The following is a 57,671-nucleotide window of genomic DNA, read 5'->3' on the forward strand; positions in this document are numbered from 1 at the left end:
GATCGATACCCTGACGAACGCGTGATAACCACTGCATTTTTCGCTCTTATTCGCCCTGAGTCATACAAAACCATCGTTGGCGAAACGGAAATGGAGGTCAAGTGGTTTCCGATCAACAAACTACCTAAGTTAATATTTGACCATAAAGAAATAGTAGAAAAAGGGCTGGAAAAACTAAAACATAAAGTCAGACACGAGCCAATAGGGTTTAGTCTTCTTCCTAAGAAGTTTACCTTACTTCAGTTGCAAAACTTGTATGAGGCTATTTTAGAGACACGTGTCGACAAGCCGAACTTCCGCCGAAAAATGAAGAAGATGCAGCTATTAGTACCGTTAGAAGAAAAACAAGTAGGCGTCGCTCACCGAGCCGCGAACTTATACCGATTTGATGAAAAGGTCTATCGGAAACTAAAAACTAAAGGATTCGTCTTTGAGCTCTGAGTAATGCCCCTCATGGCGTACTGATAATCGAGAACAGGTTCACGGTGATATTTGTAGACGCTGTGGTTTACGACTTGTCACCCTACAGATCGAGCGTCTATCACTAACTTGTTCGTTAACAACAGACGCTACGTTCTTTACTCACGTATCAATAGTTAGTGCTCTTGATAGTCGAAATAATCAAAGTCAGCGTATACGGTATTTGATTCTAAGTCTTGGCAGCACATGCCAACAAACGCACCGGTGAAACTCGCTCCTTCTCCCTTCCCTGCTTCATCAGAGACGATGCTGTTATCAAGTACAAGCGGGATTGTGTTCCACACCTCGCCGTCTTCCGACCAATAATAGGTAAGTCGCTCGTCGATAACCTCACATCGCAAAAAGATGGCTCCTTGAGAATGGATCGTAATGGCTCCTTCATCGTTAGTAAAAGAGTCACATGAAGTATCACTCAACGGGAACTCAAAAGTTTCGCTAACATCTCCTTGGCAGCTTTGTATTGCTATCTGTCGCTGTCCATTGTCGTTTAAAGACACAAACAAATAGTGGTACTTATGTGCATTGTAGTAATTTATCAATCCAGCCATATGTAAAAAGCTCTTTGGTTGGAATTCTAATTTGGTTTCAGCTCGATACGAGAACGCTTGTTGTCGTCGAGCTACCAGCGCCTGCCGATACAAACTGCCTACCGACTCCTTGCCAAACAATCTAAGGAAGCCTGGTCGCTCGCTCAAACTGAATAATTCATGGGCGTGAGGCGTCCTCAACCACTGAAAATCCATCGGTAGATCTGAAGTGTCAAAGTCATTTCTAATCGGCGAACTGGGCCAAGGGTGCAACGGCAGTGTCGTATCCCACTCAGAAGACGGCTCGTTGCCACCTCCTCTTATTCGAAGCCAGCCGTCCTCAGACCAATCAGCACGTTGAATGGACGTTTCGCGCCCCATTGGGCTCCGCCTAATCGTAGCCAGCGGACGACTACATAAATGCACAACGTAGACATCACCTTCAGGCGTTTCAACGATATCTCCGTGTCCAGCGCGCTGTAAGTATAGGCTTGGATTCTCTTTCGCCGTAAGCAAGTAGCCATTCGGGTCCACCTCGAATGGACCTGAGATTGATTTTGATCTGGCCAAGGTCATCACGTGGTCATACCCAGTACCACCTTCCGCCGTCAGCAAATAGTAGTACTCTGCTCGTTTATAAAGGTGAGGCGCCTCGGTCAGCCCCATATGAGTGCCTGAAAAAATATTTGTAATAGAGCCGACCAACGCTTGTTTCTCCACATCAAACTCCTGCAGGAAAATTCCACCAAACGGGTTTCGATTTGGCCGATGATCCCAAACCATATTCAGCAACCATTTACGCCCATCTTCATCGTGAAACAAAGATGGATCAAAACCACTGCTATTTAGGTAAACGGGCTCAGACCAATCACCGTCGATGGTGGAGCATGTCGTTAGATAATTATGCGGGTCTTTGATGCCATCAAACCTCTTAACATCGGTATAAATCAAATAGAACAAGCCATCGCTATACGAAAGGCAAGGAGCCCATATCCCGCAAGAGTCTGGATTACCAGTCATATTTAATTGATCTTCTCGACACAACGGTCGAGAAACCAGCCGCCAATTAACGAGATCTTTTGAATGGTGGATCTGAACACCAGGGAACCATTCGAACGTCGACGTTGCTACATAATAGTCCTCACCGACACGAACAATGGAAGGGTCGGGGTTAAACCCTGGCAGGATTGGATTACTAATTTTGGTTGAAACGGAAATATTCATTTTTAAGTTACTGCTGTAAAAATAGAGGGCTGGAAAACGGTAAAACCGTTTACTAACCAGAATAAAAAACAATCAATCTAAATGTCATTTAGACTATATAAGATGACTCGTCAGAAAACCATTACCTTTTCAGATTCATTAAACGCGTATAGGCCAGCTTTGGGTTTAGCTGCCTATCAAACAAAAGCGGATAATTGGTTCTTCCGCGAACTGGCCAGTTATTTTTCCAGGAATCAGCATCACTTACTCCCCATAAGGTAACGCGTTTAATACGATCTTGATGTTTAGAGAAAAGACCGAATAGTTTTTCGTATCGGCTGGCGAGCTTCTCTTGAAGAATATCGGGTAACTCTGTGGGGTATGGGTTTAGTTTGTCCGAGTATTCAAAGTTGGTGGAAATCTCGGCTCCCATGTATTCAAACGCCTTCGGTAAAACGTCGACATCCAGTTCAGTAATATGTATGGGTAGACCCAACGCAGAGTAGGCGTCAATTGATTTCTCAATTTGCTCCAGTTCTGGATCATCCAACATATAGTGCGCCTGGAACCCCACACCGTCTAATGGCACCCCCCTATCGAGATAGTCTTTAAATACGCCCACTAAAAACTCCCGTTTCTGTGGATAATGCATATTGTAATCGTTGTACAATAGTTCGGCATTTGGGTCGGCCTGCCTAGCAAGATTAAACGCCTCCTCCATATAACGATTGCCCAAGATTTGAAACCAAGCGCTAGGCCGCCAATCATCGTAGCCATCATCGCTGACCGCTTCGTTCACCACGTCCCACGTATGAACCCGCCCTTTGTAGCGACCGACTAAGGTTCCAATGTGGTTTTCCATTCTACGTCTGAGCACTGAGGCCGAAACTGTATCGCCAGCTTTATCCTGAAAAACGGAACTTGGTATTTGTGAATGCCAAACCAACGCATGGCCCAGAATGTGTTTGTTGTTTTGTTCTCCAAAATCAACGAACTTATCTGATGCGCTCCAATTCCAACTATCTTCGCTAGGATGAACCTCTTCCCATTTCTGGCAGTTTTCGGCCGTTATCGAACTGAACTCTCGTTCAAGTAATTTAAGCGTTGGTTTATCTTCCGACAGTATCGTGTCGGTACTGACGGCGGCGCCCACATGATAATCGCCGACAAAAGCATCTGCTAGGCCATGCTTTTGTATTGACTCTTTAATGACCTCGGCTTTTATTCTAGTGGCCATAGTTGCTGTCGAAGCGGCGATTAGAAAATTTCGTCTATCTAATTTCATAGTCTGTGTCTGTTCTGATTTGGCATTAATGCTTGGAAGACATTGAGCGAAACAGAAACTGTTTTATTTTTTTGTTAATCTCAGGCGTCCTATTTCCTAACACGCCCCGTTTATGTTCTGGTATATGTTCAGCAGGATCACCATTTAAGCGGAACACATAGTGATCGTAAAACGATCTCCACTGCATTCTTTGAGCCTCAGGCATGCCACTGATCGTTAATAGCCCATGAATAAGTGCCTCATAGGCTTCACTGGCATTGTTGTTCGTCTTTGACCACCAATAATTTACGAGACAATTAAAGTCGCCAATCGATTCCACTTGATGCCACCAAAGCGTGGGAATGAAAATTGCGTCTCCCGGATACAGTTGAGTTTGGAGCCCAACGCTAAGAGCCTCTTTGATTCGAGGATACTTTTTTAGATCCGGTTGATCCAAGTCTACGAGAGAGGCCGGACGACCAGCTAAATTGAAGTCAATCGGTCCTACATAAAGATTGGAAATTTGATCTGGAGGTATCAAGGTAAATTTTCTACTCCCTGAAACAACACACGCAATGTTGTCGGACACATCATAATGAGCCGATACTTTTGATGCATTGCCCAACCAGATACGAGGCTCAATCGTAGAATCAAGAAATGAGACAGCATGATCTTTTTTAAACTCACTAAGACAACCACTGACCGGAACCGAACCACAATAATGCTTAGATGAGTCGTTGTTTCGGGCACTGAATATGTCGTCCAATGCAGTGGTAAAAGGCACCTTGCTCGATTGAAATGCGTACGCTGATAGGTCTTTGGTATAAGCAAGGTTGCCGTTGTTATTTTCGTTATAAGAAAAAACAATGACTTCCGTTTCTAAGGCTTGCGAGCGCAAGTATTGGTGAAAATCCGCATCGGAACGTTCAGCAATTGAAACCGCCGGCCATTGGCGGGCGAAACCTCTGAGCACCATCGGCGTATTACTCTTTAGAACATCATTAGAAAAGTCTGCCCTATCATGGCATTCAAACTCTGAAACCTGCCCTAATTCTCCGAAAAACGAACTCATTGACTATTTTCCACCCGCTCACCGTACACAGACATAGCTAAACAAACATCGGCCTAGCTAAGCCATTGCAATTGTTCACGCTAAATTAATGATCAATTAGATTAAGACCGTCACGCTCGCAAGTGCGTGACGGTCCAGCCTCTAGCTAATCTACTTAGAAGCTTCCCGAGAGAGTGACAGAATAACGTCGATCGTTTACAAAATAAGACCGCGGCGCCAGCAACAAATCTTGATTCACAACTGAAAACAGCTCATTGGTCGCATTCGTTAAGTTATTCGCTTCTAAGCCTATTTTTAGGTTGTCCGTAAGTTGATAACTAAAACTCGCATCCACTTGCTCAGTAGAGCCAGAAAAGTTAGGTGCAAAAGTTATCACGTCGCGCGTTGTCAGTAAGTACTCCGAACGGTAGTTATAAGCAATCCGCGCAGACACAGGGCCAGCCTCGTACATCAACACTAAATTCATCGTATCTTCGGACAGCCCTTCAAGCGGAAGACCATCAAACACGCCTAAATTATTAGATACTTGACCTCCTTCAGGCGTTAATGCATTTTCAGAAGATGAGTTGCCGTCACTATCAATGTAGGTGTAATTAAATTGGACTCCAATCCCATTCCACGGCGCGGGCAAATTGTCATAAAACTGCGTATAAGCTAGTTCAAATCCTTTAATGGTCGCATCCTCTCCATTAACCGGCCCATTAATCAAAACGTCTCTGGTCACCCCATTATTTTCTATCTGGATTGAACTTGGACCAAATCTAAAGAAGCCTTCTACATCTTTATGAAACAACGAAGCCGTCAACGAGCCCGTGTCGGCGAAGTACCACTCCAGCGACAAGTCAAAATTATCCGACTCAATCGGGTTTAATGCAGGGTTACCGCCACTTGCCGAGTACCCATTAATTCTTGCGCCAACAACCGGTGAACTAACATCGTTTGGATCCACTCGCTCAACGATAAGCTCACGCCCGATCTGTAAAGAGTTTCTTTTGTCTCGCAAGTCAGGCAAGGACACCGCTTTAGAGTACGCGAACCGCGCAATCACATCATCACTGAGTTCGACCTTCAGATTAAAACTGGGCAACAACTTAGAATAGCTGTCATCGACCGTGCTTTCTTGGACATCTCCTCCATTTGACGTAAAGGCAACGTCATCGGCAGAAATAAATGCTAAGAGATTACTGGACACGGGGTTAGGGTAGCTTACTCCACCTGTTAAATCCCAGTCATAACTCACGTAACGAAGACCAATATTTCCGCCAAAACGTTTCGCAAACTTGTCACTACTGAAGTTCAATTGAGCGTAAGCAGCTTGGTTTGATAATTTAGAAACGGCCACCTCGGTAGGTAAAAACAATGATCCTTCAATCACGCCACTACGGTTAGCAAGCGATCTCCAATTGGAACCCGAGCTTCTAAACGGGTCGATTCGGGCAAAAAATGAATCGTAATTGTTAACATCAACTAAATCTAAAGACGGGAAGATAAATTCCTGCTGGCCATTAAATTGGTCTCCATTAGAAAAGTCATCAAAACCAAAGGATTCAACCAACGTTGCGTCGCGCTGAATTATCTGGTCCACTGTGGTTGTACCTCCTGCCCAAGACTCCGAAACAGCGCCCCAGTTATATGCTGATTCACGGATCGTATTTTCTCGATCGGCAACCCGCAAACCCACTTCCAAACTTTCAAGAAAGTCATCCTCAAACTGGAGTTCCAAATCAATATTCGCCGCAACGCTATCCGCTTCATCGTCTTCAGCGTGATCCATCGCTGAGCGAAAATAGAAAGCAGAGGGGTCGGTTAATAATCCACTATTTGTGCCCTGCCCCAAAAAGTCTAAGCGAGGGATGCTTTGCCCCGCGTTCAATGATAGCTCAGAATAAAAGTTATACATTGCGCTGATATCCAATTGTTGGAAATCAGCATCAATAAATTGCAATCCTCCCGAAATAGAGAGCCGATCGCTTAGCTCGTGTTTAATTTCGATCGAGAGATCTTGAATATTCGAGCTCTCACGATTATCTCTTGAGTAGCTCAAATATCGACCACCGCCATTACCACCACCATTAGACAAAATCCCTGACTCGAAAAAACCGTCTGCACCATAGGTGAATGATGTACCCTGAAACGGTTGCGCCAACGGGGTTCCCTGCCCAGGACCTACGGAAAATGGCTGGTCTGGGTACTCTATAGATCGCTCTTCCCAATTAATTTCAGAATCTGAATAAATGTATTCGGCGGTCACCTCAGTGGCTTCACTAGGGCTACGCCATTGAACCGTCAAAGCACCACCGGTACGATCACGATCAAAATCTTGACGACGAACATTCCCCCCTTGCGGGACAAATACCTGTTGATCTTCATTGCCAAAAACAACCGTATCGCCTCCCGCTCCTCGCTGATAATGGTTATATAGCTGCACACCATCTGCGCGCGACTTCAAATTTGCAGTCGAAGCATTAAATAACAGCCCCCATTCGCCGGAATCGGTTTCCCAACGATTGCCATACGTTCCAGACAGAGCTGGCGTAACTTCGTCTATTTGATCTGAATAACTGGCTTTGGCGGTAAAGGCAGCAAAAGGCTCATCACTATCAAATGGTTTTCGCGTCAGTATGTTTATCGTGCCAGAAACCCCGCCTTCAATCATCGATGCTGTTTGATTCTTAACTAACTGCACACCGCCTACTAATTCTGGAGGAATATCCTGAAAGCTCAATCCATTATCATTATTTGCTGCAAATGCATCGCGGCCATTAAATTCGCTGCGCGTTTGAGTTAGCCCTCGAATAACTACCCCTGAGCCTTCGACTGAATAGTGATCAGCGTCATTTGATGCTGCAAAGCGCTCAATCGAAACACCCGGCAATCGTTGTATTGCTTCGAGCACGCTCTTATCAGGCAGTGAGTTGATATCCGAAGCAGAAATGGCATCGACCACCGTATCTGAATTGCGTTTGATATCCTGCGCTCGACCTAAGTTTATCTTTGTACCGAACACCGTCACCTCTTCGAGAACGGCGTCATCTTGCACGTTAGTCTGAATATCTTCCTGCGCTATAACCCCCGATGAAGCCGCTAAAACACAAAGAGAAATCAAGCTACGCCTTAACTCCGGTCCTTTATTCTTCACACTACGATCAATACTGTTTGTTCTAATTTTTGCCATCTTTGATACCTGATTGAACGGTTTCTTAACATGATTTAGAGAGATCGCTTGCTACGCGATTAACCCAGCCACCTCCCACATCCACTCCTCTTTCATTGTGACTAAACGAATGTTTAGTAATCTCAATTGGCAAAACTTGATGCCTTAGAGCCAAACTCCACAATGTAGTCATATTGACTATATTTATCAGCAATATAACTGTCAAGCATAATAGTCAAAAAGAACATAAGATATTTTTGGCGAACGATATTATGCTTCCAAAATCGCCAAATTAGATTGACAGCACGTCGCAACTGTATGAACATATGTTATATAGTCTTTTTGACTATTTACAGCCTAATAGGAGAACACATAAGCGTTGACGCAACACCTAAATAATGTAAATGCTTTGATATACGCTGTTAATACAGACGTATTCAGCCTTGCTCAATGCCTTCTCCTTCCGTTGAGCAAGGTTCTTTTTATCCGTAAATGCCCGCGTATTGAAGCGCAGGCGGTGACATATTCAACACCATGTTTTCGGGGCGTTCCTAAATTTTAGGGCACCAGCCCTAAGGGCTACATACTCTTTCATAAATCAACCAAGGGCTTATCATGAAGCATATGAAAATTCATCTATTCAACCTTGCACTGGCAATTATCCTACCAAGTTCAGCCTACGCAAAAGTCGACTCCATGTTGCTGGAAAAGGTAATTCACAAAGATGGATACGCATTTACTCAGGTTGGCATTAAGTGCGCAGGTAGGCTAAAAAAACAACGTATTGTGCGGCGCAATTTGCGAGGCATGGAACAGAATTCAAGTGCAAGCGAGCAGTGGTGTTCAGAGGAAAACCCAAATCAGTGCTCGCACAATAAATACGAACTAGCGCGTACGCTGTGTAACCTTAAGCCAAATGATACAACCACAAAGATTGCCAAAAGCAATCACAGCCCCAAAGAAACGTTAATAACAACAGGCTCCTCGCCCGCCACTGCGGCAGTGATCGATAACAACTCTCAGACATCAACATCGAAATTTGAGCAACTAGTCAACGAACAACTCTTGATAGAAGAACAACGCATTCTGATTGAACAAAGGCGCCTAGAGTTGAACAAAAAAGAGATTGATTTGAGGCGCCTAAGAGCCAACATTGAGAGTTAGCAACCTATGTTAGGGAAAACCCTAAGCATGTGCGCCTTTTCAGCTTACTACAATCTTATGCAAGTTCGATGATCGATTGCCAATACTCCATGCGCGTTACCCACTGCATCCGCACGACCAACGCTAGACAACCAATTTAGCGAATACAAGAGATACGATTATTTTAGCAAACAAGCCAAGCCTAAAACGAAATTCAAAGCGTCGTGATTACGTAACTCTCCTCTACTCCTCAAGTAATCACGGCGCTCTTGATTGAATATCGACGGTATTCCGATATCATCACGATACCTTATAGTGGTGTATTAAATTACCTGGCCACTGCTAAGGATAAATAATCAATCACAAAAACCGATTGTCAGAAAACCGTTAACACCATTCAATCAAGATCAATCCCATTGAATCTGCGGAACAGTGCTTTGTATGTGATCCATAGTAAAACCACGACTTTGTAAAAATCGAGCACATTTTGACCAAGTCTTATGGTCCCTTATCTCCAATGAACCGTACTTTTTCGAGTAAAGTTGTTCGGCAATATCGAACCAAATCGCAGATCCATTATCCAAATATTCATCTATATGATGCGAAGCCACACCCTTGCTTCTCAAATCAGCACTTATCTTAATAGGCCCTTGCCCCTTATTTGATCGCGAACGAACAAACGCTTCGGCAAACCGTGAATCTGATACATAGTCATTTTCTAAAAGAAAGTCGATGACTTGCAATACAACATCGGCGGTATCATATTTTGCAGAAAGCTTAGTTTCGAGTTCTTTAACACTGTGTTCACGCATTGATAACAGATGAATCGCTTTATGCAATGCCTCTTTATATTCTGAGTTAGTCGGTTGACCAGAGACTACTCCTTCGTTCTCATCACGGCAAACGGATCTGCTTGCCGTACTCTCCAATTTAACTTCCTCACTTAACGAAACATGATCTACCGCTTCGACATCCCGAACTGACCGTTTGGGCCTTCGCTTGACTGCAACTCCACCACGCCCATTTAAATGTGGGCTCAGCGCAGAATCATCCTCAATGTTAGCCACCTGAGCCTTTGCAGCTTCTTCAGCCGAAATCGTAAAGGCTTTTTTTAAATCACTCTGAAGCGTGCTTCTTGATTTAGAAGCCGAATCCAGTATCCGTTCAGCCAAGTCCTCGTCTTTTCGCGACTGCCCATTTGCTGGTTTTAGGATTTTCATATCAGCACATACTTTTACTCATGAAACATGGAAAATACACTGTTTTAATTAACAGTACAAGATTCTTTTGATCGCCCAAACCTAACGCCGGCTCGTCAACCATAAAGGCAAACAAGCAACCGTAAATGGGAGTAAGCGCTCTAAGATGTCACCGGGGGCATTGGGCGTAAAAGACAATGCAACGGTCAATGTAAAACCAAGTATGATTGACGATAACACGCCAACCGAACTGCAACGATACCCTGCCAGTCTAGCGAATAGAGTGGGCCCAAATGCGGCACCCAACGCCATCCAAGCAAAAAGCACTCGGCTGAAAATTTTATCAGGCAAATATATTGCAACAAGAACGGATACCGCCACAAGCGCAATGATTGTCATTCTAGACACAAATAGGATTCGTCTATTACCCGATCCACCAAACCCAAGATCATTCGAGATCGACGCCGCTGCAGACAAAAGCTGACTGTCCGCGGTTGACATAATTGCTGATAGCACTGCCGCCAGAAAAATGGCGCTGACGACTGGGTGAAAAAGCCCATCTAACATGACGAAAAAGATTTTCTCTGAATTCTCCAAGCCGGGATAGAGTATTTGGCCCACAAAGCCAACAAACCACATTCCTAAAAACACGATCAGGTACCAAACTATGGTGATGATTCTGGCCTGCTTTAATGCTTGCTCATCTTTCAAAGCCATTATCCGAGCCATCAGGTGTGGCTGGCCATACGTGCCGAATCCAATGGCCAGCCCACCAAGCACGAGCCCCAAAGCAAATAGACCAACATTACCAGCGGTCAAACTAAAGTGACTCTCAACATTGCTTAAGGCTAGCGCGTGCGCAAGACCATCGATTCCACCGACGGCCATATAAGCCGCAATGGGCATAAACAATGCGGTGACCACCATCAACATGCCTTGCACCGCATCAGTCAAACTAACAGCCCAAAATCCGCCTAATAAGGTATAAACCATAATGATAAACGCACCTAAAGCAATGCTGCTCGTCATTGAAATATCGAATGTCGAAGCAAAGGTAGTTCCCGCGCCCTGAAATTGGGCAGCCACATAAAACACAAAAGACGCGACAATAATAAATGAGGAAACCTGAACGATATTCGTTCGAATGGGGCCATCGGAATCATGAGCCACTACCTCGGTTAACGTAATATGATCATATTCCCGACTGAATGACATAAGCCGCGGAGCAATCCAGAACCACGTAACAAACATTGATGAAATTGACCCTAAGGCAACCCAAATAGTTGAAATGCCAAAAGCATATGAAATTCCGGTCAGTCCAAGTAAAACCCACGCTGATGCCGCACTAGAAGAATAGCTCAATGCAGCCACTACAGGGCCTAAGCCCCGTCCACCTAAGAAAAAATCATCACCATCCTTCGTACGTTTAGATGCCCAGAAACCGATACCCACCAAAAGAACTTTATAGGCAATCAGTGTTACAAAAACTATTTGAACCTTATCCATCAAAATGTCCAACCTATTATTATTTTTATTAAACTTAACCCAATTCTATTCGATGTGAAACGTGTTCTATGGTCGTTTCATTATGCGCAATCACGACTATGGTGAGCTTACCGTCCAATTCTCGAAGCGAATCTCTTATTTTCAGTTCATTTTCTCGATCCAGAGAACTCGTCGCTTCATCAAGAATGAGTAAATCAGGCTCTGATAAAATAGCTCGAGCTAAGGAGAGCCTTTGACGCTCCCCACCCGAAAGCTTGACGCCCCTATCACCGATTTGTGTATCGAGCCCATGCGGCAGTTCACGCACGAACCTGTCAGCCGCGGCTGATTTCAACGCTTTCCAAATTCGGCCATCGAGATCAGCTTCAGAACCACCATGTTGAGGCGTGCAAACCCACGACAGGTTTGCTCTTACTGTGTCGTGAAATAAGAAGACCTCTTGTGTGACATAGGCTACTCGTTGGCGCCAAGACAATGCTCCTAGCTCTTCCAGCGGCTGACCATCCACTAACATTTGGCCCTCTGTCGGATCAATCAACCCAGCGAGAATGTCGGCCAGGGTAGACTTTCCGACTCCTGATGGACCCACAATGGCAACTGTCTGATTTCGCTCTATAACAGCACTGACCGAGCTGAACGCGTTTCCAACGCCATCCATATAGTGGTAGCTAACGTTATCAAGAACAATATTGTTCTTCATCTCTACTCCTGAGAAAGCGTTTGCCTGAGGTTGAGACTGAGAAATCAACGCATCTTCAGCCCAATCATCTAGTTCGTTTATTCTTTCTAATAAATCCAGATAACTCGGTCCCTTATGGGTCAGTATTTGCACCTTATTTTGAAGGCCAGTAATCTGCGGCATGAGTCTAGAAAATATAAATAACAAAGCTAACAAGTTTGCCAATGGAACGTCAAACCATCTAATTGAACTGTAAAACAGCAACGCGAAGATTGTCGCTGCACCAACGGAATTGATCAGTACGGTCAAAGAATTGAACTTCGAGATTCTTACCTGTTGAACCTCAGCCTCTTTATTAGTCGATGCTAAATATTCTAAAAACCTATTTTCTGCAGCGTAACTTTTAATAATTTTAAGACTGGATACGTTTTCAAAAATCGCTCGGTGTGATTCCTTTGCCGCGAGAAGCTGCTTCTCACCACTCGCACGAATGTACTTCGTAAACGGCCAATTAATTAAAATCAACAATAAGCCAAAGAACATGGCTAACAACGTCAATTTCATTGATAGCACCAAGGCAAAACAAACGTAAACGCTCACAAGTATCAGGCCGCTCACTAGCCCCAGCAAGACGTATAGCATCGATGACGTTACCTGTATTTGATTCGTCAGCAGACGCATGAAGTCTGACATGTGGTTCCGGTTTAAGAACCGCCACTTAGTGTAAAAAAGTGCAGAGGACGTAGAGGCGCGTAAGCTCAATATAAAACTTCTTTGAAGCGAAGCAGACAATACCGAGTTGGCGTAGTTTATTGCCCCCATAAAACTAATCAAAGCCACGTAAATCAGCAAAACAGCTTCTAACGTAAGATCGATATCTAAACGCTGTGTGAGTGCACCAAACTTCGCGATCAATCCTGAGTCATTGCCTGCACCAAGGTCCACTCCGGCAACACTCAATAGAGGAATAATCATCAAAAGCCCTATGCCGGACGTAAAGCTCCCTAACAACATCAAGCCAAACGCTATCAGTGTTTTAAATGGAGCAAAACTAAAACACCTTGCACTAAGAACCCCGAGTGCATGCAGTGAAGATCCGTTCATTGAAAATTATAAAATAATTAAGTTGTTGTCACTAAAGCGCAACTTACATTAAAAATGAACATTTATCGATTTTGAAAAGCATCAAATTCAATTTGCGACCATCAAAACGAAAAAGCCAAGTGTTTAAACGCGGTACGCATCATCACTTGGCTCTCTAAACAGCTTATTACAAACACATCACACAATCTTAACGTGTGATGCTGGTAATGCTAGGTTTACTTTTTAGTCTCTTTCTTTGCTTCTTTCTTTTTCTCTTTCTCGGCTTCTTCTTTCGCCGCAGAGTCTTCCCCTATTCCCAAGGCGGCTCGTATCTTAGCTTCTATTTCATTTGCCGTATCGGGGTGTTGTTTCAAATATTCACGGACGTTGTCCTTACCTTGTCCGATTCTTGTTCCATCGTAACTGTACCAGGCGCCCGATTTCTCAACGATATCGTTATCCACGCCTAGTGAAATAAGTTCACTTTCACGAGAAATACCCTCATTGTACAGAATATCAAACTCAGTTTGTCTGAATGGAGGAGCCACTTTATTCTTCACAACCTTAACGCGAGTCTGATTCCCGTATATTTCATCTCCTTTCTTAATTGCTCCAATACGCCGTATATCCAAACGTACTGAAGAGTAGAACTTTAGCGCATTACCACCCGTGGTGGTTTCTGGGTTACCAAACATAACGCCAATCTTCATCCGTATCTGATTAATGAAGATGACCAGTGTATTTGCTTTTTTAATGTTGGCCGTCAGTTTTCTAAGAGCTTGAGACATGAGCCTGGCCTGCAATCCCATGTGAGAATCCCCCATATCGCCCTCAATCTCAGCTTTTGGCGTCAACGCCGCCACCGAATCAATTACAAGAACGTCAACCGCCGCAGAGCGAACCAACATATCAGTGATTTCTAACGCTTGCTCGCCAGTATCAGGTTGAGATACTAAAAGATTTTCAACATCAACGCCCAATCGAGCAGCATACTGAGGGTCCAACGCATGCTCAGCATCAACAAATGCGGCCGTGCCTCCCATTTTCTGCGCTTCAGCAATCACTTGCAATGTTAACGTTGTTTTACCCGACGACTCGGGGCCATAAATCTCTACAATACGCCCTTTCGGTAAACCACCTATTCCAAGAGCGATATCCAACCCTAGGGATCCGGTAGGAATAGCTTCAATGCCCTCACCCACTTTGGAGTCGCCCATGCGCATTACGGAGCCCTTTCCATATTGCCGCTCAATTTGAGTTAAAGCAGCTTCTAAAGCCTTTTGCTTATTATCATCCATTGCTATCTCCGAAAATAGGTACGGTTAATTTTTGTTTTATGAATAATGAGAAGTAAACTAAATCTCACCTGTGTCGACATCAACACAACTGGTAATTTATACAGTGTTTGCATTTGTGTCAACCACGTTATTGAAATTTTAGAAAATCTAACGTAATTGAGAAAGAAAAAACAGCAAACATCAATAGTGCGGAGGTCGCTCTTCGACCTCGAACTCACCTTGAGACTCACTGTCTTGAGACTTGGCTAGTTTATCAATTAATGCCCCTACCGTCAGTGACAACTGGTTTAACTCTTTCTGTTGAGCGAAAAACTCATCACTCAGTTTAGTCAACGAATCCTCCAGAAACGCAACTTTAATCTGCAGATCCTGCATTTGGATTTCTTCATCCGCTTGTTTACTAGTCATCAATATCCACCCACTGTTTTGAGCGCTCTACCGCTTTATGCCAACGCTTAAGCAAATGCGCAACTTTATCCTGCGCCAGGGCTGGACTAAACTCTCGTTCCACCTCACGTACTGACATAAGATCTTCTACTTTCCAATAGCCTACCTTTAATCCCGCCAAATAGGCTGCCCCCAGCGCCGTAGATTCTAATACTTTAGGGCGAGTGACCGTTTTTTGCAGCACGTCGGCTTGGAATTGAGCCAAAAAGTCGTTAGCTATCGCTCCTCCATCCACATTGAGCTGGCTTAACTCTATTCCGCTGTCTTTTTGCATTGCTTGCAATACATCATATATTTGATAGGCCAGTGATTGTAAGGTGGCTTTAGCTATTTCTGGACGACCAGAATCCCTAGTTAACCCGAAAATAGCACCGCGTGCGTACATATCCCAATAAGGTGCACCCAGACCAGCGAATGCCGGTACAACAACAACGTCACTTTCAGGGTTAGCTCTAAGCGCCAAGGCTTCGGAATCGCTCGCGGACTCTATGAATTCAAGTTCGTCACGTAGCCATTGAACGGCGGCACCAGCTATAAAGACACTGCCTTCAAGTGCATAAGTTATCTTTCCATCGATCGACCAAGCTATGGTGCTCAACAAGCCAGAATTACTATCGACTCGCTCAGCCCCAGTATTCATTAACATGAAACACCCAGTTCCATACGTGTTCTTTGCCATCCCCTTTTCAAAACAGGTTTGGCCAAATAACGCAGCCTGCTGATCACCCGCCACGCCAGAAATAGGTACTTCTTGCCCTTGAAAACTCAAGTATCCAAAATCGCCAGAACTGTCTCTAACCTCAGGAAGCATAGAGAACGGAATTCCAAACAGCTCAATCAGCTCTTCATCCCACTCTCCCGAATTAATATTGAGCAACATCGTACGAGCGGCGTTGCTAGGATCGGTGGCGTGTACGGCCCCTTCGGTAAGCTTCCATATGATCCAAGTATCAACTGTACCGAAAAGCAACTCTCCCGCATCAGCGAGCTCACGCGCACCGGACACATTGTTGAGAATCCATTCAATTTTACTGGCCGAAAAATAGGCGTCAATGACCAACCCCGTCTTCTCTTGAATTCTTTCTTTCCAGCCAGCCGCACTGATTTCGTCACAACGTGCGGCAGTTCGGCGATCTTGCCATACGATCGCATTGTAGACTGGCTCACCTGTTTTTTTATTCCACACCACGGTTGTTTCACGCTGATTGGTGATCCCTACTGCCGCAATGTCAGAAGGCGTGAGTTGATTAGCCGCTACTAACCTTTGCAATACGCCAAACTGGGACTCCCAAATTTCATTTGCATCGTGCTCAACCCATCCTTGTTTTGGAAAATGTTGTTCAAACTCACGTTGTGAAACATCAACCAGTTCAGCTTCATGATTAAATAACACAGCCCTTGAGCTGGTGGTGCCTTGATCTAAGGCAATGATTAGTTGTTGGCTCACGATTCCTCCAAACCTACAATGTGAGTATTGCGAATAGAATGCTGCTAAATTCGCTCATAATTATCAGACAATAGAGTTTACGTAATTTTGACTCGCAAACCAATCACAACGAATTCATTTACAATACTTCGATGAATAATAACCACACACCATTAAAGATCGTTTTCTTAGATCGAGGAGGAATTCCTCCCCGAATAAAGATACCCTCCCCCAAAGCAAGCTGCGAGTGGATAAACTACGAACACACCACTCAAGCGCAAGCTGCGGAAAGATCAATGGGAGCCGATATATTGGTAGTCAACAAGGCAAACGTGACAGCACGTCTGCTAGACGCATGCCCGTCAATCAAGCATGTCTGCGTTACCGCGACCGGCTACAATGTTGTGGATACGCAAGCGTGCTCTGATCGCGGCATCGGTGTGTCAAATGTTCCAAGTTATGCGGCCACAACGGTCTCGGAGCACGTAATTGGATCCGCTCTCCTTTTACAACGACAGATTCTTCGCTATAAACACAGTGTTGCAAATGGGGAGTGGCAAAGGTCGAACAACTTTTGCCTGTTTGGGGCCCCCTTTCAAGACCTCTCTGGCGCGACTATCGGCTTGGTCGGTCTGGGTGAAATTGGATTAGCAGTAGCAGAAAAAGCCCACGCGTTGGGGATGAGCGTACTGTTTAATTCTCGGTCAACTAAATCACACGCTTTCGCTCAACAGGTTTCTCTCAATGAGCTCCTCGCCCAATCAGACGTTGTGAGTATTCATTGCGATTATAACCCGTCAACAGAACACTTGATTGGCGGCACCGAAATTGCTCTAATGCGAGACCAGTCTATATTGATAAACACCGCAAGAGGCGGCATTGCTGATGAGCAAGCGGTTGTAACGGCACTAAACCAAGGCAAGCTTGCCGGTATCGCATTTGATGTTCTCAAACACGAACCGCCAGCCAATAACAAAGGCCTTCTTTCAGTCGCGCATTTACCCAATGCTCTGATTACCCCTCATATCGCTTGGGCCAGTGAACAAGCAATGCACTACCTAGTGAATACCGTCGCTAATAACATTGACGCATTTGTTGCCGGCCAGCCAATTAACCTCGTAAACCATCCTAAGTAATAACGCTCATGACGTATTCTAAGTTCGGCGAAAAGTTCACTCGCCAATCAGGCATTGGTCAATTAATGACCGATCTAGGGCACGCGAATGCTTCTCAACACCCTGATTTATGCATGCTCGGTGGTGGCAACCCGGCAGGTATACCTGCCGCACAAGAACTGTTTCAAAATGAGATGCAGCATCTAATAGAGTCCGGCCACTTTCAGTCAATGTTAGGCCTCTATGATGGACCCAGCGGAGAACAAGCGTTTAGGTCGGCTCTAGCCGGATATTTGAACACTGAATTTGGGTGGTCAATTTCTCCCAAAAATATTTCACTAACCAACGGCAGCCAAAACAGTTTCTTCTATCTGTTTAATTTACTGGCGGGCGAAATGCCCGATGGAAGTTCCAAGAAAGTTCTTTTTCCGATGGCTCCCGAGTACGTAGGCTATGCCGACGCAGGCTTAACCGATGATATGTTTAAGTCCTACCGGCCTCGAATTGAGCTCTTGGAAGGCAATCAGTTCAAATACAGAGTCGACTTCGATCGACTGGAAATTGGAGAAGATATAGGCGCTATCTGCTTGTCACGACCTACCAACCCGACCGGCAATGTCGTCAGCGACAACGAGCTGGCTCGCCTCAAAGAACTGGCCAAATATCACGCAGTCCCACTCATAATAGACAATGCCTATGGGCAACCATTTCCAAACGTCATTCATTCAAACACTACGCTCAATTGGGACGAAGATACAATCCTATGTATGTCTCTCTCTAAATTGGGGCTTCCGGGCGCCCGTACTGGTATTGTCATTGCCAATGAGGGCATCACGCATTCGTTAGGTGCTTTGAGCGGAATAATCACATTGGCGCCCAACAGTGTTGGCGCGGCACTCATGACCCGACTTATTGAGTCTGGTGAAATTCGCCACCTGACTCGAGACATCATCAAACCCCATTACGATGCTTGCTTACAGAATGCTCTCGAGTTGTTCAATGACATATTTAAAGACTTACCGGTTCGCTTACACAAACCAGAGGGTGCATTTTTTCTTTGGTTTTGGATAGAGGGCATTTCCATCACCTCACAAGAACTCTATCAACGGCTAAAAGCTCGAAACGTTTACGTAATTCCCGGCGAGGAATTTTTCATTGATGTCGACCCCAACTGGAAACATACACAAGAGTGCGTCCGCATCAATTACGCGCAACCACAAGAAAAATTGAGGCACGGCTTTGAAATTTTAGCGGAAGAGCTAAGATTAGTTGTGTGACTGTTGTGTGACTTAGGAAGCCCTGAATGACATGGGTTTGCCTAATCGAGCTCAGAAAATTCGACAATGCTCCTAACTGATCATGTCGTGGGGACGCTATCTTTTAGTTCATTAAAAATGAAGTCTCGTACCGCTCTGACTCGAGACATGTGACGCAAATCAGAGTGGTATAAAACCCATATGTCAGCCATTTCCATACTATCGCCAATCATCACCAGCTCGGGGACGTCGTTCGCAATCATACATGGCAAACTCGCGACCCCGACACCTTGCTTGGCAAACTCGATTTGCAAAGGAATGCTGTCAAAAAAACCTACGGCGTCTAAATGATCTAGGCCATGCCTCGGCGCCCACGTCTGCGGCGGCCCCCAACCTATCATTTTCGACTTTGAGTCAAGTGACTGAGGATTGAACGTATCTACATGCTCTTGCGTCGCATAGGCCCCCATCTTTAATTGCCCGACCATTCTACCTACCAGGTCTAATGGTTGCTCATTGGTCAAACGAATCGCGATGTCCGCTTCACGTCTTCCCAAGTCAGCTTTAGCGTAACTCAAATCAATCACTAACTTAATTTTAGGGAACTGTTGATTAAAGCGCGTTAAGTCGAACAATACAGGCTGAAGCGCAAAGATTTCTGGCATGCTCACACGCACAATACCGCTCAAATCGCTGTCTCTCCCTGATACAATTCTTGAAATTCCCTGAACACTCTCCTCAAGTTCATTGGCCCCTTCAAACACTTCTTCACCAGCTGACGTTAGAACGAGTTTTTGGCCAATTTTGTTAAAAAGCCGGGTATCGAGCGAGGACTCTAACGTATCGAGTTTTCGAATCAAGGTAGAATGACTCACCCCCAGTTTTATGGCGGCGGAACGTATCGACGTGGCACGCGCCACAGCAAGGAAATAACGATAGTTGTCCCAATCCAGACCGGTCTTTTTATGAACCACTTTATATCAAACCTTATATTATACTTTCATAAAAAAACCAATATAGTCATTCCTAACCGAGCAATCAAGCGCTTTGTTTTCACCCATCAATCAGGAGCCCACAATGTTGTTAGTCCTAATTAGCCTAACCGTAATCATGTTTTTGCCCTTAATGCTCGCGATAGGATCCATACGCTTCAGAGTCATTCAATTCGGCAAACCTGATATTGAAAACCCGCGTGCTCAGTCCGCCGATTTATCCGGTGCTGGCCAACGAATAGTCAGTGCACAACATAATGCCTGGGAGGCCCTGGCTTTGTACGTTACAGCGTTAACGCTCTGCGCACTTTCTGGGCTGAGCCTAGACGCTATTGTTTATCCTTCTCTGCTGTTTGTCTGTGCACGTTTTTCTCACGCAATTTTCTATATCGCAGGCATTGGTAGCATGAGGTTTGTTAGTTTCATAACATCACTGGGCGCACTAGGATGGATTTTAATACTGGCGTTTAATGCGATCTGACCTGCGAATGACCAATAATTCGAATCATACAGCCTGCTTAATTGCGGAAGAGCATTCCCTTAAATACGGTGAGAGGCCTCTGCAATATGCACCTTCAGCCACTATTTTTGACTCCGTCATTGCGGTTCCTCAGCAATACCTGCAGGTGTGCCGGCGCTTCGATCAACTTGAAGCAATAGTGCTAAAAATTAACGTCCCCGATGGCTTCATTTTATTTGCACAACGGTTGGAATCACTCTTTTACCTACAGGTCGGTATTGTTGGTTGCGAAAACTACCCTCATAGCGTTCACAAAGCCAAGGATTCCAAGAACATAGACACACAGCAAAAGAAAATCGTCTATGGACGGCGCTGGCTAATAGAACCCAGCATGCCAACATCAGAAGTAATACAAACGGCGCTGTTGGCTGTTCAAAAAGCTCGAGAGCATGAACTACGAGAGCACATTAGGGTAAAGTTTAATGGCTCTAACGCTCGAGCAACGCCTTTTAATACCCATCAAGATATCCCTTTGCTAACCACCGTGAGAGATCAGGTCATACGTGCGAAAACTTATTCACTTCATGAAACGCTAAACCGAATCACGATTGCAAATAGGCAATTAGAAGTGCAAGCAATATTGCCACTAAAGGACGAAAACGTGCTCCTGCAACTTCGGGTAGAGGGCAACGCTAAGAATCAATTCATGTTTAGAGAAATGATTGAGCGTGACATAACCATCGTTTGGTCTGAATCGTCACCACATGAGTTTGCTCATTTACTGGTGGACGCGATCATTGCAAATAGTCACCGCTACGTTATGGAGCACTTTACATTTGATGGATTAGCTTGTTTTAGCACCGCAATAGACCCAATAGAACTTGCCAGATTTTCTTCTCAATCTCGAAACGTCTCAACGCTGTCAACCGAGTTCATCAAACACTTCGATGCTATGACCCATAATGTAGATTCGATTAAAGCACCTCAGTACAATTCAGGTGAATTAGGAAGAAAGCAACGAAAAAAGGTCAATGAAGAAAACGTAACGTCTGGTTACCTCCCTTCGTCCCGAGCTCATGTAGAGCGCTCCGCCATCAAGACACAGAAAAACTAAGTCAATTAAGCCGTTACTTGCTCGCTTCTGTGTTTGTAGAGCCCTAAAATTGTCTTGACGAAATCTCGACCCAACACCTTTGAAGCGGGTATGGCGTAAAAACTGATCGCTGAGGTAATGCGATAATTCGCTATGATGGTCAACTTCGTTGATGTGGCACTAAGTGGGCGTAGAGAGAACCTTGTATCATGCAAATCGAAGTACTTTCCTCCTATGGCGACATGATCATCCATAGAGCCTTTAGGAAAGGAGTTTTCATCAAAGTGGTATGTCCAAGAAATGGTTTCATTCTCCTTACGATCCTTGACGATCGCTTTAAAGTTCACCCCTCGTTCCCAGATCGAGTAGCGCACCTCTTGAGCACCTTCTATCAGATTAACCCCCTCAAGTGGCTTGGGGACACCAATAATATGTGTCAAACTCAGCGGCAACTCATCTGCATCTATTTCCTTTGCGGTTAATATTTGCTCCCAAATAACACTGGGAGTTGCCTCCACAACAACCGATTCAACGATCTCGATATTACGATCTATCAGCGGCAACTCCGCCTCGAAGAACAAGATAAGGTAAGGAAGAAAAGCCACTGAGAGTAAGGCTTTTGAATCTTTGGAGAGAAGCTTTAAGCATCCCCCCATGGCTAAGCCACCGAGGCTTGCGCAAAGTAAAAATAACGGGGACATAATCGCAATACAAATCGATCCTTCAAGCAGCGCTAACGCCGTACCAATTAGCATCAGCCCCGTTGTAACCCAAGGCAAAACGATCATTTGAGACACCTTAAGGTGTGGACCTCGATGACCATAGACGGTTAATGCTCCCACAATAAGTGGCGTGCCTATGAGAAAGGCAACCGACATTGGACCCTCAACCGACGAAGGTAGCACGTCAAAAATATACCTTAAAAATACGCCATAAACAGCGCCTCCCAAAAACCAGAGGAACTTTAAATTTTGACGCTTTTTACCCTGATCTGTCACCGCATTTCCCTTTAAAAATATTCGCTTATGAACTAGGCCAAGCTGCACACTATCACAGCGAAAGGTCATAATCACACTTATCTAAAAACGAAACACAACTACCTGATCAAGAACCATGAAGCGAGGTCATTCCGGATCAATGAGAGCTAGATTCCCATCTTCTTACTGATAATCTCCAACATCACTTCGTCTGCCCCGCCGCCAATCGAGGCCAACCTCGCGTCTCGATAGGTTCGAGAAATCGGGTTATCCCACATAAACCCTTGGCCACCATAATATTGTAAACACGAGTCACTCACTTTACGCGCCAAACGCCCAGCGAGAAGCTTGGCCATGGAGGCTTTGGTAGTCACATCGCGTCCTGCCACATATTCCGCAGTCGCGGTGTATACCAATGCTCTAAGAGCTTCTACTTCTGTAGCCAGCTCAGCCAAAGTAAATCTAACCACTTGATTGTCTAAAATAGATTTCCCAAACGCTTGCCGATCCTTTGCATAGTCAATCGTTTGTGAAATACAGCGTTCCAGCATCAGAAGGTTTGTTGCCGCTGCGTACAAACGTTCCTCCTGAAATTGCTCCATCTGGTACATAAACCCCTTACCCTCATCGCCGATCAAAAACGTTTGAGGAACTCTGACCTCATCTAGAAACACCTGAGCCGTGTCAGAAGCTCGCATCCCAAGCTTGTTCAGTGGGGCAGAAACGGTTACGCCTTTCGTTGCGGTCGGGACCAATATGAGAGATTTATTAACATGAGAAGGCCCATCAGACGTGTTAGCCAGTAGGCATAACACGTCAGCTTGGGTGGAATTCGTTATCCACATTTTAGTGCCATTTATTAGGTAATCATCGCCATCCTTTATCGCGGTGGTTTTAATGCTGGCGACGTCAGAACCAGCGTGTGGTTCACTCACCGCGATTGACATAACCGAGTCACCACTCAAGGCGGGACGCAAAAACTCCTCTCTCAATGCGTTTGAGCCATGCTTAGCAAGAGCTGGGGTAGCCATATCAGTCTGCACACCAATCCCCATTGAAACACCCGCACTTTCGATGAGCCCGAGTTGTTCGGTAAACGCCATCTGATAACTGTAGTCCAGACCCATGCCGCCGAACTCTGCAGGTTTATTAATACCTAATAAACCCAGCTGGCCAAACTTTTTAAAAACCTCTCGCGCAGGAAAGATACCCTCTTCCTCCCACTGGTCGCAAAACGGATTAATTTCAGCCTTTATTAGCTTCGCGGCACTTTCGGCCAATGCAAGATGTTCTTCGGTATATAACATGGTTTTAGCTCAATCAAATATTAAACAATTTCGTTTGCGCGAACGAACGCAGGCCGACGTTTAAGTCTGCGTAAATAACGTTGCACTTGAGGCGAATAATCAATAGAAAATCCATTCAGCTCCCCCAAATAGAGAGCGTAACCAACAGCGATATCAGCGATTGTAAAGCGATCATCGTTCAGAAATTCCCTCGACTCCATGTGCTTGTCTAGCCGCCGCAACCTAGCATGAAACCATTTTCGATAATCACTTGCCACCTGTGGTTGCTTCCTTTCTTCAGGCTCCATCTTTTCGTAGCGAAGAAATAGAGTTTGGGGGAACGTTAAGGTTGCGTCACTGTGATACAACCAATTCAAATAGTCGCCATACTCGCAATGACTCACGTCAACCGTAAAATGAGTTTTTTGATAGCGCTGAGCAAGGTAGTGGCAAATGGCCGACGACTCCGTCATTGTCGTGCCAGCATCGGAAAAAAAAGGAACCGTTCCTAAGACATTTTCATCCAAAAATTCTTTCTTAAGAAATCTGGGTGGAAACGGCAAAACCTCAAGTTCATACGTCAACCCCATTTCTTCGAGTGCCCACAGCGGCCTGAGTGATCGGGAATCTTTGCAATGCCATAATTTCATGTCAGTCCTACGCTATTTGAAGTTCATTAAATACACACTCTACCCAATGGATCATAATTGCATCTGCCTTGCGGCTAAATCACGCATGATTTCCTCGGATCCTCCACCGATTGCATTAACCCTCACTTCTCGGTAAATTCGCTCCACTTTGTTTCCGCGCATGTAGGCAGCCCCTCCTAAAATTTGCATCGCTTCACGGGCGCAAAACTCCATAGTTTGACTACATTGAACTTTCAATAGAGCGATGGCTGCAGCATCCTCCTGACCCAGCTCTATCTGACGGGACACCACTTGTAAATAACCTTGAGTCGCAAATAGGTGGCGCTGCATTTCAGCCAACTTATGACGAATCACCTGATGGTCGGCTAATCGTTGTCCGAACGTTTTTCTTTGCGCAGCCCAAGCAGCGGCTTCCTCTAAACATACCCGTGCAGCGGCTTCCATTCCGGCCGCCATTGCCATTCTTTCAGAGTTAAAGTTATGCATGATAACTTTAAATCCTTGATTCTCAGTCCCCAGTAGATACGCTATCGGAACTCGAACATTATCAAAATAAATCGTTGCCGTATCGGAACACCACCACCCCTGCTTCTTATCTAATAGAGTTCGAGACACCCCCTCCAAATCAGCGGGAATCAACAACATGGAAACGCCGGCGGCGCCTTCACCGCCGGTCCGAACAGCGGTTGTAAACCACGATGCATTCATGCCACCGGTAATGAAAGTTTTAGATCCATTGACGATGAAATAGTCACCGTCTCGTGTCGCAGTTGTGGTCAATTGAGCCACATCCGAACCTCCGCTGGGCTCAGTAATGGCCAGCGAGATTCGTTTTTTACCAGCTAACACGGCGGGCGCTACTTCTTCCTTTACCTGCTGAGAAGCGAAATTAACCACAGGGGGCAAACCTATGTTATGGACCATAAGCGTTGCCGCCACTCCGCCAACGCCCATTCGTCCCATTTCCTCGTTAACGATATTTTTGTGCCAAATATCAATCCCTTCACTGATGCCGCCGAACTCTTCCGGATACCCCAACCCCAAAATCCCAAGTTTCGCAGCACTCGACCATAGCTCATCCGGTATCTCTCCCGCCTCATCCCAATCATTGGCGTACGGAATTACCTGTGAGTCAAAATATCGTCGCAGTTGATGTTGCCATTCCTTATGCTCATTGTTTAGAAATGAATTCGCTAACTTAGAATTGTCAAATGTAACGGTCATGGTAAAACTCTAATTATTGCTTGTTTACATTATTGTCAACAGAGCATGAAAAATAAAGCCCTGCTTTATTTCACAAGGCCAAACAAATAATAGTTTTTGTCTATTTTAGAGATGTTATCAATGCGTTATCACCCATTAGCTTTCTTTGGCGGCATTGGAATCAACAGTGATGTACTAGCGATATAGGCCTGATATTCAGGCTCGTTGCCCCACTTTAGTTGACCCTTTTGCTGCAACAAAGGAATACCACTGACTTTTGTCAGCAAAATCGTGACAAAAACGGGCGAAATTAAACAAACGTATTGCCATCCTTGTAAAACTGGAAAGGCTAATATTGCCATACCCACCCATACAACTATCTCTCCAAAATAATTTGGGTGACGAGACCAACTCCACAAGCCAACATTGATGAAGCGCCCTTTATTCTCGGGGTCTTTACGGAAATTTCTCTTTTGGCGATCTGCGACAACCTCCAAAACAAACCCGATAAACCAGACGCAAATTCCCACCTTCCCTAAACCACCTATTTCCATTTTATTAGCATTAGTGATGATCACTAGCGCACAGGCGGCCGTCAACAAAGCCCAGAGTCCTTGGATGGTCCAGGCGGTAAAAAACCTCAATGGGTTAATTTTGATTTCATCAAACCTATCATCATGCCCATCTTGGCTGATTCGGATAAACAAAAACGTCCCTAAACGTATGGCCCAAACAGCAACCATCGCTGCAGCCAACTTACTTCTAAGGTCGAGCTCTGGCGACAACATCAGCGCCAGAACGATTATAGACAAATACGTTACACTGCCCGTTAAGTCATAGAATTTCTCAGATTTGGCCATATTGGAAGGAACAAACACGACCCAATTAATCGCAAAAGCCAGCATTGCACACAAGAAAAACACAGGATATCCCTGATACATAACACCGAAATCACTTCCAGCCCACCCTACTGACAGGCCAATAGCGATAATAATAAACAACGCAATCAAAGACTTAACTGGAGATCGTTCCATAATGGTATTCTATTGTTTTATAGTTTAGAGAGTGATGGTAACTTCGTTAATGAAACTAAGCAAAATATAGTGTGTCCACGACATGTCATGCTGATGCCGTACTCATGTCGTGTCTCTTCGTTTCGGTTTCGCCCATTATGACATCACCAACTCACAAACACATGAACTTGGCATCAACACGCCATAAGAGCTAAATTAGACAATGATTGTTAGAAAACTCCGATTACAAAAAGGCTGGTCACAAGAACAGTTAGCCACACTTACAGGCCTAAGTAGCCGAACTATTCAACGAATAGAACGTGGCCAGCTACCCAGCTTAGAAAGTAAACGAGCCCTTGCATCAGTGTTTGAGGTTGGAATTCAGGTTTTCGAAACACCTGAATCAATCGAAACATCAGACACGGTAAACATCATGGATACACACGAATCGACCATAACAGACACATCGAAACAGGCAACTAATAAGGTGCTCGATGACGAAAAGCTGGCGCTCCAATACGCGAAAAGCATCAGCGAGTTTTACACCCACTTATTATTCTTTGTAATTTTCGTTCCGATTATTATTGTCACAAAAGGCTTACAAGACCCGCAAGCATTGATGATTTGCGGTGGTTGGTTTCTGGGGATTGTTTTTCACGGCTTGGTTGCTTTTGAAAAGGTATCGATCTTCACTCCTTCGTGGGAGCGAAAACTGGTCGAGAAAAAGCTAGGTCGAAAGCTCTAGCCATAAACCTGATGCATAAAAAAGCCCAACGACTAAAAGTCGTTGGGCTTAATTACGCAACAAAGTGTTAGCTTGAATACATTACTTTGCAGTCAAACCTTTGCGCTCTAGTAAAGGTTGAATATTGGGCTCAGCCCCGCGAAACTTTTTAAACAAAGTCATTGCTTCTTCAGCGCCGCCTCTGGAAAGCAACGTTTTACGAAAATGATCACCATTTGCTCGCTTCATGCCCCCATTTTCCTTAAACCACTCCACAGAGTCGGCATCAAGGACCTCACTCCAAATGTAAGAGTAATATCCAGCTGAGTATCCCCCAAGAATGTGAGAAAAATACGTAGTTCGATATCTAGGCGGTACTTCATCGAGTTGAATACCAGCTTTCTTCAATGCGTTTACTTCGAATTCAACCACGTTGTCTGCCGATGGTACTTGTTCAGGAGTCAGCTGATGCCAGGCTTGATCGAGTAACGATGCAGCCAGATATTCAGTAGTGGCATACCCTTGGTTAAATTTAGAGCTTGCCAAGACCTTATCCAGTAATTCGCGCGGCATCGGCTCTCCTGTTTCATTGTGCTTGGCGTAGTTGGCCAAAACCTCAGGCCAATCTGCCCACATTTCATTCACTTGAGACGGGTATTCTACGAAGTCTCTAGGCACGGAAGTACCAGAAAAACTTGGGTACTTTACGTCTGAAAACATTCCGTGAAGGGCATGCCCAAACTCATGGAACATCGTTGTTACTTCATCCCACGTCAGTAACGTTGGCTCGCCTTCTGGAGGCTTTGGTACGTTCAAGTGGTTCGCAACCACGGGTTGAGTTTCCATCAACCCACTTTGCGGAACATAGGCGTTCATCCACGCGCCTCCGCGCTTCGATTGCCGAGCATAAAAATCTTCAATAAACAAAGCGAGAGTTGATCCATCGGCATCAAAAACCTCCCAAACCTTTACATCAGGGTGATACGTCGGTAGATCAGGCCGTTCTTTAAACGTTAACCCGTAAACCTTTTCAGCCGCATAGAATACGCCATTGACCAAAACGTTATTCATTTCTAAGTAAGGCTTTAATTGAGATTCATCAAAGTTGTATCTTTGGGCTCGAACTTTTTCCGTATAAAAATCCCAGTCCCACGCCTCTAACTTGAAATCACCGCCTTGAGAATTAATCATCGCTTGCAAATCGGCGGCTTCTTTCTTGGCATTAGCCACTGCAGGCGGTGCCAATGTTGCTAAACGCTGATTGACGGCTTCAACCGTTTGCGCTGTTTGATTAACTAAGGTCATGGCAGCATGATTTGGGTACCCCAACAGTTGGGCCCGCTCTGCACGTAATTTCATCACCTTTGAAACGACCTCTGTGTTGTCAAATTCACCGCCAGAGCTTCCTCTTGTTAATGAGGTTTTAAGAATTCGTTCTCTCATACTTCTGTCAGTCAAAGAAGACATCGTCGGCTGTTGGCTTGTATTAAGCAGCGGAATCACGTACTTCCCTTCCAACTCCCTAGATTTAGCCGCTTCAAGGGCAGATGCAAGCTGCCCATCAGACAAGCCACTGAGTTCCGATTTGTTGTCGACTACGATGGCTTTGCCATTCACTTCTTTTTTGACATTTTGACTAAAGGTAGTTGAAAGTGTCGCGAGCTCTGCGTTCATCGCCTTCAACTTTTCTTTGTCTTGTTCGTTTAGCTCGGCACCCGCGCCAACGAAATCCTTATATGTTTCGTTCACTAACCGTTTTGATTCATCGTCCAAATCAAGCGAATCCAATTGATCATAGACACTTTTAACACGAGCAAAGAGCTCGGAGTTAAGCAGTATTTCATCGGAATGCGCGGACAATTTAGGAGCGTATTCAGCGCGCAACTTTTCGATGTCATCATTAGTGTCGGCCGAAGACAGAGCGAAAAAGACTCTCGCAACTCGGCTGAGAGTCTGGCCGCTACGTTCCATAGCGACGAACGTATTTTCGAACGTGGCCGCCGCAGAACTCTCAGTAATACTCGCTATTTCAGCCAACTGAGTCGCCATTCCTTTATCAAAGGCTGGCGCATAATGGGCATTCGTTATCTTATCAAATGGTGGGTAATTGAAATAAAGACTGCTGTCTTGAAAAAATGGATTTGCCATTGTGTGTGCTTGTGATTGCTTACTAGCCTCAGAACTGGCAGCACCTTGGTCAACACTGGGAGTATGTTGACAGGCCATCAGTACCGTACTAACCGCCGCCGCGGTTAAAGTAAGCTTGATTGATTTAAGTGTTTTAATTGGTTTTTTCATGCGTCATCTCGCGTTTTGGTTCCACAGATCATTGGCCTAAATAAATCGCCAATTCATCAGAACTCATTATTATCGTGGTCTAAGATTCGACTTAGATCTATTTCGTCGCAAAATTGCTTGCCTTGATAATACTTGAAAGCACAATTTCTGCCAGCAGAGTTTGAATACGAGAATTTGATGTGATTAAACAACATTCAGGTTAATTACAACTATAATGAAAAGCATGAAACACACGCTTGGTTTTAATTCGCACTCCCCCATGAAATTTGTTGGCTTAGACACACGTTATAAAGTCGCTTCTGGTACCGAACTGGTCCGCTTGCACCTTGACGGTGCGGCTTCACCGCTGCCATCCCAAACCGCCATCGACACCATGATGGAGCTACTCCCTCACTACTCCAATACTCATAGTTACGTTCACAATTCTGCACAAATATCGACCAAAGCGTTGGCTTGGGCACACGAACAAGTATTGCTTTTTTTGAATGCTAGCCCAACTGTCTACACTTCCGTTTTTACTGGGGCAGGTACCACAGCGGCCATCAATCGAGTCTCTAGAGGTCTAGCCATAGCTCGCCCTGACAAAAAGATAGTCTTGGTGTCGTCAATGGAACACCATGCCAATGATTTACCTCATCGCTCACACAATAACGAAGTTTCGTATATTCCTTTAGTTGGTGAGGGAGCCAATCGAGGCGCCATAGACTTGGATGCCTATAGATCCTTGCTTGAGCAATATTCAGGCAGTGTGAACTACGTGGCTGTGTCTTCGGTTAGTAACGTGACTGGAATCCTAAACCCCATCGATGAAATGACGTCACTGGCTCACCTTCACGGCGCACTTATTCTCGTGGATGGTGCTCAAAGCGTGGCGCATCGAATCACTAACCTTGATCGTCAGGATGTCGACTTTTTCATTTTCTCTGGTCATAAGGTCTATACGCCCTCTTCACCGGGCGTGCTGGTCGCAAAGAAAGAAGTCTTGACCACTCTTAATGGACAAGATTTAGGTGGTGGCTCGGTTTCTTCGGTCAGCTATTTTGATTATGAATTGATCCCGTCCTACCCCGATAGAGAGCAATCAGGAACCCCCAACATCATAGGTGCGGTGGCTCTTGCCAGTGTGTTGAATCAACTTCAACACCAGCCGATGAGCGAAGTAGAGAGGCATTCAGCCAGTACGATGAGTTACCTAATTGAGGAACTTAAAAACCTGCCCAAGATCACCATTTATGGGGATAACTCCTTAGACAGAACTGGGGCTATTTCGTTCAACCACGAGCGCATTGATCACGGGTTACTTGCGGCTATTCTGAATGACTATTACGCCATCGCGGTAAGAAATGAATGTTTTTGCGCTCACCCATACGTAAGTGAGTTGTTAAAGAAGGAGCTTTGGGAAATTGACCTAACTGACATTAAGGAAGAAGAACACGAATTCTACGTTAACAGAAAACGTGGCATGGTCAGAGTAAGCATTAGTCTTTACAACACACGAGCTGATGTGGATCGTTTAATAACCGCATTGCGGGAAATTGAATACGAGTTAGACAATTTAGAGAAAAACTATGAAGCTCAGCCCGATGGTTCATACGAGCACAAAGAATTTAAAATAGACTGGAAAGCAGAACTTAAGTTTCTTACTTAGATATATTATTTAGCGTGTTAAAACGGCAATAGTATGGGGAATCACCAATTCCGCTCAGCTAAAGATCACAGCGGAAAAACCAGGGTGGCGTTTATGTCAACGACCTACAATCAAACACCCCTTTAGACAGCAGTTTTTAGCAACTTCTGTACGATGAGCCATACACCAAACTTAGATTCCCATTAGCCTTACCACTTCTACGCTTTTCAGCAGCACGCTTTTTAACGATTTCCTGTATGGCCGAATCGTCATCGGGATTTAATTCGATTGATAACCATTCATGACATTCCATGCCCGCTTCATAGGGGATAAGCGGCCCTTCAATCCGTTCAGGGTGGTTATAGATCATATCGTCTGTAACTGGTACAAATACTTGATTGTTCATTTCACTTTCTCTTCTACTGCTTAAGTACACACTACGTTTATGATTTACACATCAGAAACAACACTAAATCACGAACATTGACTGCCAATTCGCCCCACTCTTATCGGTGCTGTATTGCACGAACTAGCCCCAAAATTTAGACCATCAAATTCGGATGACCCAAACATAATTCCCATACGTCTATTAAACTCGCATCGTGTGACTATTTATGGAGTAAGTAGTGGTAAAAATATGGTTTTATCGCAAAGGGGTGTCAGACTTTTACAAATAGGGCAAAATAAGCGCAAGCAAAAAAGTTGCAAGCGCAACCAACTGGAGATTTCAAGACAAAATGGCAATTAATTCGGCTAGAAAGGTAGCCATTGTGGAAGATGATTTTGATCAACGTGAAAACTACAGAGACGCTCTCCAACAATCCGGTTATGAAGTAACGACCTACCCCAACCGACCTGAGGCCTTGCAAGGCATGAAGAAAGACATGCCGGACCTAGCCATTCTCGATATTATGCTGGAGAATGAAATGGATGGAGGGTTTGACCTCTGCCGAGATTTAAGAGCCCTGTCACCCACGCTGCCGATTATATTCTTAACCGCTAGAGACAGTGATATAGATCGCGTATCAGGACTCAGGCTCGACGCGTGGGATTACCTCACCAAACCGCTGAACATGCAATTTTTAAGTGTTCGAATAAACTCACTGTTTCGTATTGTTGACAGCCTTAATAAAACAAGTGAGGACACTGATTCTGACGCTCTGGTCATAGACGATCTAAGCATCAATGAAGACAGCATGTCGATAAAATGGAAAGATCAGGAGTTAAGCCTCACATTAACGGAATTTTGGCTAATTGAATCCATGGCACGCCACCCTGGCCACGTGAAGACCTATGAAAACATGATGCAAATAACGCGTCAAAGTTACGTCGAACGTAATACGATTAATGGTTATATCCGGCGAATTAGAAATAAGTTCAAAGAGATAGATTCAGAGTTCAAGCAAATTCAGACTGTTTTTGGCGTAGGCTACAAATGGAATTCTGAAGGGTGAGGCGCACTGCCTTCTAAATGTTAACATCTCTCGCTTTTTCTCTGACCCAACACTCTGCTAATTAGTATGCGCGCTGCTTTCTCTATCCGAACCAAATTATTGATGGTGGCCCTTCTTCTGCTGTTAATTCCATGGATGTCTTATATCTACGTAAGAGACATGAAGACCTTTCTGTTAGCTGGCCAGAAAGACGCCCTGGCTCTGACGTCGAGAGCCGTCGCGACGGTGTTACACGACCGACCAGAACTTTTTTCAGATCAATCCTCGTTTGACCCTGATGAAGCCGAAGGCAACGAAATTTACGCGGCGCCGCTACCCAATTACATCAACATTAATGGCGACCTAAGTGATTGGGGTGAGCAAGCCAAACAAACGGTCACATCGACTCCCTCTCCGGTAGACAAAGTCATTAACCCAAATAACATCATCTCAGTGGATCATGCGATGGGGTATCGCGGCAATTTTATCTATGCCTTGTACAAAGTGTCAGACGATGAGGTCGTTTTTAGACAACCTGAATTTTTACGCGTTGACGCCGCAGACCATATTAGAGTGACTCTGCAAGATCCTGGACGTCCAGAGCAGAGGTACACACTCATTGCAGGCGAGCCTGGCCGAATGAGTATTTACATCATGGACGATGCATGGCAATACCCAATCACAGGCAAACCCAACTACGACCTTTCCGCTGAATTGAAACTCACGGACTACGGCTATATTGTCGAACTGAGGATTCCCAGGTTCATGTTGCATTCTGATACGCGCTTGAGTGTGTCCATCGCTGACGTCGACAACCCTGACACCTATGAGATAGAAGCCGTGGTAAGGACCACACCTCAAAGCGAGAATGATCTGCTGTCTAAGATTTTAGTCCGCTCTCCCGAAATCGACAAAATTCTTGCAGGCCTCGATCGTGCGGACACTCGAATATGGGTTTTTGGAGAAGACAAACGAATCCCTCGCGCGGTGGTCGGAGATATCCTCACGGTGCCGGCAGCGTATGAGGTGGTAAAACCGGTTCATGAAGGCGAGCATTTACAATACGCTTGGAACTTGGTGGCCTACTATTATAACGTCACCCTCCAAACCGTCTTCACGTACATCATTCAACAAGAAGGACCTGTCGCCCAAAGCGCCCAAGAAGAACAAGCTCGAAACTATGAGCTGGTTGAAAAAGCATTACGCGGAGAAATTTCAAGCGCAAGGGTTCCTTCCAGCGAAAAACAGGGGCCAATTCTAATGTCTGCTCACCCTATTTACTCGGGAGACAGTATTCCCGGAGCGGTGGTGGTTGAACAAAGCACGAATCAGGTACTTCGTCAGCAGCAGGCAATTTTAGAAAATGTAATCAGCATCACATTGTTAGTATTAATTACCGTTGCAACCGCACTTCTACTTTTTGCTTCGCGGTTAACGCTTCGAATTCGTCGCTTAAGAAATGCTACCGAAACCGCGATCGATCGCGATGGCCGCATATTGAATCAAAGACTGAAGGCCGAAGCGAAAGCCGGCGATGAAATTGGCGACCTTTCGCGCTCTGTAAGCAATATGCTAGAACGGTTATCGCAGTACACGAACTACTTAAAAGGTCTTCCCGACACCTTGGCACACGAAGTGAGTAATCCTTTAAATGTGGTTAATTCTTCGCTGCATAACTTGACTCGAGAAGCTCCTGAATTGGCCGACAGCAAATACATGACTCGGGCTCAAAATGGGCTAAATCGGATTGGATCTATATTGAGAAACCTTACCGAAGCAGCCAATTTAGAACAAGCAATGCAATCGGAAACGAGAGAACAAATCGATTTGGTTGACTTAATTGAAAGTTACGTTGACGGTTACTCATTTTCCAACCCCGACCAACCCTTCGACGTGTTAATTCAGGACCGACCTCTCAAGGTGGAGGTCGCGCCCGACTATATAGCGCAGGCCCTGGATAAACTGGTTGATAACGCGATTGATTTCGCCGCCCCAGATACCGCCATCGTGGTAAAAGCGAAGCGAATAAATAACTTTGCTCAAATAGACATTATAAATCGGGGGTCTAGATTGCCCGAGGGAATGGCGGAACGTATCTTCGAACCATTGGTTTCATTGGGTCGCAAAGATGCTCAGAAAATCAGTCTAGGGATGGGGCTCTACATTGTAAAACTCGTTGCAAGTTTTCATGGCGGCGATGTTATTGCCAGAAACTTACTGAGTTCCGACGGCGTGATTTTCTCATTATCTCTGCCGATTCAGGACCTCCAAACACCCACAAATTGATCTAACTTCAGAAAATATAGGTAACATCATGGGCCACAGATTAAGTAAACTTTACACTCGCACAGGGGACGATGGGACCTCCGGCTTAAGTGGCGGTGCGCGAGTACCCAAAAATCATGAGCGAATGAATGCAATGGGTTCTGTAGACGAACTAAACAGCGTTATCGGTCTATTGATTTGCAAGATTGAAGACACGGAACTGGAAGAAATGTTTGTCGCGATTCAACACGACCTGTTTAACATAGGAGGTGAAATAAGCATGCCGGGACACAGCTTCATCAAAAAAGAGAAGATTACTGACCTTGAATCCAAAATTGACGCATTCAACGAAAGTGTCGTACCACTAAAGGATTTTATTCTTCCTGGAGGCAGCGAGGCAGCCTCAGTGTGTCATATGGCAAGATCAATCGCCCGCCGAGCCGAGCGAGATGTAATTACCCTTCACTACGCCGAGCCAGTTTGCGATACTACGCGCCAATACTTAAATCGTCTGTCTGATTTGCTGTTTGTGGCAGCAAGAATCATCAATCTGAGGTTGGGACAAGAAGACGTTCTTTGGAAAAAAGAATTAGCTTGACCCGATTAGACCAAAAGAGTCGAACCAATAGCTCTCACTGCTAACCAAATAATAACAATCATACCGAGGAGACTCATGAGCTCGATAATAAAATTTTACACCGATATCAGCCTAGTGCTGCGTATCATAATCGGCATCGTATTAGGCGCAGCCATCGCAAGTATGTCAGGAGACTGGGGAACCTCAATTTCCTTTTTAGGTGGACTATTTGTTTCAGCACTCAAGGCCGTTGCTCCGATCTTGATTTTCATACTCGTTATTTCATCACTGGCCAACCAAAAATCTGGCCAGAGTAGTAATATGGGAGGGATACTATTGCTGTATGCATTCGGAACGCTATCAGCGGCCACAATTGCGGTTCTACTAAGCTTTGCGTTCCCCGCTCAACTTGACCTTGTCGCTGGCGACCTGAGTCGAGCCGCCCCACAGGGCATCTCAGAGGTACTCAGCACATTACTGTTCAAAATAGTAGACAATCCAATCAATGCTCTACTCACCGGTAACTATGTGGGCATGCTGGCTTGGGCCATCGGCCTCGGCGTCTTACTCCGCGGAGCCAACGAAAACACCAAGTTTTTCCTCCAAGATATCAGCAATAGTGTCACTGGCTTGGTTCAATTTGTAATCCAGCTCGCGCCAATTGGAATCATGGGACTCGTTGCCGGCACAGTGGCAAGCACTGGCTTTTCTGCCCTTGGCACTTACGCGCACTTACTTGGCCTATTAGTTGGCACTATGCTTTTAGTGGCTTTAGTCGTCAATCCATTAATCGTCTTTGTTAAAACACGAAAAAACCCTTACCCTTTGGTATTTACCGCGCTACAAGGAAGCGGAATAACAGCCTTTTTCACCCGCAGCTCCGCCGCTAATATTCCGGTAAACATGCAGCTTTGTAAAAAACTGGAACTGGACGAAGACACTTATTCGGTCTCCATCCCCTTAGGTGCGACCATTAACATGGCGGGCGCAGCAATCACCATCACAGTCATGACACTGGCCGCGGTCCATACATTGGGAATTAATGTCGATCTGCCAACCGCCCTCTTACTGTGCGTCATTGCTAGCGTGGGAGCCTGTGGTTCTTCCGGTGTTGCTGGCGGAAGCCTCTTGCTAATACCATTGGCGTGCTCGCTGTTTAACATCCCAAATGACGTTGCCATGCAAGTGGTGGGCGTCGGATTCATTATTGGGGTAATCCAGGATTCAGCGGAAACCGCATTAAACAGTTCTACAGACGTGGTTTTCACGGCGGCGGTTAGTCGGAATGCAAACTAACCTTCAGTAACGGATAACAAGTGGATGTATTTTGTGCCAAATCAATAGCTCGTACTGAGGTTTCTAGAGTGCGAGCTAGACCAACCTAAAAAGACAATAATGCCATCGAGAGTCTTAACATTTTGGTTTGAAGAAATTGAGCCCACATACTGGTGGAAAAAGGACGAAAATTTTGACCAGCTGATTGTGGATCGTTTTGGAGGACTGCTCAAACAGGCGTCTCGATGTGAGCTCAATGCATGGAGAGCCACACCCAAGGGGCGGCTAGCAGAAATCATTGTTCTTGACCAATTTTCGAGAAATGTCTATAGAGGAACAGCAAGTGCGTTTAGCAATGATCCTTTAGCACTGGCACTCGCCCAAGAAGCCATAATCAACCAAGCGAATAAGCACCTCACACCCATTGAGAATAGCTTTCTCTACATGCCCTTCATGCACAGCGAATCGTTAAAAATTCATCAAATTGCGATCGACTTATTCAAAGGCAACGGCATTGAAAGCAGCTACGAATTTGAGCTAAAACATAAAGACATAATCGAGAGGTTTGGTCGATATCCTCACCGCAATGCGGTTCTTGGACGGCAATCAACGCAAGAGGAAGTGATGTTTCTTAAATCACCTGGTTCTTCATTCTGACCCACAAACCCCTCTAACCAGCACGTTCTCCATCAATAACCAGAGCACATCTAAATACTGACTTCTAAACTAACACACCACAATGTTAAGCAAGCCACATTCGATCATACTACGGGCACTGACTAAGTCATTTACATTTGCGTTTGCTTCAACGACCGTCGCACTGATGACTGCTTTGCCTGCATCCGCTGACAATCAAGACCTCTGGAACAAATCGGACTCAACCAGCATCACTTGTAAAGACTTTGACGCTTTTTCCACACCCGAAGGGGTATTAACAAATAATGTTTGGAATAAGCATGCTGCTGAAGATGATGCATGGAGCCAATGCTTAGAAAAAAGAAGATTGGGAGAGCAAATTCAGTATGGCTGGTCTTGGTCGTGGCCAATGAACCGCCGGGTTATTTATTCTCAACCACAAATTAAGATAGGAGCTTCTCCTTGGGCGCCAACGCCAAAATTCGACAACTCATTTCCGTTGGAAATTGCTGAACTTGAAAAGCTCACGATAGAACATAGCTTGGAAATTAACACCAATGGCGACCATAACATTGCCACGACCCTGTGGTTGATTTCAGAACCCTATACAGGCAACTCACCCAAACCATCAATCATCGTCGCTGAAATAATGATATGGACCTATGCCACACAGGGTCATTTTTCACCGGCAGGTAAAAAGCAAGCCGAATTACGTATCGGCACAGGCATCTGGGAAGTCTGGTATCACCAAGACTGGGACGATAAATCGGGTGTCAATGAGAATAGATGGATAAACGTCACATTTAGAGCAAAGAATGATTCGAAGAGCGCCACAATTCCCGCGCTTAAACTGCTTGAACACGCTATCGATTCCGACTTCATTTCGGATGACTTATACATCGCCGACATTGAGCTTGGCAATGAGATTATGAGTGGTTCTGGCAACGCCTGGGTGAAAAAGTTTACGGTCGATTATCAGTAGTGGGTTCACATCATAAAGCAGAATGATCAAGCGCGACCATCATTAAAGATACTCAGATTGAGGCAGGATGATACAGAGTAACAACGTGCACCGGCCAATCCTAGTGGCAGAAGTGGGTTGTGGTCTCTTTCATTACAAAAGGGCCAAATGGTTAAAGTCACCATAAAAAGAGCTTTCATCTCCACTATCTGTATATTCTTTACTTCAGTTTCTGTAGGCAAAGATCAAACAACACTGTTTTGATAAGAAATTTGAACATTGCATATAGACAAGGTGTATCACGTATTTGCTCTTGAAAGCCATTGTCAAGGCCTAAGAATTTGCACTCGCGACGATTCAATGACTTTTGGGATAGGCTAGGCAGTTTCTCCACGAACCCATTAGTACACCACTGACCTTATAGTCAATAACGCTGTACAGCCTAGAAAACACTACTTAAGAGAGAATTGCCCTTTATATAGTTTTCAATGTTTTTTTGCGTAAGATTGGCTTGCGCGAACAAAGCCTCGTAGGTAGATCCCCCTTGATGAGGTGACAATAATACATTCGGTACGTTTGACCACATGGTTGGGCTAGTTGGCTCTGAATCAAACACATCTAATCCTGCACCCGCAATTTTTTCTGACTTTAAGTAATCTATCAAGGTGGACTCATCAATAACGCTGCCTCTAGACACATTAACAATGACCCCCTTACCTCCTAGTTCATCCAAAATAGTTTGATCTATTAAGTGATTGGTTGATTCATTAGGTCTACAACATATGATAAGGCCCTGGCACTGGTGAGCGAGTTCAGATAATGAAGAAACATAAGAAAACTGAGTTTCTCGCTTTTCTCTTGGCCCCCACCACTTAACGTCCATCCCAAAAGAATCCAGCCTATAAGCGACCTCTATCCCAATAGAACCCAGCCCAACGATACCAATAGGAGTATTACGGATAGAATTGCGTATGAATGCGCTCTCGTTCACCCATTTTCCATCCAAGATAAAGCTATGATTTCTTGGGACTGACAATAGCAGTGACATCATCATTGTCACAGCTAGGTCAGCCACGTCTCCAGAGTTCATACTGGGGGCATTGGTAACTGATATATCTCTGGCCTTACATTCCTCAAGATCAATATGGGAATATCCCGCAGAAATTGAAGCAATTAGCTTTAAGTTTGGAAGTCGATCTAACAATTCCAGATCAATTTTTTCAATGCTTGCCGATAATAGAACTTCAACTTCACTATCAATGGGATGAGATTTTAAAGCTCTATGTCTTGAATAGTCTACGAACTCCCAATCATCGGGGCATTGCGGAAATAGCGACTTCATATCCGGATGCATCATGAAAATTTTTGTCATTTTTATTCTACAAACTCCAGTAACAAAAGAAAATTGTGCTTCCTTTACTTTCCGTCTTTATGCTCTGTCAGAGGCTGCCTATTAGAAAGGCCATCGTCATACTCTTTCTTAAGAGTCTGATCATCTTGTTGTAGTCCAAATCCAAAAACTTCTTGATCAGGCACAAAAGGAGCGACCATCAACCCTGACATTGTCTGTGGATAATTAGGAAATGCGGCAATACCGATATCTTTCGAGGGGCGCTCTCCTTTTGGTTTATGGAAGGTACCAAAAAGAATGTCCCATACTATATATTCACCGCCATAATTTGAATCCCCAATACCTGCCTTGTTGTAATGGTGATACCTATGGTTATCACCTATCGAGAATATATATTCCCAAAACCCAAGCTTAAGCTCGAGATTTGCGTGCTGAAATGTTCCAATAGATAGCGCCATAAAGACCGAAACAACTACTATTTCCTGTGGGGGCTGAAGCAGGGCTAGTGGGATCGCCCAAATGATAGTTTGAACAATAATTTCCAGCGGATGACTACGAATTCCATTCAGCCAGTATAAGCTTTTCGAAGAATGATGCACTGCATGCCATCTCCACATAAAAGGAATTTCGTGCATCCAACGATGGTACCAATACCGGAAGAAGTCCTTTATTAGTAAAAACAGGAATACCTCCACCCAATCCGGCAACATACTTGGCCATATAGCTCGACCGTATGGCTCAAGCCAGTTAACAATCCCTATAATGAAAAGCAAACTGAGTAAGAACTTTGAGATTGCAGACCAAAATATACCTGAGTACAGCATCATCAAATCGACTGTGTAAGAATTACCCACATCAAACCAATCACGGCTAAAAGGGAGTAGACGTTCAAGCGGCGCAAAAATCAGGCCGTACATCACTAAAGTAATAGTTAGACTTGTTAGAGAGCCAAGTGTCACACCTTCTTCCACAGCATTGAATCCAAGGATAAGGGTGACAATAAGTGTTAAAGGAAATAGGCCATGAACCAACATAGTCTTAAAAAAGGTCCCTTCTATTTTATACGACCAATCATCGAATTTTGAGAGCAAAAAAAGCATCGGCCTAGCAAATAGATAGGACCCAATCAATTCGAGTATATTGAAGGGAGCAAGAAGCCACTTCGCCACAAAACTCCCGAAGCGAGAATGCTCTGGAAAAGTTTTATTTTTAAAATCATTATCTCTTTTCATTTCAAATATGCTCCTCAAGCAACTGATATCAGCTAAAGTTAGTCGATGCACTTTATTTTATGATATATTGAACGCGTTCACTTTATAAATAAAAACAATCTATGTCAACATTTATTGTTTTAACCGAACATATTCAACTCAGAATGAGTGCTTAATAAGGAATCGCTAATGCAAATAAAAATACCCTTCAAACTGTTGTTCTCTATAGTTTCAATTTTAGTCCTTGTGACACTGTTAGCTAGAACGGCCAAAAATTCAGGCTACTTTGTTGATATTCGGCAAGTAAGTTACGGCACATGTGAAAAGATAAATGGGCCAGCGGGGGCAGAAGATATAAACATCGACAGAAATCATAACGTAGCATTTATATCCTCTGGAAATGCACGAGAAGTCTTTGATAGTTACCGTTCCGGAATTGACAAAGCCCAAATTGGAGATGGTGCTATTTGGTTGCTAGATCTCTCATTACCAGCATCTAAACCGCATATACTAAAAGTGGATGTTGGAGGCCCTTTCCATCCACACGGGATCGATCTATTAACAATGGAAAACGGTGAAAGAGAGCTATACGTTATCAACCATCCAAAGCGAGACGAGCATGAGGTCTTAGTTTTTTCTGTTACGAGTAATCACGATTTAATTCTAAAGGAAAGAATTGTCTACCCAGAGTTGATTTCTCCAAACGACATAGAAGCCTTTGAACAGAATCACTTTTTTGTAACCAATGATCATGGCAGCCCACAATCTTCTCTAATGGCAAGAATTGAAGAATACCTTGGTCTCTCTAGGTCATCCGTCAGTTACTATGACGGTAAACGGGGGTCTTTAATCATCGAAGGGTTAAATAGCGCTAACGGAATCAAACTCTCATCAGATAAGAGAAGCCTATACATTGCCGAAGCAATCGGTCGTAGCATCAAGAAGTACAAGAGAGGTAATTCCCTTCACCGCTGGAGCCACATAGAAACACTTTACGTCGATACTGCACTTGATAACTTAGAATGGGATAAGCACGAAAATTTATTAGCTGGCGCTCACCCTAAACTGTTTGACTTAATTTCTCATTTCAGAGATAAAAATAAAATCTCCCCATCACATGTAGTGCGTATAGATACCGCCAATTCGCCGATGAGCTATGAAACTATCTATATGGATGACGGAAATGAAATATCTGGCTCAAGTGTAGCAACTAGACACGACGGAATGATGTTAATTGGTAGCGTTGCCGAGCCTTATTTTTTGCGCTGTATAGACGAAGACAATGAATCAATTTGAAAATCTGTTAGATTTTAGATTCTACATCACCCTGCTTTTTTGTTGAGATAGCATACGGCTAAGCTCCGCGTTAACGGGCTTGCCCGAAAATGGTATTTTAATGTCCTATCGCACGACCCAAAAAGTGCTTAACAGAGGTAATTATGTAGGAGCGGTTAGTGAGGATACATTTACTGATCAACCAACTGCCTATTCCGATTTATTTAAGGTAAAAAACGGTGAGATTTCTGAATATTGAGATGCCCTATAAATTATATGCCCAAAAACTGGACGGCAAAGGAAAAACCAAAATCTGCATCACGGAGGTGATGCATGTGTTTCTCGGCACGTACAACTGCCATCATATCCACCATCTATGAGATTTCAGCGGCGCCTAAAATGATTCGACTTAAAAGAAGTTTACACCGAAGATGGTAAGTTAAAGGGCGTCGAGCTCCTGGTCAGATTAAAACTCAAAGAAACTGCGGAACGGATAAATCGCAAGCACTGATGTTACGCGAATTTCAGACGGCTCAGGTAGACGTTTCACTGGCCGTCGATGCCACTAAGCGATGTTTAACCGGTCGCGTATTCTAGTTGCGCTGTCGTTAGTCATCACCAAGCCACCCCTGTGACCCCGCGATCGTCGCCAAAATAGAGGATTATAAGAGCTTCTTGCTCTTTGGACGACTGAAAATTAAGGTGTTGAGTTCTATTTGAGCGTGCTCACTGAATTGCAAAACCGAAGTGCAGGCTACGCTAGTGGCACTTACACAGTAACATATACACCCTCAATTTTTCACTAGGCAGATTCAGCACCATCAATCACCATCGCATGCCCAGTCATATAGTCACATTCGTCAGTGCACATCCAAGAGATTGCGCGCGCGATTTCTTCAGGTTTCCCCAGTCTCCCCATCGGCACTCTACTTAGCAAAATATCTTTAAGCTTCTCAGGGGACGCGTTGTGGTTAACCATATTAGTTTCAATAGGCCCAGGACAGATTGCATTTATTCGAATACCATCAGCAGCATATTCTCTTGCAGCTGATTTTGTCAGGCCTATTACGCCATGCTTGCTAGCCCCATAGGCGGCCATCATAGCGGACTCTTTAATCCCGGCTACTGAAGAAACATTAATAATTACGCCTCTTCTTTGTTCCTGCATCAGCATCAATTCATACTTCAAACATATATATGTCCCCCAGAGGTTTACATCAAAACACCTTTTTGCCAATCCTATGTCACATTCCGCAATTTTACTTGCCGGATGAATCACACCCGCGTTGTTTATAGCGATATCTAGACTGCCTTCTGATGCTCTTATTTCTCTAAACAGATCTTTCACCTGTTCATATTGACTAATGTCCGCTTCAATAAACCGAACAGGCGCGCGGTTAAGCTTACTAAGTTGGTTTACCAACTGATTATTCTCATCGGATTTGATATCTGAAACGACCAAGGATGCGCCTTTTTTAGCAAACTCTATCGCTGTGTGCATTCCTATTCCAGATGCCGCACCTGTAATTAATACAACCCTTCCTTCATGCACTTTTTTCATAAGGTTTAACCTCTATTTCTACTAGAATGACATATAAGTGATCGCTCATAACTTAAAATGAACTCGTTCACTATATCACAAAGGTTTGATTTTCTGCTCATCAAATCGTAATTCTATCTATGCAGATAATGACTAAATGCGTCGGCGTGATGTTTTAAAAACCAATTATCTCTACTCTAGTCTTTCATAGTAGGCAAATTGACAGTGCCGGCTACCATTTCTTGGGTAAAGGAATGTGCCTTGGGAGTTCTTATGGTCTTCTTTTACACGCAAGTTGTGGATTTTTAAGGAATCTTAGTCGGTATTTCGGTATTCTAGTCAGTCTGATTGGCCCCGTTAATGACATCAAAAATTGGACATCTTTCCGACCATCTTCGCTCTAAATGGAGCCTTAGTAGCCCCACCTTGGTTTCTATTTCCTATTCACACCGCCCTATGAACTTTCGACCTGGATTAGGTTTACCTAGATTTTACGCGCTTCCCATATTGGATCGAACTTCAAAGGCTCTTTATACGATCCCTACTGCCACTATGTAGCCTTAATTAGCCCAAAGCTATAATGGCCGAACAGGGCATGCAAGTGCGCGATTGTTTTGTGTTCGAATTGGGGCTACTTTTAATTCTTTTATCGCTTTCTCCTATGTATTCACTTCAAGTCCTGGAATTATTGAAGAAAAGATTTAGCCTGCCAACTTATCAACTCTATGCGCCATTAGCCGCACTGTTTGCCGGGTTGAGTATTTTAATTTACTCCTTTGAGACTCATTACCTAAAACCACAAATGAAACGAGTAACCGCACGGCGGTTTACGACCAAACCATGACCAAAAGGTATCTCTTCCCTAAATGCCAAAAGAGATTAATTTGTAGACTTCTCGTCAGTATCGACCGCAGCGGCCCTCACACCATATGCACATCCTTTTATGGGAGATTGCAACAGAAAATTTGACTACATTTCTTATAGGTACTGCCCTCGGAGCGCCAGTATTGAACGCCTATATTATTGACGTAGCATTTCTAGGAATTTCCTTTAAACTAATGTCTGACTAAAGGTTAATCAGAGATAGACGTCTTAAGATTATCTCAAACGCTTAGTCAAACTAATAATGTTAAAATGATTTACTAGCTCACTAAACAATATCCAAAGTTTATGCCAAGACCCGCCATTACCGAAGCTCAAAGATTAGCGGCCAGAAAAAAAATTAAGGAGGCAGCTTCTAGACTTTCACAGAGTTTAAGCATCTCTTATTCGGACACTCAAGAAAAGCCAGATTTTTCAGTAAGGGCGGTCTCTAAAGAAGCAGGCATCTCCGTCGGTTCATTCTACAAATATTACGAAAACCTGGAAGACTTAATTCAATCTCTTTGGGCTGATCCAGTTTCAGAGTTAAAGTTGCGCATGCAAAAGGATGTAAAAGTAACCCGTGAACCAACTCAAAGAATTCGTCTCTTACTCAGGCATTACCACCGGTTCTCTATAGAAAATAGAAAAGTATTCCGTGGCGCATTTATGTTTGTTAGACCTGACAAATACGCTCCCCCAACTAGTGCTGACCTAAAAGATGAAGATTTTTATGTCCACATAAAACAAGCTTTAATAGACGGTCAAAAGTTAGGGATATATCGTGACTTTGACGCGGACAAAATGACCTGTACATTTTGGGCAGGCATACACGGCTCACTGACTATACCCGTTAACTTTGATCGTTTTGACTTTGGTCCAACTGAAGAGTTAGTCGCACACATGATTGACTCACTACTCCATTTGATTCAAAAACCGTAATATCATTACTCTAAGCTCAGATATTCTTCCTATAATCGTCATCAATTGTGAAGGGACCCTATGATTCTATTGCATAAGATCCCCAACTCCTTCAGTAGCTCAACACTTAAAAAGTGTGCTTGAATGTAAGCCCAAAACTCGACGGTTGATTTGCATAGCCAGAAATTGAACCATCTTGTGCTATCGAGGAAAATGCGCTGGTTATATACTGTTCATCAAAGATGTTTCGCCCCCATATCGCCAAAGAAGTGTGATCTGTCAATGAAATATTTATAGCGGCGTTCACTAAATCGTATTCACGTTGAAAACCAATCAGGTTCTGCAAAGCTTGATCGTCAAAATAATTAGTTTTGCCTGAATGCTGCCAGTCAGCTCGTATGGATGTAGGTTTTCCTAGCAGGCTAATTTTGTAGTTTAGGCCAATACTCGTAGAAGTTCTAGAAACGCCTGCTGGACGTTGACCAGTCAAGTTACCACTTGGCGCGTTAGCAAACTCATCAAACACTGGGTCGTAAAATGATCCAGAAAAGCTCAACGTCAACGCATTACTTAACAACCAACGACCATCAATTTCCACCCCTTTTGTTGACTGTTTTCCTGCGTTCGCAAGTGCAAAACCTAAGCCTGTGAATACATTAGATTGGAACCCTTCAACAGTTTGCTCAAAAAGCGCTAAATTCACGCCCAAGCGGTCCCCTTTATATTTGACGCCAACCTCGATCACCTCAGATTCCTCTGGGCCAGCAAACCTAGTGCCATTGGTTAAGTTTGGAATCGCTATCCCGGCACTTCGAATTGGAGAAGCAGGAGGGTTAGTTACAGCCGACCCAGGAATAAAATCCTCAGTCGATGGTCTCGAATTTCTAGAAAGGTTAAATGAGGTTGCTTTGAAACCGGTAGAGAAAGACGCGTATACGTTCAAGCTATCCCTAATGTCGTAGGCGATACGAAGATTATACGTGAGTTCGTCGTCAAAGGAATTTCCATTTTCTATTTCATTTGGAAAACCCAATACAGGGGGTAGAAACTGTAAAGCACCGAGCGCCAGCAATGGATTAGTCTGTGGGTTTTGCGCCCCTAGTTGAAGTGCTCTGTATACTTCAGGGTTGGACGCAGCAAAGGCTGATACAGAAGACGGATCGATTGGGTTAACACCTAATCCAGCTAATGCGCTTGAAAATCCAACAGCAACAAAATCTAAGCTAGAAAAAGCATCGGTATTTTCTTGGTTAAAATAGGCGTCTTTTTCATCTTCGATATAGCTCAAGCCTATTGTGGCCGTAAGCGCATCACTCAACAAAAAATCAACACTCGTAAAAATGGACCATGATTGATTGTCCTGACCGGTGCTCTCTATCGCTCCTTGGCCAGCCTGCCCAAAGGTTGACCCCAAGGGTAGGCCTAGGGCAAGTTCGGCTCCTGAATACGCTCCCCCAGAAATCCCATCAGCAAACCGCCTAAAGTCCGTTCCAAATTGAAACGTACCCGGAAAATCAATCTCTTCATCAAAGAACGAGCCCCCAATCATCCATCCGATGTTCGAATCAGAATTCGAAGTAAACCGAATTTCCTGAATAAATGTTTCAGATTCACCGGTATTCGAAAAAGTAGCCAAGTCGGCTCCAGTCGCATCAGAGTCGGAAACCGTAAATGAATCAACTGTCCGAAAGGACGTAATCGATGTTAGGTCTGCAAACCCAAGGTCTTTTTCTATCTGGAGAGAAATACCCGCATTTTCCACCTCGTTTATTGGAGATGTATTTACAAATCCTTTGTATGAAAAAGGATCCTCCGCTACCACCCCGCCTAACCGGCTCACCACCTGACCGGTTATTGGCCCATTAACAAGGTTAGCGGTAAAACAACATGCCTCATCTATTTCATCATAATCTGCAATGACCCTGATGCTTAAGCTGTCATTAGGTTGATAGAGTAATTGCCCATTTAGACCAAAGCGATTTCTATCATTCAATTCCTCGCCATTTAGGAGATTTGTTGCATAGCCATCTCTCTTATTGGCACTTGTACTCAATCTGTACGCTACAGAGTCTGTAAGTGGGCCTGTAACATCCAAAGCTATTCTCTTTTCATTTTCATTTCCAACAGTCAACGATACTGAACCAGTGCGCTCAAATTCCGGCTGCTTTGTATGTATCGATACAACCCCTACCGACGCATTTTTGCCAAACAATGTTGATTGTGGCCCTCTTAGCACCTCAACACGTTCAATATTAATCAAATCGGAAATTTGGGCTGAGGAGCGCGAACGATAAATACCATCAACAAAAACACCAACGGACGGTTCAATGCCTGCATTACTTCCTATCCCTCCAAATCCTCTGATCGAAAACCCGCTTGCAATAGTGCTGACAGACTGTTGAACCTCCAATGAAGGAACAAGTGACTGTAAATCAAACACATCTCTAATCGCAGCTTCTTCCAAATCTCTACCACTAACGACTGAGACAGCTATAGGTGTGTTTAAAAGTGTTTGAGATCGCTTGGATGCAGTAACGACAATTTCCTCTAAGACTGTTGAATCGAGCATCTCCTGTGCATATACATGATTCAACATACCTGAAGCCATAAGAATAGCTAAGGCGGTCCCTTTTAACTTCATGTTTAGCTTAGGGCTTTCTTCTAATATAGTCATGGTCTCTCCTAAATCACTTGGTGTTTATTTTTGTATTATTCAGCCAAAATATAATGAACGTGTTCATTATATAAACTTAGATTAGTACCGTTTCAATGTCAACCGCTTTAATGTGAGTTTTAACTTTTCAACCAATCTATTGAAATGCTCATCACTCGGACCAGATCATCAGCTTAATGAATTACCTCGCTAGATGGCTAGATACGACAACATTTAGTTATTGATTGCTTAGCGTTTCAATATCACGATTACGATGTTCAGCTATCGACCAATCTCTAGGCAGTACTTTGGCAACAACAAGAAAGCTGATTAATGAAGGAATGAAAAATAAACAAGTGGCTGTTAGCGCTTGACGCATTGCATAAAGTTCGGTGTTCCCGGTATGGAAAACATCAATTAACCAACCCGTGAATGTCGGCCCACCACCTAGCGCTATCATGTTTAGAATGAAGAAAAACAATGCCGTTGACATAGCACGCATATTTATTGGCGCTAAAGTTTGAGCAATTGCGAAGCATGGTCCTAGATAAAGGCCAAGAAAAAACAGAAAAAAAGTAACGAATACTAAATGCGCCGCAATGGACGCGACCCATATGCTTCCGACACCGATAGGTAAGCAGACCAAGATAGCAATTGCAGGCACCCAGCCATACGCTCTGATATCACTGAGGCCCCACTTATCAGTTATTCGCGCTCCAAAATATGCTCCAGCAACATAGGTTGTTCCATTAATTATCCCAAGCAAAATTAGTAATGTTTGGAAATCAAAAGCTGGGTCCAAAATTCTTAAGTACTTTGTTTGGAAAGCAGAAAATGCGTATGAGACGAAAGACCCGAAACCAATGCCCAAACACATCGCCCACCAGGTTGGTATCCTTAATAGAGTTTTAATAGAATTTTTAAAAGAAGATTTAGGAATGATCGCACCCTCTGAAACATCACGCCCGCCCCTCCTTGGTTCACGCAAAACTAGTTTCACAACTCCAGCCAAGCCAATTCCGACGCCCCCCAACACTACAAATATTCTCCGCCAGTCCACCTGTTCACTAGATTCACCAATCAAAGAAGCGGTTACAAAGTAAGCGGCCATGATCCCAATTGGAATGCCCATCGAGTAGATGCCTAGAGCACCTGCGCGCTCTTCTTTTCCATATAGATCAGAAATGATTGAGTGCGAAGATGGGCTGCCGCCGGCCTCTCCAATCCCAACCCCCATTCTCGCTATTCCGATTTGGAGAAAACTACCAGCGATGCCTGTTAGAGCAGTAAATGCGCTCCAAGTGGCCAGCGATATTGATAGAATATTCACGCGATTGAATCGATCCGCCAACCACGCTATAGGAATTGCAATAAGTGTATAAAATGCGGCAAATGCTAGGCCAATCAAGAGGCCAAGTTGAGAATTCGATAGATTCAAATCTTCTTGAATAAACGGAGCTAATATGCCTACTATTTGACGATCAATGAAATTGAATCCATACACGACTGTCAGAAGAAATAGTGAGAATTTTCGGTAGTTACTTTTTGACATAAGTCTCTCGTTGATATCTGAAGAGAAGGCATAAACAAATGTAAGCGGAGTGACTGCAGATAAAACATGTCACGCAGCACCAAATATGAACACGTTCATTTTAATTTGTCAAATATTCATTCTTTCTCTGTTTAGTTAGAGATAGGATCAAGAAAGTTTAGATCGAAATAACATTCGGCTTACAACACTCTTTAAAGGGCTTATACGCCTGGACTCTCCACTTTCGGGGCTCCACTATGTCTTCAGTGTCACCACAGCGATGCACCAAATCAGTACGGTCGACTACGGTTTTGTGATCCAGAATGCCTGCTTAGGCAAATGCTGTAACTCTTTATCCAAGCTTGCTAGAGCCAGCTACCCCAGATTGCCCACTATAAGGATTTGTTCAAGATTGAATATGTAATGAGCCAAATGACGTAGAGCTTCGATTCTCACTCCATTTCCTATTTTAATGGATCCAAAAGTTACGCTACCAATATCGCTTCCTACTTAAGGCATTGTCACGATTGACGGTATTCTGCGCGCTTAAATTGCTTGAACGCGCTATCGATTCCGACTTCATTTCGGATGACATATACATCGCCGACATTGAGCTTGGCAATGAGATTATGAGTGGTTCTGGCAACGCCTGGGTGAAAAAGTTTACGGTTGATTATCGATAATATCGCTGACTCTTCCTGCCCAAAATTGGCATTCGCCACAAAATTCTAACAACAAGAAGGATTTGCACAAACGCTGAACATGACTAAAGTGCCCGCTTTTAACGACGTTAAGACGACATAAAACGGCTTTACTACCATTATTCCAAACCCAATAATCTAAAAAACCGAGCCAATTTAAGAGCGAAATATCATTGATAAGTAATGAGCTAGTACGCGGTAAAAGATAGTTACTTAATACTGTCTACAGTATCGGCAAACCTTTTTAATGCGAAACGAGCTTGCGCTAAGGACATGTCCGGTTTAGCGACCATCGTCACGACGCACGGCGTGCTCAAATACTGAGCTTTCTTGAACAGCATATTACCGCCTTTTGACTCGATCGTGGCAACCGTGGACTCTTCCTTCATTAATTGAAGCGAAGATGAGCTACTCAGAGCAAACAACGAACTGGACATCGCGGCTAATTTATCGGCTTCAACATCCAATGATTTGGCTGCGAATGACTTGATGTTGAATCCATCTGTGGTGCTGAGACTCAATAAAGTGATCTCTCGATTTTCACTACACAACTCTTTAATCAAGTTAACCAATTCGAGCTTGATTTCCATTTTGGGAGATTTCATATCTTTTCTAAATCTTGCGATTTCTTCAATTGAAACGATTGATCGCGTTTAATGTGTGCAAAATTGTGGTCGCGGAGTGTTTGTCTCGCGCGTCTACGTTAATAACAGGCGCCATTACGCCATGAATGCTTAGTATCGATTGCACTTCTTGCGTCAAAGCGGAGACTTCAGACTCCTGAGCGTCATCGCAATGTGTTATTGCCACCAAGCACGCTGTTTTATTTTGTTTAGGCGAGAAAAAAGTGAGTAATTTGTCGAAGTTATCAATGTCTGGAATATCTCCGTATTTGACCAAGACGACCAACCCCCATAAGGATTCTTTCACAAACTCCCAAAGAAACTGATACCTGTCTTGCCCTGGAACGCCATAAAGCCCTAATGCTGTTTTTTCATCCAACATGATCCTGCCGTAGTCAATTCCAACAGTTGTATACTGCTTGCCGATATCGATCGAAGATTCAGCCTCGGTTTCAAACGGTTTAATTTCACTCAAAGTTGAAATCAATTGCGTTTTTCCAGCACCTACTTCGCCAATTACGGCCAATTTATGACAATCCATTCCTCTACCCCAAAGTCAGAAAGTTCTTCATTTTGTTATAAAAGGTTTGCGATCCTCTAAATCCACCTTGACTCACTTCAGGTATAACCTCATCAGAAACGACTAAGATGTCCATTTGCTGAAATTGCCGCAAAAACAGATCAATTTGAGCCTTTGTGCCAAAGTCTCCGGACTTGAGAATGTCAGCGTAACTCTCGGTGCCACTGGTTAACCTTGCACACAACTCGATTAGCGTCGGTGACTGTTTTATCTGAGTAAAATCAGGCCAAGCCAGTAACTTAAGACTCTTTCCCTCGAAATCGTTGTCGTCAGCAGCCCCCCCTATTCCATCGTAGAAAATTGAAAACAACCGTCTCTTTTCCTCGCTCAGGTCATTCAGGTGAGGTTGAACTGCACTCATTAATTTACGAAAGCTAGGCTCACGGCCAACGGCACTGATAAGCCGCATACTCCAACCTGTGAAGCTTCGAGTATCGGTCGTTGTATCTAGTATCTTGACAACGTCACAATGCCTTTTGTCCTTACAAATGGCATCAAACAAATGACCAATGGCGTCGTTATCACCTTCAATAATTTGCAAAAAGTGCCCTTTAGAAAACGTCAATATTCCAGTGATCCCGGTTTCAGCGTTGTTTTTACGTGCCACTTGGCAAATTTTAGACAAACCCAGTGGTACCCTAAACCCTCTCACGTTTTCAATCGCCGAACTCACGTACACTATTGTTCTTAACGTCATACAACACACCTACCCTGAAGAACCATCGACATAAATCTAAACCCAACCCAAACAGTCTCAGCTGACCCTTTATGATGAAAGGCAGCACTCGATATAAAACGGACGTTTGCCTACCGAGCGCCAACTTCATTACATAATAACTAAATACTAAGCCCGCTTTCGATGGCCAACACTTTTCTGCGTGCCAGAGCTAGGTTTGCTTTTGTTTTATCCAACACTAGGTAAATGAATAGCCCTTCGTGTTTTGCTGTAGGACGAATAATGTGAAATTGATCATCTAACGTAATCAATATGTCTTCAATTGCGCCCGTAATACCCAGGGACTTCATTGTTTTCATTTTCGCCTTAACCACTTCAGAATTTCCAGCAGCCGCCAGATCAAGATCCACGCCGCCACCAACAGCACCGAGTGACATTCCAGACGTATAATCAACGATGCATGCTCCTACAGCACCATCAGTTTCCATTAGCCCTTTCAAACTTGCTTCAATATTATTAGCCACGATAAATACCCCTTTTAAAATTAAAATTTGTTGTTCATTACATCTTCAGAGCAAGCTCCTTCAACTGGACTTAGTGTAAGCGAAAGCCCAGAAAAAATACCGCACCAAAAGTGAACATTTGAAAACTTAAGAAACAATTTAACGACGTTTGGTTCTTAGCTGTTCCCCCCCGATTCAAAATATAGAACTAAGTCCGTTTAGCCTGTCACCTGAGTTACAAACGAGAGCGTTTACCATCATTTACCAACAACGATTCACTGTAATTTTGAATCGATAGCAAAAAAGTATCAACAATACAGAACATCGCTCGAGCGCAACTGTAAATACATAATGAAGTAACATTTAAGTAATTGAAAATAAAAATTATTCTCTTTATCGTTCAATGGTTGCTAAAAACCTAAGACCCTTTGAGATCATCTCTTTCATTTGCCTGAACGACGTCGGTAACAACACCTTGCTCGGGATCAGCGAATCGAGCGACTTAAATAATCTTTATAAAAACAGATGCCGTAAGCTTGATCGATGTCAAACTTGTCAAGTTCTCTTTAAAAGCCAGAACTCAACCCACAAAAATGAATGCACCATAACGGTGCAATTCTAGGCAAATTGAATAAACCAAGGTTCCGATAATTCTGCTTAGAGCACTCAATTTTAAGGAACGATAGAGCCCTGAATACTGGCTCTATCAAACGCTCTATCAAACGAAAGATGGAACATGACCGTTGGTAAAGACACTTAGTTCTTGTGTTTCCTGCCGACGATCAGAGCGAACTCGTACGAAACAATTATTTAAGGGCAATGTTACGAAGCAAAACAACAGTAAACGCCCAACTCATCTACCAAACCGTCAGTCCATTTCTTGAGTGCATCTTAAAACCTCATTCCCTGTCTCACTTTGTTTGACACTCCCAGTATTTGAGGGCTTTTTGCTATAACGCCTAGTGCAATAATATCGTAAACGGCGTGCACAACGACCACCAGAACCATGCTTTGCGTAATAAAAAACGTCAATCCTAAAAACACACTCATCAAGAATGCGAACGCAAAATAGTACCAGCTCATCGCATGCAGCAACGCAAACACTAATGACGAGATGACTATGGCCGTGTAAATCCCGATAGATTCTGTCAGCCAACTTTGCAAGGCACCGCGAAACAGTAATTCTTCACTGAGACCGGCCAAAACTGACAGCACTATTATCTGCGGCCAAGTAAAGTGATGACACATTCCATGCAATTCATCGGTCAATCGATAAAAAGCATTGATCCTCAGCAAACGATGTGAAAGAAGGTAAACCGGTCCTATAAAGACCAGTAGAGCCAAAGCTATTCCAACGGGAACAGACCACCAACCTATTATCCCAACACCGGTCCAAGAATAGGAATGGCCATAGGTCAGAAAAATACTAATCAGCAACAACCCCAGAGATAATGCAAGCAATTGCGGAAACTGAATTCCCTGTTGTTCGCCAGAGCTCATCGTTACTCCTTACCTGACTCCATCCAAATAAGCGATGCCATGCGCCCAGTTTCACCATCACGTCGATAGGAAAAGAAACGTTTCGGGTCGGAAAATGTGCATTCATTTGAATTGAAAAAACGGTGGACCCCAACTTGCTCTAATCGAGCTTGAGCAAGTAAAGCAAGGTTCGCAAAGTACTTTCCTGCGTCGTTGGCTTCTCTGTACGCTTCTTCAGGGCCTCCTATTTGAGTTTTCACCTCCTGACCAATTTCAAATGCGTCTGAGCCAATACACGGTCCTGCCCACGCTGAAACCTGTTCTGGAGCACATCGAAACCGTCTGATCGCGTTTTCGATTACGCCATTGCACAATCCACGCCACCCAGCGTGCACAGCAGCGACTTCATCGCCGGTTTCATTGGCGAACAAGAGTGGCAAACAATCCGCTGTCATTATCGCGCACACAGCTCCCCCTTGGTTAGTGTAAACCCCATCGGTGCCGCTAATATCCGCATTTCTGGCATGATCAATCACATGATTGCCGTGAGTTTGATCTAACCACAATGGCTCATTAGGCAGTTCGAGTATTGTTCTTAGTGAGGCGCGATTGCGTTGTACTGTGTCAGCACTGTCCCCAACATGACTCCCGAGATTAAGAGATGAGTAAGCGCCCACACTTTCCCCAAATGCTCGAGTGGTGCTTATTGCTTTGACCGTATTAGGAACCGGCCATTTGGGGGTGATAAATTCCATCTTTCGTAGAACCGTCAAACCAAACTCTATTACCCAGACAACCTAATGATTATCCAATTCGCAAGCATCAACTAACGCTTGCATGTCTTCGGGCAAAGCACGCTCCCAAGACTGATGTTCACCACTGATAGGATGAATGTACTCTATCCTAGTAGCATGCAAAGCTTGTCGCTTAAAACGTCGCAACTGCATTTCCAACTCTGGATGGCAATCGCTCGGAATAGCCAACCGACGCCCATACACAGGATCGCCGACTAACGAGAATCCGATGTGATTCATATGAACCCTAATCTGGTGGGTTCTTCCGGTCTCAAGCTGAACCCGTAACAAAGTCTGATGTCGAAACCTAGAATCAACACGGTAATGAGTGACAGCCTCTTTACCCATCATATTAATCCCCATTTTCCGACGGTCGTGCTTATCTCTCGCAATCGGCTCATCAACCGTACTACCAGAAATAACTCGCCCGTTAGTGAGCGCTAAGTATTCTCGGTGAAGACTGTGATCAACAAGCTGAGATGTAAGGCCTAATCTGGCTGTTTCTGTCTTCGCCACAACCATTAAACCCGATGTGTCTTTATCCAACCGATGCACAATGCCCGCTCGTGCTAGCTGCCGGCTTTCAGGAAAATGAAACAATAAGGCGTTCAACAGAGTTAAGTCTGGATTGCCTGCGCCAGGATGAACCACAAGACCCGCCGGCTTATGCACCACCAACATGTCATCATCTTCGTATTCAATGTCAATTGGCAAATCCTGAGCTTCCCATTCACCCTGACGAATTTCAGGCACGTTTACTTCTAGGCTCTCACCGCCAAACACCTTATCTTTCTGTTTAGGTGATTCGTCATCAAGCATGACCAAGCCCTTCTTGATCCAACCTTGAATCGTACTGCGAGAATGCCCTTCGCAAAGTTCGGATAATGCCTTATCCACTCTTTTACCGACCATATGTTCAGGTACGATGTAGCTGTGTTTTGAGAAACTCATGATTTTGTATATTCAGTTACGATTAACGCAATAGTGACGTCTAGAGCCTTTTATTCGAGCTCGCTGTTGTGGCGAATGATAACAGCCTATTCTGAACACGAAACCTTTAAGACTGTTAATCTTTTGAAAGCTCTAAATGCTTCAATGTAGGCCGGATTCGCGCTATGCTTACGCGCAATTGATGATAACCCATAACGATAACGTCATGAGCTTTTTAACCGCACTTTCCTCGTTCAGTTTTTCGGGGCATATAAATACCAAAGTCAGCCACTCCACGGTTCGTGGAATAAAGCGCGCTTTCGTTCTAATCTTAGCAACGGCCATCCTAAGCGGCTGCTCACCTAAACGAAAGTCAGGCGGGATTGATCAAAGCTTGGCCCAACAGCAAGTGCAAGAACTGTACGACAAAGCAAAACGCGCTCTTGATGCTGGGAATTATAGCTTTGCTATTGATTACTATCGAGCTCTTGAAGCCGCCTTCCCTTTTGGCGAATACACTGAGCAAGCAAAGCTGGATATGATCTTTGCCTTCGATAAAACGGAGCAAATAGAAAAAGCGGTGGCCGCTGCTGACAATTTCATATCTCTTTACCCTACGCATAAAAACGTAGATTACGCTTATTATATGAAAGGCGTGGCCAGTTTTGAGAAAAAGACCGGAAGAGTCGATAAATTCATAAAAGGCAGCTCAGGCTCAGTAAGAGACCCAAAGCCGTATAAAGACTCTATGGACGCTTTCGACGAGTTGTTGAAACGCTACCCAAACAGCAAATACGCAGCAGACGCTCGACAACGCATGGTTTACATTCGAAATGCTTTAGCCGAACGTGAATTAGCGGTTGCACAGTTTTATTTCGATAATCAGACCTACGTGGCAGCGGTAAACAGATGCAAGCACATAGTTTATCGCTTCGAAACTTCTCCGGCGGTTGAAGGCGCTTTAATCTTAATGGAAAAGTCGTACGTAGAAATGGGCTTAAACGACTTAGCCGAAAGCACTCATAACGTTTTATTGGCAAATTTTCCTGACAATAAAAAGGAAGTGTATACAAAGAAAAAGGGCTTTTTTGGTCGCCTAAACCCCTTTGCCAAAGACTAGCCTCCAGATCAATTGATGCACCCAAAAAAGCCGACTCGATAGCGTCGGCTTTTTTAGTTCCAAGATTCTGGTATTAGGCAATCACCAATCTATTTTCGGCCTGTACCCTGATGTAATCGGATAGCGACGGTCACGACCAAACGCCTTTTTAGTGATTCGCACGCCCGGTGCCGACTGACGGCGCTTGTATTCATTGCGATCAACTAAGCGAATCACCTTACTAACCGCTTCGGCAGGATAGCCTTGCTCGACGATCTCGGCGGGAGGCATATCTTGTTCTACATAAAGCTCCAGAATAGGATCAAGAATCTCATAGTCTGGCAAACTGTCTGAATCTATTTGATCTGGTCGCAATTCAGCTGACGGTTCTCGGGTAATGACGCGCTCAGGAATGACTTGCGAGATAGTATTTCTGTATCTTGCCAACTCATACACCAACACCTTAGGCACATCTTTAATCGCATTATAGCCACCGACCATATCCCCATAGAGTGTCGCATAACCAACTGACATTTCACTTTTATTCCCAGTCGTTAATACCATTCGACCAGTTTTATTTGAGTAAGCCATGAGGGTCAGCCCTCGACACCTTGCTTGGAT

Annotated in this window: 49 protein-coding genes (2 of these 49 cut by a window edge); 18 read left to right on the top strand and 31 right to left on the bottom strand. The window is 44.2% G+C overall.

Going from position 1 to position 57,671, the window contains the following annotated elements; genetic code table 11:
• On the top strand, positions 1 to 441 hold the 3' portion of the coding sequence (locus ABWW54_RS16515; protein ID WP_353413852.1) for an NUDIX hydrolase. Its footprint begins 225 nt before the window's first position; 441 of the gene's 666 nt are visible here — the last part of the coding sequence; the start codon falls outside the window, past its left edge; its stop codon occupies positions 439 to 441.
• A gap of 155 nt (positions 442 to 596) precedes the next feature.
• Here ABWW54_RS16515 and ABWW54_RS16520 read toward each other — a convergent pair whose 3' ends face one another.
• The 4 genes from ABWW54_RS16520 to ABWW54_RS16535 all read right to left on the bottom strand — a co-directional run bounded on the left by ABWW54_RS16520 (position 597) and on the right by ABWW54_RS16535 (position 7,721).
• Positions 597 to 2,231, bottom strand: coding sequence for a glycoside hydrolase family 43 protein (locus ABWW54_RS16520; RefSeq protein ID WP_353413854.1), 1,635 nt, complete (start codon positions 2,229 to 2,231; stop codon positions 597 to 599).
• 121 nt (positions 2,232 to 2,352) lie between these two features.
• Positions 2,353 to 3,495, bottom strand: a complete 1,143-nt coding sequence (locus tag ABWW54_RS16525) for an endo-1,4-beta-xylanase (RefSeq protein WP_353413856.1) — start codon at positions 3,493 to 3,495, stop codon at positions 2,353 to 2,355.
• Positions 3,496 to 3,520: 25 nt separating this feature from the next.
• Positions 3,521 to 4,546 (bottom strand): cupin-like domain-containing protein, encoded by a 1,026-nt coding sequence (locus ABWW54_RS16530; protein ID WP_353413858.1) that lies wholly within the window; start codon positions 4,544 to 4,546, stop codon positions 3,521 to 3,523.
• A gap of 154 nt (positions 4,547 to 4,700) precedes the next feature.
• Positions 4,701 to 7,721 (bottom strand): TonB-dependent receptor, encoded by a 3,021-nt coding sequence (locus ABWW54_RS16535; protein ID WP_353413860.1) that lies wholly within the window; start codon positions 7,719 to 7,721, stop codon positions 4,701 to 4,703.
• Positions 7,722 to 8,315: 594 nt separating this feature from the next.
• On the opposite strand from ABWW54_RS16535, the gene ABWW54_RS16540 reads away from it, so the two are divergent.
• The gene (locus ABWW54_RS16540) at positions 8,316 to 8,864 is read left to right on the top strand and encodes a hypothetical protein (protein ID WP_353413861.1); all 549 of its coding nucleotides are present in this window, start codon (positions 8,316 to 8,318) and stop codon (positions 8,862 to 8,864) included.
• 386 nt (positions 8,865 to 9,250) lie between these two features.
• Here the strand turns inward: ABWW54_RS16540 and ABWW54_RS16545 are convergent, their stop codons facing one another.
• The 6 genes from ABWW54_RS16545 to glpK all read right to left on the bottom strand — a co-directional run bounded on the left by ABWW54_RS16545 (position 9,251) and on the right by glpK (position 16,502).
• The gene (locus ABWW54_RS16545; protein ID WP_353413863.1) at positions 9,251 to 10,063 is read right to left on the bottom strand and encodes a regulatory protein RecX; all 813 of its coding nucleotides are present in this window, start codon (positions 10,061 to 10,063) and stop codon (positions 9,251 to 9,253) included.
• An 81-nt stretch (positions 10,064 to 10,144) separates the two neighbouring features.
• Complete coding sequence (locus ABWW54_RS16550; RefSeq protein ID WP_353413865.1) at positions 10,145 to 11,548, bottom strand: sodium/proline symporter; 1,404 nt, start codon at positions 11,546 to 11,548, stop codon at positions 10,145 to 10,147.
• Between the two features lie 34 nt (positions 11,549 to 11,582).
• Entirely contained in the window at positions 11,583 to 13,331 is a 1,749-nt protein-coding gene (locus ABWW54_RS16555; protein ID WP_353413867.1) for an ABC transporter ATP-binding protein, read from the bottom strand.
• A 215-nt stretch (positions 13,332 to 13,546) separates the two neighbouring features.
• Positions 13,547 to 14,608 carry a recombinase RecA gene (recA, locus tag ABWW54_RS16560; protein WP_353413869.1) on the bottom strand — a complete coding sequence of 354 codons (1,062 nt, stop codon included), beginning with the start codon at positions 14,606 to 14,608 and terminating at the stop codon, positions 13,547 to 13,549.
• 180 nt (positions 14,609 to 14,788) lie between these two features.
• Positions 14,789 to 15,016: a SlyX family protein gene (locus ABWW54_RS16565; RefSeq protein ID WP_353413871.1), complete on the bottom strand. Its 228-nt coding sequence runs from the start codon at positions 15,014 to 15,016 to the stop codon at positions 14,789 to 14,791.
• Positions 15,009 to 16,502: a glycerol kinase GlpK gene (glpK, locus tag ABWW54_RS16570; RefSeq protein ID WP_353413872.1), complete on the bottom strand. Its 1,494-nt coding sequence runs from the start codon at positions 16,500 to 16,502 to the stop codon at positions 15,009 to 15,011. The genes ABWW54_RS16565 and glpK overlap by 8 nt, the downstream gene beginning before the upstream one ends.
• Positions 16,503 to 16,633: 131 nt before the next feature.
• Here glpK and ABWW54_RS16575 point away from each other — a divergent pair, with 131 nt between their 5' ends.
• Positions 16,634 to 17,617 (top strand): NAD(P)-dependent oxidoreductase, encoded by a 984-nt coding sequence (locus ABWW54_RS16575; protein ID WP_353413874.1) that lies wholly within the window; start codon positions 16,634 to 16,636, stop codon positions 17,615 to 17,617.
• Positions 17,618 to 17,625: 8 nt separating this feature from the next.
• Positions 17,626 to 18,873: a valine--pyruvate transaminase gene (locus ABWW54_RS16580; protein WP_353413875.1), complete on the top strand. Its 1,248-nt coding sequence runs from the start codon at positions 17,626 to 17,628 to the stop codon at positions 18,871 to 18,873.
• A gap of 80 nt (positions 18,874 to 18,953) precedes the next feature.
• On the opposite strand, the gene ABWW54_RS16585 is transcribed toward ABWW54_RS16580, so the two are convergent.
• Positions 18,954 to 19,826 (bottom strand): LysR family transcriptional regulator, encoded by an 873-nt coding sequence (locus ABWW54_RS16585; RefSeq protein WP_353413877.1) that lies wholly within the window; start codon positions 19,824 to 19,826, stop codon positions 18,954 to 18,956.
• 103 nt (positions 19,827 to 19,929) lie between these two features.
• Between ABWW54_RS16585 and ABWW54_RS16590 the strand changes: the two genes are divergently transcribed.
• Complete coding sequence (locus tag ABWW54_RS16590) at positions 19,930 to 20,325, top strand: MAPEG family protein (protein WP_353413878.1); 396 nt, start codon at positions 19,930 to 19,932, stop codon at positions 20,323 to 20,325.
• A gap of 7 nt (positions 20,326 to 20,332) precedes the next feature.
• Positions 20,333 to 21,418 carry a hypothetical protein gene (locus ABWW54_RS16595; RefSeq protein WP_353413880.1) on the top strand — a complete coding sequence of 362 codons (1,086 nt, stop codon included), beginning with the start codon at positions 20,333 to 20,335 and terminating at the stop codon, positions 21,416 to 21,418.
• A 5-nt stretch (positions 21,419 to 21,423) separates the two neighbouring features.
• Here the strand turns inward: ABWW54_RS16595 and ABWW54_RS16600 are convergent, their stop codons facing one another.
• The 5 genes from ABWW54_RS16600 to ABWW54_RS16620 form a co-directional block, all read right to left on the bottom strand.
• The gene (locus tag ABWW54_RS16600; protein ID WP_353413881.1) at positions 21,424 to 22,464 is read right to left on the bottom strand and encodes an SRPBCC family protein; all 1,041 of its coding nucleotides are present in this window, start codon (positions 22,462 to 22,464) and stop codon (positions 21,424 to 21,426) included.
• Between the two features lie 77 nt (positions 22,465 to 22,541).
• On the bottom strand, positions 22,542 to 23,681 hold the full coding sequence (locus ABWW54_RS16605; protein ID WP_353413883.1) for an acyl-CoA dehydrogenase family protein: 1,140 nt from the start codon (positions 23,679 to 23,681) through the stop codon (positions 22,542 to 22,544).
• A 20-nt stretch (positions 23,682 to 23,701) separates the two neighbouring features.
• Positions 23,702 to 24,310: a glutathione S-transferase family protein gene (locus ABWW54_RS16610; protein ID WP_353413885.1), complete on the bottom strand. Its 609-nt coding sequence runs from the start codon at positions 24,308 to 24,310 to the stop codon at positions 23,702 to 23,704.
• 51 nt (positions 24,311 to 24,361) lie between these two features.
• On the bottom strand, positions 24,362 to 25,534 hold the full coding sequence (locus tag ABWW54_RS16615) for an acyl-CoA dehydrogenase family protein (protein ID WP_353413886.1): 1,173 nt from the start codon (positions 25,532 to 25,534) through the stop codon (positions 24,362 to 24,364).
• A 128-nt stretch (positions 25,535 to 25,662) separates the two neighbouring features.
• Positions 25,663 to 26,547, bottom strand: a complete 885-nt coding sequence (locus tag ABWW54_RS16620; protein WP_353413888.1) for a DUF1295 domain-containing protein — start codon at positions 26,545 to 26,547, stop codon at positions 25,663 to 25,665.
• A 202-nt stretch (positions 26,548 to 26,749) separates the two neighbouring features.
• Between ABWW54_RS16620 and ABWW54_RS16625 the strand changes: the two genes are divergently transcribed.
• Positions 26,750 to 27,271 carry a helix-turn-helix domain-containing protein gene (locus ABWW54_RS16625; protein ID WP_353413889.1) on the top strand — a complete coding sequence of 174 codons (522 nt, stop codon included), beginning with the start codon at positions 26,750 to 26,752 and terminating at the stop codon, positions 27,269 to 27,271.
• An 81-nt stretch (positions 27,272 to 27,352) separates the two neighbouring features.
• Here ABWW54_RS16625 and ABWW54_RS16630 read toward each other — a convergent pair whose 3' ends face one another.
• Positions 27,353 to 29,476, bottom strand: coding sequence for a M3 family metallopeptidase (locus ABWW54_RS16630; RefSeq protein WP_502907825.1), 2,124 nt, complete (start codon positions 29,474 to 29,476; stop codon positions 27,353 to 27,355).
• Between the two features lie 295 nt (positions 29,477 to 29,771).
• Here ABWW54_RS16630 and ABWW54_RS16635 point away from each other — a divergent pair, with 295 nt between their 5' ends.
• Entirely contained in the window at positions 29,772 to 31,196 is a 1,425-nt protein-coding gene (locus ABWW54_RS16635; RefSeq protein ID WP_353413891.1) for an aminotransferase class V-fold PLP-dependent enzyme, read from the top strand.
• Positions 31,197 to 31,332: 136 nt separating this feature from the next.
• Here ABWW54_RS16635 and ABWW54_RS16640 read toward each other — a convergent pair whose 3' ends face one another.
• A complete protein-coding gene (locus tag ABWW54_RS16640) occupies positions 31,333 to 31,581 on the bottom strand; it encodes a hypothetical protein (RefSeq protein ID WP_353413892.1) in 249 nt (82 codons plus the stop codon).
• Between the two features lie 331 nt (positions 31,582 to 31,912).
• Here ABWW54_RS16640 and ABWW54_RS16645 point away from each other — a divergent pair, with 331 nt between their 5' ends.
• From ABWW54_RS16645 to ABWW54_RS16670, 6 genes are all read left to right on the top strand, one after another.
• Positions 31,913 to 32,629 carry a response regulator gene (locus ABWW54_RS16645; protein ID WP_353413894.1) on the top strand — a complete coding sequence of 239 codons (717 nt, stop codon included), beginning with the start codon at positions 31,913 to 31,915 and terminating at the stop codon, positions 32,627 to 32,629.
• A 159-nt stretch (positions 32,630 to 32,788) separates the two neighbouring features.
• A complete protein-coding gene (locus ABWW54_RS16650) occupies positions 32,789 to 34,894 on the top strand; it encodes an ATP-binding protein (protein ID WP_353413895.1) in 2,106 nt (701 codons plus the stop codon).
• 28 nt (positions 34,895 to 34,922) lie between these two features.
• Positions 34,923 to 35,471 carry a cob(I)yrinic acid a,c-diamide adenosyltransferase gene (locus ABWW54_RS16655; RefSeq protein ID WP_353413896.1) on the top strand — a complete coding sequence of 183 codons (549 nt, stop codon included), beginning with the start codon at positions 34,923 to 34,925 and terminating at the stop codon, positions 35,469 to 35,471.
• 75 nt (positions 35,472 to 35,546) lie between these two features.
• Positions 35,547 to 36,746: a serine/threonine transporter SstT gene (gene sstT, locus ABWW54_RS16660; protein ID WP_353413897.1), complete on the top strand. Its 1,200-nt coding sequence runs from the start codon at positions 35,547 to 35,549 to the stop codon at positions 36,744 to 36,746.
• Between the two features lie 99 nt (positions 36,747 to 36,845).
• Positions 36,846 to 37,382 (top strand): DUF924 family protein, encoded by a 537-nt coding sequence (locus tag ABWW54_RS16665; protein ID WP_353413898.1) that lies wholly within the window; start codon positions 36,846 to 36,848, stop codon positions 37,380 to 37,382.
• A gap of 82 nt (positions 37,383 to 37,464) precedes the next feature.
• The gene (locus ABWW54_RS16670) at positions 37,465 to 38,343 is read left to right on the top strand and encodes a GH12 family glycosyl hydrolase domain-containing protein (protein ID WP_353413900.1); all 879 of its coding nucleotides are present in this window, start codon (positions 37,465 to 37,467) and stop codon (positions 38,341 to 38,343) included.
• Positions 38,344 to 38,764: 421 nt separating this feature from the next.
• Here ABWW54_RS16670 and ABWW54_RS16675 read toward each other — a convergent pair whose 3' ends face one another.
• Together ABWW54_RS16675 and ABWW54_RS16680 are read right to left on the bottom strand one after the other, a co-directional pair.
• Positions 38,765 to 39,694, bottom strand: a complete 930-nt coding sequence (locus tag ABWW54_RS16675) for an NAD(P)-dependent oxidoreductase (RefSeq protein ID WP_353413902.1) — start codon at positions 39,692 to 39,694, stop codon at positions 38,765 to 38,767.
• Positions 39,695 to 39,738: 44 nt separating this feature from the next.
• Positions 39,739 to 40,905: a sterol desaturase family protein gene (locus tag ABWW54_RS16680; RefSeq protein ID WP_353413903.1), complete on the bottom strand. Its 1,167-nt coding sequence runs from the start codon at positions 40,903 to 40,905 to the stop codon at positions 39,739 to 39,741.
• Between the two features lie 168 nt (positions 40,906 to 41,073).
• Here ABWW54_RS16680 and ABWW54_RS16685 point away from each other — a divergent pair, with 168 nt between their 5' ends.
• Positions 41,074 to 42,180: a hypothetical protein gene (locus ABWW54_RS16685; protein ID WP_353413904.1), complete on the top strand. Its 1,107-nt coding sequence runs from the start codon at positions 41,074 to 41,076 to the stop codon at positions 42,178 to 42,180.
• Positions 42,181 to 42,961: 781 nt separating this feature from the next.
• Here ABWW54_RS16685 and ABWW54_RS16690 read toward each other — a convergent pair.
• Entirely contained in the window at positions 42,962 to 43,720 is a 759-nt protein-coding gene (locus ABWW54_RS16690; RefSeq protein ID WP_353413906.1) for an SDR family NAD(P)-dependent oxidoreductase, read from the bottom strand.
• Positions 43,721 to 44,869: 1,149 nt separating this feature from the next.
• Here ABWW54_RS16690 and ABWW54_RS16695 point away from each other — a divergent pair.
• Entirely contained in the window at positions 44,870 to 45,502 is a 633-nt protein-coding gene (locus tag ABWW54_RS16695) for a TetR/AcrR family transcriptional regulator (protein WP_353413907.1), read from the top strand.
• A gap of 106 nt (positions 45,503 to 45,608) precedes the next feature.
• Here ABWW54_RS16695 and ABWW54_RS16700 read toward each other — a convergent pair whose 3' ends face one another.
• Positions 45,609 to 48,155 (bottom strand): TonB-dependent receptor, encoded by a 2,547-nt coding sequence (locus ABWW54_RS16700; protein ID WP_353413908.1) that lies wholly within the window; start codon positions 48,153 to 48,155, stop codon positions 45,609 to 45,611.
• Between the two features lie 217 nt (positions 48,156 to 48,372).
• Positions 48,373 to 49,686, bottom strand: coding sequence for a spinster family MFS transporter (locus tag ABWW54_RS16705; RefSeq protein ID WP_353413909.1), 1,314 nt, complete (start codon positions 49,684 to 49,686; stop codon positions 48,373 to 48,375).
• A 506-nt stretch (positions 49,687 to 50,192) separates the two neighbouring features.
• Here ABWW54_RS16705 and ABWW54_RS16710 point away from each other — a divergent pair.
• Positions 50,193 to 50,348, top strand: coding sequence for a hypothetical protein (locus tag ABWW54_RS16710; RefSeq protein WP_353413911.1), 156 nt, complete (start codon positions 50,193 to 50,195; stop codon positions 50,346 to 50,348).
• Positions 50,349 to 50,575: 227 nt separating this feature from the next.
• Here ABWW54_RS16710 and ABWW54_RS16715 read toward each other — a convergent pair whose 3' ends face one another.
• The 7 genes from ABWW54_RS16715 to rluD form a co-directional block, all read right to left on the bottom strand.
• Positions 50,576 to 50,971 carry a roadblock/LC7 domain-containing protein gene (locus ABWW54_RS16715; protein WP_353413912.1) on the bottom strand — a complete coding sequence of 132 codons (396 nt, stop codon included), beginning with the start codon at positions 50,969 to 50,971 and terminating at the stop codon, positions 50,576 to 50,578.
• A 25-nt stretch (positions 50,972 to 50,996) separates the two neighbouring features.
• Positions 50,997 to 51,530: a GTP-binding protein gene (locus ABWW54_RS16720; protein WP_353413913.1), complete on the bottom strand. Its 534-nt coding sequence runs from the start codon at positions 51,528 to 51,530 to the stop codon at positions 50,997 to 50,999.
• A gap of 4 nt (positions 51,531 to 51,534) precedes the next feature.
• Positions 51,535 to 52,266, bottom strand: coding sequence for a BLUF domain-containing protein (locus ABWW54_RS16725; RefSeq protein ID WP_353413914.1), 732 nt, complete (start codon positions 52,264 to 52,266; stop codon positions 51,535 to 51,537).
• Positions 52,267 to 52,406: 140 nt separating this feature from the next.
• Positions 52,407 to 52,733: a hypothetical protein gene (locus tag ABWW54_RS16730; RefSeq protein ID WP_353413961.1), complete on the bottom strand. Its 327-nt coding sequence runs from the start codon at positions 52,731 to 52,733 to the stop codon at positions 52,407 to 52,409.
• 906 nt (positions 52,734 to 53,639) lie between these two features.
• The gene (locus ABWW54_RS16735; RefSeq protein WP_353413916.1) at positions 53,640 to 54,248 is read right to left on the bottom strand and encodes a CPBP family intramembrane glutamic endopeptidase; all 609 of its coding nucleotides are present in this window, start codon (positions 54,246 to 54,248) and stop codon (positions 53,640 to 53,642) included.
• Positions 54,249 to 54,250: 2 nt separating this feature from the next.
• Positions 54,251 to 54,982, bottom strand: coding sequence for a peptidoglycan editing factor PgeF (gene pgeF, locus ABWW54_RS16740; protein ID WP_353413962.1), 732 nt, complete (start codon positions 54,980 to 54,982; stop codon positions 54,251 to 54,253).
• Between the two features lie 42 nt (positions 54,983 to 55,024).
• Complete coding sequence (gene rluD / locus ABWW54_RS16745; protein ID WP_353413917.1) at positions 55,025 to 55,972, bottom strand: 23S rRNA pseudouridine(1911/1915/1917) synthase RluD; 948 nt, start codon at positions 55,970 to 55,972, stop codon at positions 55,025 to 55,027.
• A 181-nt stretch (positions 55,973 to 56,153) separates the two neighbouring features.
• Here rluD and ABWW54_RS16750 point away from each other — a divergent pair, with 181 nt between their 5' ends.
• On the top strand, positions 56,154 to 57,071 hold the full coding sequence (locus ABWW54_RS16750) for an outer membrane protein assembly factor BamD (RefSeq protein ID WP_353413919.1): 918 nt from the start codon (positions 56,154 to 56,156) through the stop codon (positions 57,069 to 57,071).
• Between the two features lie 81 nt (positions 57,072 to 57,152).
• On the opposite strand, the gene ABWW54_RS16755 is transcribed toward ABWW54_RS16750, so the two are convergent.
• A protein-coding gene (locus tag ABWW54_RS16755; RefSeq protein ID WP_353413920.1) for an NAD+ synthase crosses the window boundary here: on the bottom strand, positions 57,153 to 57,671 show its 3' end. It continues 1,119 nt past the right edge of the window; the window shows 519 of its 1,638 coding nt (coding positions 1,120-1,638); its start codon lies beyond the right edge, outside the window; its stop codon occupies positions 57,153 to 57,155.

This window comes from Arenicella sp. 4NH20-0111 (assembly GCF_040366405.1).
Classification (GTDB): domain Bacteria; phylum Pseudomonadota; class Gammaproteobacteria; order Arenicellales; family Arenicellaceae; genus Arenicella.

Coding starts and splice junctions, on each gene's coding strand:
- ABWW54_RS16520 (WP_353413854.1), bottom strand. CDS start 2,231: ATGAATATTTCCGTTTCAACCAAAATTAGTAATCCAATCCTGCCAGGG.
- ABWW54_RS16525 (WP_353413856.1), bottom strand. CDS start 3,495: ATGAAATTAGATAGACGAAATTTTCTAATCGCCGCTTCGACAGCAACT.
- ABWW54_RS16530 (WP_353413858.1), bottom strand. CDS start 4,546: ATGAGTTCGTTTTTCGGAGAATTAGGGCAGGTTTCAGAGTTTGAATGC.
- ABWW54_RS16535 (WP_353413860.1), bottom strand. CDS start 7,721: ATGGCAAAAATTAGAACAAACAGTATTGATCGTAGTGTGAAGAATAAA.
- ABWW54_RS16540 (WP_353413861.1), top strand. CDS start 8,316: ATGAAGCATATGAAAATTCATCTATTCAACCTTGCACTGGCAATTATC.
- ABWW54_RS16545 (WP_353413863.1), bottom strand. CDS start 10,063: ATGAAAATCCTAAAACCAGCAAATGGGCAGTCGCGAAAAGACGAGGAC.
- ABWW54_RS16550 (WP_353413865.1), bottom strand. CDS start 11,548: ATGGATAAGGTTCAAATAGTTTTTGTAACACTGATTGCCTATAAAGTT.
- ABWW54_RS16555 (WP_353413867.1), bottom strand. CDS start 13,331: ATGAACGGATCTTCACTGCATGCACTCGGGGTTCTTAGTGCAAGGTGT.
- recA (WP_353413869.1), bottom strand. CDS start 14,608: ATGGATGATAATAAGCAAAAGGCTTTAGAAGCTGCTTTAACTCAAATT.
- ABWW54_RS16565 (WP_353413871.1), bottom strand. CDS start 15,016: ATGACTAGTAAACAAGCGGATGAAGAAATCCAAATGCAGGATCTGCAG.
- ABWW54_RS16575 (WP_353413874.1), top strand. CDS start 16,634: ATGAATAATAACCACACACCATTAAAGATCGTTTTCTTAGATCGAGGA.
- ABWW54_RS16580 (WP_353413875.1), top strand. CDS start 17,626: ATGACGTATTCTAAGTTCGGCGAAAAGTTCACTCGCCAATCAGGCATT.
- ABWW54_RS16590 (WP_353413878.1), top strand. CDS start 19,930: ATGTTGTTAGTCCTAATTAGCCTAACCGTAATCATGTTTTTGCCCTTA.
- ABWW54_RS16595 (WP_353413880.1), top strand. CDS start 20,333: ATGACCAATAATTCGAATCATACAGCCTGCTTAATTGCGGAAGAGCAT.
- ABWW54_RS16600 (WP_353413881.1), bottom strand. CDS start 22,464: ATGACCTTTCGCTGTGATAGTGTGCAGCTTGGCCTAGTTCATAAGCGA.
- ABWW54_RS16605 (WP_353413883.1), bottom strand. CDS start 23,681: ATGTTATATACCGAAGAACATCTTGCATTGGCCGAAAGTGCCGCGAAG.
- ABWW54_RS16610 (WP_353413885.1), bottom strand. CDS start 24,310: ATGAAATTATGGCATTGCAAAGATTCCCGATCACTCAGGCCGCTGTGG.
- ABWW54_RS16615 (WP_353413886.1), bottom strand. CDS start 25,534: ATGACCGTTACATTTGACAATTCTAAGTTAGCGAATTCATTTCTAAAC.
- ABWW54_RS16620 (WP_353413888.1), bottom strand. CDS start 26,547: ATGGAACGATCTCCAGTTAAGTCTTTGATTGCGTTGTTTATTATTATC.
- ABWW54_RS16625 (WP_353413889.1), top strand. CDS start 26,750: ATGATTGTTAGAAAACTCCGATTACAAAAAGGCTGGTCACAAGAACAG.
- ABWW54_RS16630 (WP_502907825.1), bottom strand. CDS start 29,476: ATGGCCTGTCAACATACTCCCAGTGTTGACCAAGGTGCTGCCAGTTCT.
- ABWW54_RS16635 (WP_353413891.1), top strand. CDS start 29,772: ATGAAACACACGCTTGGTTTTAATTCGCACTCCCCCATGAAATTTGTT.
- ABWW54_RS16640 (WP_353413892.1), bottom strand. CDS start 31,581: ATGAACAATCAAGTATTTGTACCAGTTACAGACGATATGATCTATAAC.
- ABWW54_RS16645 (WP_353413894.1), top strand. CDS start 31,913: ATGGCAATTAATTCGGCTAGAAAGGTAGCCATTGTGGAAGATGATTTT.
- ABWW54_RS16650 (WP_353413895.1), top strand. CDS start 32,789: ATGAAGACCTTTCTGTTAGCTGGCCAGAAAGACGCCCTGGCTCTGACG.
- ABWW54_RS16655 (WP_353413896.1), top strand. CDS start 34,923: ATGGGCCACAGATTAAGTAAACTTTACACTCGCACAGGGGACGATGGG.
- sstT (WP_353413897.1), top strand. CDS start 35,547: ATGAGCTCGATAATAAAATTTTACACCGATATCAGCCTAGTGCTGCGT.
- ABWW54_RS16665 (WP_353413898.1), top strand. CDS start 36,846: ATGCCATCGAGAGTCTTAACATTTTGGTTTGAAGAAATTGAGCCCACA.
- ABWW54_RS16670 (WP_353413900.1), top strand. CDS start 37,465: ATGTTAAGCAAGCCACATTCGATCATACTACGGGCACTGACTAAGTCA.
- ABWW54_RS16675 (WP_353413902.1), bottom strand. CDS start 39,694: ATGACAAAAATTTTCATGATGCATCCGGATATGAAGTCGCTATTTCCG.
- ABWW54_RS16680 (WP_353413903.1), bottom strand. CDS start 40,905: ATGAAAAGAGATAATGATTTTAAAAATAAAACTTTTCCAGAGCATTCT.
- ABWW54_RS16685 (WP_353413904.1), top strand. CDS start 41,074: ATGCAAATAAAAATACCCTTCAAACTGTTGTTCTCTATAGTTTCAATT.
- ABWW54_RS16690 (WP_353413906.1), bottom strand. CDS start 43,720: ATGAAAAAAGTGCATGAAGGAAGGGTTGTATTAATTACAGGTGCGGCA.
- ABWW54_RS16695 (WP_353413907.1), top strand. CDS start 44,870: ATGCCAAGACCCGCCATTACCGAAGCTCAAAGATTAGCGGCCAGAAAA.
- ABWW54_RS16700 (WP_353413908.1), bottom strand. CDS start 48,155: ATGACTATATTAGAAGAAAGCCCTAAGCTAAACATGAAGTTAAAAGGG.
- ABWW54_RS16705 (WP_353413909.1), bottom strand. CDS start 49,686: ATGTCAAAAAGTAACTACCGAAAATTCTCACTATTTCTTCTGACAGTC.
- ABWW54_RS16715 (WP_353413912.1), bottom strand. CDS start 50,971: ATGAAATCTCCCAAAATGGAAATCAAGCTCGAATTGGTTAACTTGATT.
- ABWW54_RS16720 (WP_353413913.1), bottom strand. CDS start 51,530: ATGGATTGTCATAAATTGGCCGTAATTGGCGAAGTAGGTGCTGGAAAA.
- ABWW54_RS16725 (WP_353413914.1), bottom strand. CDS start 52,266: ATGACGTTAAGAACAATAGTGTACGTGAGTTCGGCGATTGAAAACGTG.
- ABWW54_RS16730 (WP_353413961.1), bottom strand. CDS start 52,733: ATGGAAACTGATGGTGCTGTAGGAGCATGCATCGTTGATTATACGTCT.
- ABWW54_RS16735 (WP_353413916.1), bottom strand. CDS start 54,248: ATGAGCTCTGGCGAACAACAGGGAATTCAGTTTCCGCAATTGCTTGCA.
- pgeF (WP_353413962.1), bottom strand. CDS start 54,982: ATGGAATTTATCACCCCCAAATGGCCGGTTCCTAATACGGTCAAAGCA.
- rluD (WP_353413917.1), bottom strand. CDS start 55,972: ATGAGTTTCTCAAAACACAGCTACATCGTACCTGAACATATGGTCGGT.
- ABWW54_RS16750 (WP_353413919.1), top strand. CDS start 56,154: ATGATAACCCATAACGATAACGTCATGAGCTTTTTAACCGCACTTTCC.